This window comes from Halorubrum coriense DSM 10284 (assembly GCF_000337035.1).
GTDB classification, from domain to species: Archaea; Halobacteriota; Halobacteria; order Halobacteriales; family Haloferacaceae; genus Halorubrum; species Halorubrum coriense.
In genome coordinates this window covers 1-55369 of record NZ_AOJL01000024.1, presented here as the reverse complement: position 1 = coordinate 55369, position 55369 = coordinate 1, and the positions used below count along the sequence as shown (strand labels likewise).

Below are 55369 nucleotides of genomic sequence, written 5' to 3'. Positions count from 1 at the left end.
GCTCGACAACGAGTACGTCCACGGCGAGGTGCTGTCGGTCGACGGCGGGATGGGACTGTAGCACTTCGGCGACGGTTCCGTCCGGCCGGCCGCGGGCTCACCCCTTGATGTTACAGACGGGGAAGGTGCGGGCGACCTTGTCGCCGATGCCGAGCTCGTCGCTCACGCGGATCACCTCGTCGATGTCCTTGTAGACGCCGGGGGCCTCCTCCGCGATGGTGGCCCCGGACTGCGCCTTCACGTAGATCTGCTGGCCGTCTTCGAGGTCGTCTCGGACGTCGCCGCCCCAGAACTCCTGTTTCGCCTGCGTGCGGCTCATCAGCCGCCCCGCGCCGTGGGCGGTCGAGCCGAATGAGACGCCCATCGACTCGTCGCCCCCGCGCAGGACGTACGACCCCGCGCCCATGCTGCCGGGGATGATGACAGGCTGGCCGACCTCGCGGTACGTCTCCGGCACGTCCTCGTTACCGGCCGGGAACGCTCGCGTCGCGCCCTTCCGGTGGACGTACAGCTCGCGCTCGGCGCGGTCGACGGCCGCGTCGCCGACGGCGGGGCGGCCCTCGGCGTCGACGCCGACCTCGTGGGTCTCCTTCTTCGCGATGTTGTGTGCCACGTCGTACAGCAGCTCCATCCCGAGGTCGTCGATCGGGTCGGCGTCGAACACCTCGCCGAACGTCTCGCGGACCTGGTGGGTGATCAGCTGGCGGTTCACCCACGCGAAGTTGATGCACGCGCCCATCGCGCCGTAGTACTCCTCGGCCAGCTCGGAGCCGGCGGGCGCGGCCGCGAGCTCCTTGTCGGGCAGGTCGGCGAGCAGGTCGCCGTGTTCCTTCTCGATCCGGCGGAGGTAGTCGTTACAGGTCTGGTGGCCGAGCCCGCGGCTCCCGCAGTGGATCAGGACGACGATGCCGTCCTCTTCGAGCCCGTACGCCTCGGCCACGTCCCCGCGGAACACGTCGGTGACGCGCTGGACTTCGAGGAAGTGGTTGCCGGAGCCGAGCGATCCCATCTGGTTGCGCCCGCGGTCCATCGCCTTCTGGGAGACGTGCTCCGGACGCGCGTCGGGGCGACGCCCCTCGTCCTCGCAGTGCGCGAGGTCGCTCTCGATCCCGTACCCCGCCTCGACCGCCCACTCGACGCCGCGTTCGAGCGCGCCCTCGACGGCGTCCGCGGTTCCCTTGACGACGCCGCCGCCGCCGAGCCCGGAGGGAACCGCCTCGAACAGCGCGTCGACCAGTTCCTCCTCCCGGCCGCGCACGTCGTCGTAGGTGAGGTTCGTCCGCACCATCCGGACGCCGCAATTCGAAACGACGAACCCGTTCGCGAGAAACGTGTGGGCGTCGTGTGTCACGCCGAGATCGTACACCGGTTTCGACCCCGCGTCGCGGATACGCTCGACTTCGACGGCGACGGCACCGTCCGGTCGGACGGTAAGTTCGGAACGATACTCGTCGAATCCGGGGAACTCATCACCGGGGCGCGGGCGACCTTCGCGCCCGCTCCAGACGCTCCGTTCGAGGAACCGGTCGTTGATATCGAACCGCTCCACGAGGTCCGAGACGTCACAGCCGCCGTCTGCGAGTGCCTTCGCCTCTGAGGCTATCGCTTCCCGTCGCTCGATTTCCTGCTCTTTGGCTCGCAGATACTGGACGGCTTCCATCGCGCTGCGCTGCTTTTCGGGGTGATACCGATAGCCGACGCGACCGAAGAACCGAATTAGGTTCTTTGAGTCGTTTTTTACGCCCAACCGGAGCCGGACCGTCGGAGCCGAACTGTTCGTGTCCGTCTCGAACGATTCGATGTCGTTCGTCCGGATACCGACTCGATCGAGGAACGCGGCCATGTCCTCCAGAAACGCCCTCCCCGATGCTTCGGTGTCCAGTGTTCGCGTCTGTGAAACCTTCGGACAGTAGAGGTTCTTGTCGTGTTGTGTCGCTGGGGCGTTCATTTCGGCGCCGAAATACGTCGAGTAGAAGAGCGCCTGCTGCCAGTCAGGGAGTCGATCGAGATAGTCTGGTGTCGTGAATCCCGACGATACTTTTGCTCCCTCCGTGACCCCGAGTTCGACAAACACGCGTCGAAGCGCCTTAGAGGTTGTTTTGAAGCTGTACTCCGTTCGCTCGAAGTTGTTCCCGTCGATGTCGTGTGACCGATCGCGTTCGTATATTTTTGACGGCTTGAACCCGATGGCACGGACATCGTCTCGTATCTCCTCCAGCTCCTCGGGAGACCCGTAGAACCACGTCTGCCCCTTGCCACCGTAGGACCCGTCACCGAGGAGGAAGCCGACAATTTTGAGTAGTCGGTTGAATATCTCGTCCGTTGAGCGGAGCGGGAGCAGCCCCCGTTCTTCTAAAACCCGACGTAGCTGGGGGTTCGCATCTTCGAAATCCGCTGATGAGAGAACGGTGAAGTCCTCAGGGGCCTCGTGTTCGAGTCCCTTGAATGGGTGGACGTACACCTCGTCGCCCGCGTCGAGGTCGTCAACGGTGACCATCCCGTCTGGAGTCTCAAATCGATGGTCACCGGTCGCCTCGATTTGATGACCAGTCGACGTTTCGAGTTCGTATACCGGCTTCGACCCTGATTCGGTGAACAACTGAATTTCCGACGTCAGTAGGTCATCACCGGTCGCGACGGTCGCACGCTCGTCCTCGAATCGGTCCCGAAGCGTTTCCAGCGGGGCTCGACGACCGAACGAGAGTCGAACGTCGGTGTCGCCCGGCAAGCAGTTGATGTCGTAGCCGACCGCTCCGGGAGAGATACAGCCGTTCTCGGCGTCGATCGCGCCGACACCGCCGACGGGGAAGCCGTACCCCTGGTGGCCGTCGGGCATACAGAGCGCGGGCTCGACCATCCCGGGCAGGTGGGTGGCGTTCTTCAGCTGCCGGAGCGAGTCGTCGTCGCCGATCTCCTCGAGGAGCGACTCGCTGGCGAGGACGCGCGCGGGGACGTTCATCTCGCCCTCGCGGGGGATCTCCCAGACGTGCTCGCGCACCTTCTCCAGCCGGATCCCGTCGAACTCACGCGTGGTCATACCCGGCGTTCGACGCGGGGAGGCAAGGGCGTTGCGTCAGCGGGCGGCGCCGCGGGCGGGTCCGTCGATGTCGACGCCGGCCGCCCAACTGCGACCGCTCACTGGTCGAGCGGGTCGATCGGGAGCCAGCCGATCGCCCCCTCGGCGAGCGTGAACGCGGCGAAGACCCGACCGAGGACGAGCCCGTACAGCAGGTGCGCCACCGCGATGACCGCGCCGAACTCGAAGCTGGCCGTCAGTCCCGGCACCGGGAGCGTCGGCACCGGCAGCGCGGTGGCCCCCTCGATCGCGATCGCGGCCGGCAACAGCAGCCCCCCGGTGAGCACCCCGAGCAGCGCGGAGTGGACGACGCCGAGCGAGAGGCACCCGCCGACGTCCCCGCGTAGCTCCGCGAAGAAGGGCCGATCGAAGACCGCCACGAACAGCGCGCCGAACAGGGTGCTGTTGAACAGGTGGACGGCCCAGCCGCCGAGGACCGTCTCGACGCCGACCAGCGCGCCGATCGTCGGCATGAGCCCGAGTCCGAAGTGTAACACGCCGCCCATCGCCGCGCCGGCGACGAGTCCGCCGACGGCTCCCGCGCGCCACCGCCGCTGCGCGACCGGCGGACCGCTCCCGTCGCTCCGCTCTGTGTGTGACATACGTTATCAACGCACTCGATAACTATAATGGTTCCTCACGTTTCAGCGCGCGGTCTCACACGTCGAACACGACGTACGCGTACCACCCGTCGCCTCGGCGTTCGAGCGCCATCTCGGAGTACGTGACGGCCTTGATCTCCCGAGCGGCCACCGCGTCGAGCGGGACGCCGCGCGCGCCGGCCGCGAGCCGCCACGCGTCCGGGTCCGCGGAGTCGCCCTCGCGGGCCGCCTCGTTCGGTTCGACGACCGCACAGCGGTGGTCGGCCGGGAGGACGAGCCGCACGTCGCGCTCGTAGATCAGCCGGTCGAGGTAGTCGAACAGCAGGGCCTCCCGGCTCTCGGCGGTGACCTCGACGTCGAACCGATCGCCGCCCGTCGCCGGCACGGACTCCGCGCTCGCGGCGGTGAGTCCGTCGGCGACCGCCGCGAACAGCGCCGCGAGCGTGTCGCCCGTCGCCTCGACGGCGACGTCGGCGGTGTGGTCGCGGAGCTCGTAGCTCATCGCTCGTCGCCCCCTTGGTGGCCGTCGCCGGTCCCGCCGCGGGGCTCGTCCGCGTTCCCCGGCCGCCCGTCGGCGGGGAACCGGGCGTCGATGGTCCGCTCCGGCGCGCCGGCGCGGAGGTCCTCCGGGTCGACGTCGTCGATGTCGGCCGCGACCCCCTCCAACGCGACCCCGCTCGTGACGAGGGCGCGGATCCCCTCGTCGACGGTCAGTTCGACGTCGACCACCCGGCGGTCGGGGACGAAGACGACGTGGCCGCCCATCACCGGGTTCGGGGCCATCGGCATGAACAGCGTCCGCATGCCCTCCCCCTCGCCGTCCGCGTGGTCCGCGATGACGTCCGGCGTCTCGCTCGTGACGAACGCGAGCGTGTAGGTGTCCTCCGTCGGGAACTCCACGAGGACGACCTCGCGGAAGTTCCCGCCGCCCTCCGAGTCGAGCATCGCGTCGCTCATCTGGCGGAACCCCTGGTAGACGGAGCCGACGCCCGGGATCCGCTCGACCGCGTCGTCGACGTAGTCGACCGCGCGCTCGCCGTACCGCGAGGACTCGACGCCGGCGCCCAAGAGGAGGATCGTCGCCACGAACACGACCGGGGTCGCGACCTCGATCGCGAGCTCGCGGGAGACCGCGCCGATCACCGGGAGCCCGTCTCCCGGCGTCACGGCGACGACCGCCGACGAGAACAGGTTCAGATAGTCGTACACCGCGTTGAAGGCGAACGCGAGGACGGCCAGCGTGATGACGGCGGGGACGACGACGGCGACGCCGGTGAGGAACGCCCGTCGGAGCAGTGCGACCCCCGACGACTCGTCGGTCATTGATCGCGACCACGCCGGGCCGCGGCAAAACGCTTCCGTCGAGCGCTCGAACCGCGTCGGCGTCGGGGTTCGGCTCGGGTGCCGACCCACGGAGAGCGGGGCTACCGACCGCAACGGTCCCCGCTGGCGGTGGAGTTATATTCCGCTGGCGTGTTAGGTCATCGCAGTGAGCGTCAACGTCGAAAAGCGGGTCGACCCGCCCGGCGAGTCCGACTACGCGACCGCCGCGTGGGAACTCAAAGAGCGCATTCGATCCGCGGAGGGCGTCCTCCGACAGCGACGCGGCTTCTTCGTCGACGCGTATCGCCGGTCCACCGCCCACCTGCTCGTCGAGAACGACCGGCTCGTCGCGTTCGCCTCCGTCCGGCGCGACGGCTACATCCTCTTCCTCGCGGTCAACCCCGACCACCGCGGCCGCGGCTACGCCGAGCGGCTCGTCGCCGACGTCGCGGAGGACCACCGGTCGGTCACCTGCCACGCGCGCACGACCAACCGGCAGGCGCTCGGCTTCTACGAGCACCTCGGCTTCGAGGTGATCCGCCGCATCGACGGCTACTACGAGGACGGCGGCGACGCCTACTACCTCAAGCTCGGCGGCGAGTCGCTCCGCGAGCGGCTCTCCGGGTTCGTCGGCGGGTAGGCGGCCGATTCCGCCGCGGACGCGACCCTCGAAGGCCCCGGAACCGACAGTAATTAGCGCCCGCCGCGTGGAGAGGCCGGCATGTCGCAACCGACTCCCGCGGACCTCGCGACCCGGGTCCGCGACGGCGACCTCCGCTTCCACGAGCTGGAAGACCACGCCGACGCCGACGTCGCGACCGCCGCGCGCCGGCTGCTCGTCGCGGAGGCGACCGACGCCGACCTCGACCCGCTCGGCGAGTACGCCTTCGACGCCGACGCGGTCCACGGCTCGAACATCGAGAACACCCTCGGCGGGGTCCAGGTCCCCGTCGGCGTCGCCGGGCCGGTGACCGTCGACGGCGGCGACCGCTCGGCCGAGCGCTACCTCCCGCTGGCGACCACCGAGGGGGCGCTCGTCGCGTCGATCAACCGCGGCTGCTCCGCCATCGAGGCCGGCGGCGGGGCGACCGCGCGGGTGACCAAGAGCGGGATGACCCGGGCCCCCGTCTTCCGGGTCGCGGGCGTCGCCGAGGCCGAGGCGCTCGTCGCCTGGGTCCGCGACAACGAGCCCGCGCTCGCCGAGGCGGCGGAGTCGACGACGAGCCACGGCGAGCTGCTGGACGTGACGCCGTACGTCGTCGGCAACAACGTCTTCCTGCGGTTCCGCTACGACACGAAGGACGCGATGGGGATGAACATGGCCACCATCGCGACGCGGGAGGCCTGCGACGCCGTCGAGGCGGAGACGGACGCCTCGCTCGTCGCGCTGTCGGGCAACCTCTGTTCGGACAAGAAGCCGGCCGCGATCAACGCCGTCGAGGGCCGCGGGCGCTCGGTCGTCGCGGACGCGACGATCCCCCGCGCGGTCGTCGAGGACCGCCTCCGGACGACCCCCGAGGCGGTCGCGGAGATCAACACGCGAAAGAACCTCGTCGGCTCCGCGAAGGCCGGCGCGCTCGGCTTCAACGCCCACGTCGCCAACGCGGTCGCGGCGATGTTCCTCGCCACCGGGCAGGACGAGGCGCAGGTCGTCGAGGGCGCGAACGCGATCACGACCGCCGAGACGACCGCCGACGGCGACCTCTACGTCTCCGTCTCGCTGGCGAGCCTCGAAGTGGGGACGGTCGGCGGCGGGACGAAACTGCCGACGCAGCAAGCGAGCCTGGAGATCCTCGGCGTCGCCGGCGGCGGCGACCCCCCCGGCAGCAACGCCGACGCGCTCGCGGAGTCGATCGCGGTCTGCGCGCTCGCGGGCGAGCTGAACCTGCTCGCGGCGCTCGGCTCGCGACACCTCTCGTCGGCGCACGCGGAGCTCGGGCGGTAGGCTCTCCGCGACCCGAGCGGGCGAAGCGCGTCAGTCCGACCAGCGCGGACAGTCGTCGCGGAGCGCCGCCCGTCCCGCGTCGGTGAGGCGGTAGACTGCCNGTCACCCGCTCGACGAGCCCCGCGGCCGCGAGCGCCTCCAGCCGCGACTCGACGTGGTCGGCGTACAGTCCCGTGTTGCCCGCGACGAAGGCCGGGTAGTCCGTCCCCACGTCGTCGAGGTACGCCAACAGCCGCTCGTCGGAGCGCGTGAGCGACGGCGCGTCGAGGCTCTCCCCGCGGTCGTCGCGGTCGCTCTCTCTCTGACGGCCGGCCGGCTGTGCGTCGGGTGCGGTCATTTCACACGTGGGGACGTGTGCCATGATAAAGGGGGTGCCGGGGGTTCTCACTCGATGAGAGTCGCCGGCCGTCGGGCGGAACGTGTTCGGCGTCGAACAGGTCGGCTCGGCGCGGACTCGGCGGGCGACGCGGACTCAGTCGTCGGCGTCGGCCGGGGGCGTCCCGACCGCGCCGCCGCCCGGTCGGCGGTTCGACAGCAGCGGGGTCCCGTCGGCGCGGGGACCGAGCCGCGGGCCGTGCGGGCCGTCGTCGGGGTCGATCCGGCGGCGGGTCCGGTAGTCGGTCGACCGCTCGACCGGGGTCCGGCCGATCGCCGTGATCATCTCGACGTAGTCGTCGAACGACCGGTACTCGCCGTACTCGCCGCCCGCGCGGCTGGTGATCTCCTCCGAGAGGATCGTCCCCATGAAGTCGTCCGCGCCGCAGTTGAGCAGCTTGAGCCCGTGGGCGTCGCCCGACTTCACCCACGAGGCCTGAACGTGCTCGACGTTGTCCAAGAAGAGCCGCGCGACCGCGACGACGAGCTCGTCCTCGGCGCGCGAGGGCCCGGAGTCGACGACGCCGCGCCGGAAGAGCGGCGTGTTCTGGTGGATGAAAGAGAGCGGGACGAACTCCGTGACCGCGCCCGTGCGGTCCTGGAGGTCGCGGATCACCTTCAGGTGTTGCGCGCGGTGCGCCACCGTCTCGACGTGGCCGTACATCATCGTCGAGGTGACGTCGAGACCGGCGGCGGCCGCGCCCTCCATCGCCGCCACCCAGTCGCCCGTGCGGATCTTCCCCGGGCAGATCACGTCGCGGACCTCGTCGACGAGGATCTCGGCGGCGGTGCCCGGCGCGGAGTCGAGCCCGGCGGCCGCCAGCTCGCGGTACACCGCCTCGTACTCCCAGTCGGTGCCCCGGGAGGCGTGGTACGCCTCCTCCGGGGTCATCGAGTGGAGGTGGACGCCGCCGACCGACATCGCGTCCATCTGCTCGACGTAGGTGCCGGGGTCGGTCGCGTACGCCTCGGGCGGCTTGTAGTTCACCTCGCTCGCGGGGTCGTCGTACCCGGCGAGGGTCTCGTGATGCTCCTCGTTCAGGGCGAACGCGGGGTGGAGCCCCGAGACGGAGCACACCTCGTAGACCCCCATGTCGAGGGCGTCCTCGACGACCGCGCGCGACTCCGCGGGCGGCTTGGTGAACCCCGCGTGTTCGACGTCGCTGTCGGCCTCGAACGCGTGCGCGGAGTCCTTGAAGTTACAGAACAGGCAGCCGGTGTTACACGCCGTGGTGACGTTGTTGTTCAGGTTGGCGACGAAGGTGACCTCGTCGCCGACCGCCTCGCGCCGCCGCCGGTCGGCGGCCTCCAACACCGCCTCCTTGCGGACGGGGTCGATCCCCGACGCCTCCGTGCCGGTCGCGAGCAGTTCCGTCGCGTCGTCGACGGTGAGGCGAACCCCGTCGCGGGCCTTCGCGAGCGCGTTCTCGAACGACTGGTCGGTCGCGGGCGTCGCGAAGTCGAACTCGTTCGCACCGCTCTCCGCTCTCCCGTCTCCGCGCTCGTCCGGCCCGTTCGCGCCGGAATCGCCCCCCGAACTCATCCCCTAACGATCCCGGTTCCATCGTGATAAACGGGCGGGTCGCGACACCGATCGAGCGAGAAGTGATCAATCGTGTCGGACGGTGTCGCGTGCCCGCGAGCGGCGCGGCCGGGGGGTCGGCGCGGTCGGGGGGTCGGCGCGGCCGGGGGTTCGACGCTGCCCGTCGGCGCTCCGCTAGACCTACTGTATCGATCAACAGCCGATTCGCCAGGGTCTGTTCACGCCACGTCGCGATCCTCGTCGGCGTGCGCGCGCACCCACAGCTGCCCGATCCGCGAGAGGCTCGTCCGGTAGGACTTCCCGTGCTCCTCGCGCTCGATGTACCCCTTGCCGCCCGGGCCGAGCCGGTCGACGTTGTAGATAACCTTCGAGCGGAACGAGTCGGTGTACTCCTCGTTGAGCTCGGCCGCGAGGGTCTCGGCCAGCTCCGAGACGGACTCGAACTCGCCGTGTTCGCCGAGCGTGAACAGCACAAGCTCCTCGAACGGCTTGACGTTCTGGAAGGAGGCCACCGGGAGTTCGATGACGTGGCGGTCGCCGATGCGCTTCGCCCCGATGGTGGTCCCGCGCTCGTCGAACTCCGCGAGGAGGTCCGTCGTGCTCGCGAGCCGGTCCGCGACGCGGTCGGCGTCGACGCCCGCGTCCGCCAGCGCCTCGGCGTCGCTCCCGTCGTCGAGGTCGCGCAGGAGGTCCCGCGTCGCGCGCAGCTCCTCGGCGAGCTCGGTCTCGAGGTACTTCTCCGGGGCCGTGTAGTAGGTGTGAATGCGGTCGCGGTCGGTCTGCCGCTCGACCATGATCGAGTGGGCCGCGGTCGCGAACGCGAACGAGACGGGCCGGGGCATCGAACAGAGGTTCACCCACACCTCGCGCTCGTCGGCGTCGTCGACGCCCTCGTCACGGTCGAGCTCGGCGTTGATGAGGTCGAAGGCGCGCTCGAAGGCGGCGTCGTAGTCGTACACGTCGTCCAGTCGCTCGCGGACCGTCTCCGCGCCGAGCAGGTTCCGGAAGTCCTGTTCGAGCTTGCGCGCGATGTTCCGCGAGTACTCGACGTTGGCCTCGCTCCCGACCGTCCCCTCCAGCAGGATCACCCGGTCCACGTCGAACTGGTCCCGGATGAGCGGGGCGATCATCCGGTCGTAGTCGAACCCGACCGGAACGATGTGGGTCTGCATACGTCCGACGACGTGGCGGCGTTTATAAAAACCACGCTCTGTCGGCTCGCGGCGCGGGCGGGCGGACTCCCCCGAGTTCCGGCCGGGCGAGACCGCCGCGAGCGCCGGCCGGCGTCACCCCGTCCGGAAGGAGAGGTCAAGCGCCGGCGCGGAGTGCGTGAGCCCGCCCATCGAGATCACGTCCACGCCGGTCGCGGCGTAGTCGGGGACGGTCTCGACGGTGATCCCGCCCGAGGCCTCGGTCAGCGCGTCGGCGTCGCTGGCCGCCACGCGGTCCACCGCGTCCGCCGTCTCGGCGGGCGTCATGTTGTCGAGGAGGACGACGTCCGAGCCCGCCTCGGCCGCGCGCGCGGCGTCGCCGGGCGCTTCGACCTCCACGTCGAGCGCGGTCGCGAACGAGGCGCGCTCCCGGAAGCGCTCGATCGCGCCAGTCAACCCCATCTCGGCGACGTGGTTGTCCTTCACCATGACCATGTGCGAGAGGTCGAGCCGGTGGGTGTCCCCGCCGGCGGCCGCGACCGCGCGTTTCTCGACCCCGCGCAGCCCCGGCGTCGTCTTGCGGGTCGCCGCGATCCGGACCTCGCCGTCGACCTCCCGGGCGGCCGCGACCGCGGCGTCGGTCGCCGTCGCGACGCCCGAGGCGTGGGCCGCGACGTTCACGGCGACGCGCTCGCCGCGGAGGACCGCCGTCGCCGGCCCCCGCACGCGCAACAGGGCGTCGCCGGGGGCGACGTCCGTGCCGTCCGCGAGGCGCTCGGTCACGGTCGCGTCGAGGTAGTCGAACACCGCGCTCGCGGCGTCGACCCCCGCCGCGACGCCGGACTCCTTGGCGACGAGCCGGCCGGTCGTCTCGCCCGGCACGTCGTTTGTCACGTCGTGGTGGCCCACGTCCTCGCGGAGCCACCGCTCGACGTCGCTGTCGGTGAGCATCAGTCGTCCGCCGTCGGGCGGGGCTCCGTCGCCTCGCCCTCGTCGAGCCGGTAGTGCGTCCCGACGCTCTCGTCGTTCGCCAGCGCGTGCCGGGTCACCAGCAGCCCCGTCACGGTCGCGTTGCGGAGCTCGTACAGCGAGCGGGAGGTCCGGGTCCGGACGTAGGAGTCGACCTCGCCCTTGAGCCGCCGCAGGACGCCGAGCGCCCGCCGCAGCTCGTCCGGGTCGCGCTCGATGCCGACGCACTCGTCCGTCACGCGCCGCAGCCGCCGGAACTTCTGTCGAGCGAAGTCGTCGGGGAGGGCGGGGTCCCGATCCAAAAGCTCCGGCGGCGCGACGCGCTCGGGATCGTCGCCGTCGCCGCGGGACGCGTCCGCGCCGGCGCGGAGCCCCCAGACCAGCCCTTCGAGGAGGCTCGTCGACGCGAGCCGGTTCGCGCCGTGGAGCCCGGTACACGCGCACTCGCCGACGGCGTAGAGCCCGTCGAGGCTCGTCCGCCCGCGGTCGTCGACGGCGACGCCGCCGCAGAGGAAGTGCTCGGCCGGCGCGACCGGGATCCCGTCGGTCGGGTCGACGCCGCGGTCCGCGCACTTCTCGGCGAGCCCGGGGAACTCGCCGGCGAAGTCCAGGGGGCTCACGTCCAGCAGCACCTCCCCGGTGGCCCGTCGCTCGGCGGCGACCGCCCGCGAGACCACGTCCCGGGGAGCCAACTCGGCGTCCTCGTGGTATGCGGGCATGAACCGCTCGCCGTCGCCGTTCCGCAGGACCGCGCCCTCGCCCCTGACCGCCTCGCTGACGAGGAAGCCGTCCTCGTCGCCGTCGGCCGCGTACGCGGTCGGGTGGTACTGGACGTACTCCATGTCCGTCACGTCCGCCCCCGCGAGCGCGGCCATCCCGATGCCGTCGCCGGTGGCCCCGGCGGGGTTCGTCGAGCGGGGGAACAGGTCGCCGATCCCGCCGGTCGCCAGCACCGTCGCGCCGGCGTAGACGGGGGCGCGTTCGCCCCCGGACTCGACGACTGCGCCGTGAACTCGCCCCTCGTGGCGGATCAGTTCCAGCGCGGCGGCGTCGGTCCGGATCTCGACGCCGTCCCGGTCGTCGAGGTGGTTCAGGAAGGGGACGTGGACGTGCTTGCCCGTCGCCGCGCCGACGTGGAGGATCCGGTCCTCGCTGTGCGCGGCCTCGCGGCCGAAGTCGAAGCCGCCGTCGCCGTCGCCGGCGGTCAGACTGGTTTCGGTCGACCCGTCGCTCGCGGCGGCGTCGCCGTCGAACGACACGCCCAGCGTGTCGACGAGCACGTCGGACACCGCCTCGTTCGCGTTCTCGACGAGCGTCTCGACGGCGTCGAGGTCGGCCGTCCCGTCGGAGGCCGCGACGATGTCCCGCCGGAACTGCGCCCGGTCGTCGCGGGCGACCGCGATCCCGCCCTGCGCCCACCACGACGACGCGCCCTCCGGACGGGTCGACTTCGTCGCGACGAGCACGTCTCGGCCCTCGCGGGCCGCGGCGAGCGCGGCGGCCAGCCCGCCGATCCCGGCCCCGACGACGAGCACGTCGGTGGTCTCGTGTCCCGTCATCGTCAGATCTCCAGCATCCGGTCGAGCGCGACCCGCGCGAGCTCCTTCTCCTCGGGCGCGACCTCGACGACGTTCGGTTCGCGACCCGCGACCAGCTCCTCGAGGACCCACGCCAGGTAGTTGGGGTCGATCTGGCGCATCGCGTTACAGTCCATACAGGCGTCGCCGCAGAGCGGGACGACGTTCACCTCCGGGTGCCAGCGCTGGAGGTGCTGCGCGAGGTGGATCTCGGTCCCGATGGCCCACGTGTCGCCGGGGTCGGCGTCCGCGACGGTCTCGCAGATCGTCGCCGTCGACCCGACCACGTCGGCCGCCTCGACGACCTCGCGCCGGCACTCGGGGTGGACGACGACGCTGACGTCGTCGTGTCGCTCGCGGACCTGCTCGACGTGGGACGCGCGGAAGCGCTCGTGGACCTGGCAGTAGCCGTCCCAGAGGATCACGTCGCTCTCGACGACGTCGCCCGCGTCCGCCGACGCGGCGTCCCACGGGTCCCACTCGGCGATCTCGTCTTCCAGCCCCAGCCGGTGGGCGGTGTTCTCCCCGAGGTGTTTGTCGGGGAGGAACAGCACCTTGTCGCCCTCGTCGAGGGCGTACTCGAACGCGTCGTGGGCGTTCGACGACGTACAGACGAGCCCGCCCTGCTCCGCGCAGAACGCCTTGAGATCGGCGTAGCTGTTCATGTACGTGACGGGCACGATGTCCGCGTCCGTCGCCGCGGTGAGCTCCGCCCACGCCGCGTCGACCTGAAGTGCCTCGGCCATCCCGGCCATCGGACAGGACGCCTCCATGCTCGGGAGGATGACGCGCTGGTCGTCGTCGGTGATGATGTCGGCGGACTCGGCCATGAACGTCACGCCCCCGAAGATCACGTACTCCGCGTCGGCGTTCGCGGCCTCCTTGCTCAGCTGGTAGGAGTCGCCGACGAAGTTCGCGTGTTCGACGATCTCCCGCCGCTGGTAGTTGTGGCCGAGGATCACCACGTCGTCGCCCAGCGTCTCCAGCGCCGCCTCGATGCGCTCCGTTCGCTCGTCTTCTTCGAGCGTGCGATACTCGGGCGGAAGCTGTTCGAGATCGTCGTATTTGAACAAGCTAAGATCGGTGTCGAACTCAGCGGTTTCCATTGCTGGCATAGTCGAATACCTTCGTACTCTGATCTATATGAGCCCGTGTTGAAAACATTTTGTCTTCAATAACTCCCGGTGATTGAGGAAAGTACCGTACTGACGGATATCGAATCGCCTTTGTGACGCTTTCTCAGGATCTCCTCGGCGGGCCGAGGGCCGCTCGGAGCGTTGAGCTTCGGCCGTCTCAGCGGCGGACACGGGGATGCCGCGACCGCGCACCGCGACCGATACCCGCGAGCCGCCGGCGCTCCGTTCCGGCGCTCGGGGCCGCGGGCGGCACGATTATGCCGTGCCACGGCGTAGCAACACACGATATGTCACAGCAAGGCGTTCAGGAGGAGCTGTACGTCGACCAGTACACGCTCGGCCTCGTCGGGCCCGATCAGGAGTGGGCGGGCACGGTCGCCGACGGCGGGACGGTGACGACGTACACGCCGCCGGGCTGTTGGGGACCGATGGTGACGCCGTCGTTCCGCGGGGGCCACGAGGTGACCCGACCGATCCGCGTCGAGGGCGCGGCGGTCGGCGACGCCGTCGCGATCCACATCCGCGACGTGGAGGTGACGAGCATGGCGACCAGCACGGGGTCGATGGCGGAGCGCGACGAGGCGTTCGGCGACGACCCGTTCGTCGACCACCGCTGTCCCGAGTGCGGCGCGACGTGGCCGGACTCCGTCGTCGAGGGGACCGGCGAGGACGCGATCCGCTGCGCGGAGTGCGGCGCGAACGCCTCCTCGTTCGGCTTCGAGTACGGCTACACGGTCGCGTTCGACCACGAGAACGCGGTCGGGATCACGCTCGACGAGGACGGGGCGCACGAGCTCGCGACCGACGCCGAGCGCGTGATGGACATCCCCGAGAACGCCCGACAGCACCCGATCCTGCTGTACGAGCCGGACGGGATGCCCGGCACGCTCGGTCGCCTCCGGCCGTTCGTCGGGAACATCGGTACGACGCCGCCGGTCACCATGCCCGACTCGCACAACGCCGGCGACTTCGGGCAGAACCTCGTCGGGGCCGACCACGACTACGGGGTCGAGACCGAGGCCGACCTCGACCTGCGCACCGACGGCCACATGGACGTCCCCGAGGTCCGGGCGGGCGCGACGCTGATCTGCCCGGTCGTCGTCGACGGCGGCGGGATCTACGTCGGCGACCTCCACGCGAACCAGGGCGACGGCGAGCTCTCCTTACACACTACCGACGTGAGCGGGACCGTCACGATGGACGTCGAGGTGATCGAGGACGTCGACCTCGACGGGCCCGTCCTCCTCCCGAACGAGGAGGACCTCCCGTTCATCAGCGCCCCGTACAGCGACGACGAGGCCGCGGCGGGCGAGGCGCTCGGCGCGGAACACGGCGTCGACGTCGACACCGACGCCGCCCCGATCCAGGTGATCGGCTCCGGCGCGACCGTCAACGACGCCACGCAGAACGCCTTCGACCGCGCCGGGACGCTCCTCGACATGAGCGAGGGCGAGGTCCGGGCCCGGTGTACGTTCACCGGCGGCGTCCAGATCGGCCGGCTCCCGGGCGTCGTTCAGCTCGACATGCTCGTGCCGGCGGACGTGCTCGAGGCGTCCGGCCTCGACGACGTGACGCGCGACCACTACGGGCTGTAGCGGCGACGAGGCCGTGCGTTCACCGCGGCGGTCGGCCGCGTCCAGGGATCGCCCTCGACGGTCCGGCCGGGATCCGACGCGTCGGCCCCTGCGACTCCGCCATCTCCCGCAGGCGCTCGACGCGGTCGTCGGTCGAGGGGTGCGTCGACAGCCAGCGCTCCGCCGCCTCGTCGGTCCCCTTGTTCGTCGAGAAGGGCGCGAACGGCCACGTCGGGTCGGTCGCGCGCTCGATCCGCCGCAGGGCCCGCGCGAGCGCTATCGGGTCGCCGGTCACCTCGGCCGCGCGGGTGTCAGCCGCGAACTCCCGCCGGCGCGACCGCGACCGCGCGACGAGGGTCGCGAGGACGAACCCGGTGAACAGCCCGCCCGCGAGCGCCCGGTGGAGCCGCGCGAAGGGGCCGGACCGGTCGCCCGGTCGCCCGCGGATCCACGCCGAGGCGGCCGCGAGCCCCGACAGCGCGAGCAGGGCCGGGAGCGCGGCCACGGTGGCGAAGCCGACCACCGAGCGGCCGACCCCGTCGGCCATCGCGATCGCGAGGCCGTCGTTGCCCTCCAAGTGCGCCAGCTCGTGCGCGAAAATCGCCTCGACCTCGCGCGGGGCGAGCAGCCGGAAGAGCGACCGGTCGATCACCAGCGCGCCGCCGTCGCTCCCGCCCCCGACCGCGAACGCGTTCGGCGCGCGGGCGTCGGTGACGTACAGGTCCGGGCGCTCGACGTCCATCCGCGCCGCGAGCGAATCGATCCGCCGGTGGAGGTCCGGGGCCCGCTTCCGGGGGACGCGGTCGCCCTCTAGGTTCGCGAGGATCTGCGCGGTCCCGAGCCGGTAGCTGAGGTACGCCGACGCGAGCGCGGTCGCGGCGAGGAGCGCGAGGAGGACCGGGAGGTCCGGGCGGGCGGCCCAGACCGCGCGCAGCAGGTCGGCGACGAACAGCGCCGCGGTCAGGGAGACGGCGAGCAGGGCGACGCCGACGGCCGCCGCGGCCGCGCGGAACGCGAGCCGAGACATGGTCGAAGCTACGCGCCGACGGGGCAAACGCGTTGCGGCCGGCCGTTCCGGCGGTCGATGGCGCGTCCCGCGTCCGCTCTCGGAGGCCGGGCTCCCCCGCCCGCCCCGCCGGAAGGAAAAGCGGTAATTCCCCGGCCGCGAAACCGGTAGTCATGGACGCACGCGTACGCGAACACGCCGAGACCATCGCCGACCACTCCACCGGCATCGAGTCGGGCGACGACGTGGTCATCCAGATGCCGAAGGAGGCCGAGGACCTCGCGGTCGCGCTCCACGAGGTCTGCGGCGACCGCGGGGCGAACCCGGTCTACCTCAACTACTCGAAGCGCGCGCAGCGCGCCTTCAAGCGTTCCTCGGAGGAGTTCACGGAGCCGAGCCACCGGCGCGCGCTCTACGAGGAGGCCGACGTCTTCGTCATCGCGCGCGGCGGCGCGAACGCCACCGAGGACGCCGACGTCGACCCCGAGACGAACGCCGCGTACAACCGGGCCATGGAGGACGTCAAGCGGACGCGGCTCTCGAAGACGTGGTGTCTCACGCAGTACCCGACGGCGAGCCACGCGCAGCTCGCCGGGATGAGCACCGAGGCGTACGAGAACTTCGTCTGGGACGCCGTCTCGCTGGACTGGGACGAACAGCGCGAGTTCCAGTCGAACATGGTCGAGATCCTCGACGCGGCCGACGAGGTGCGGATCGTGTCCGGCGAGGAGACCGACCTCACGCTCGACGTGTCCGGTAACTCCACGCTCAACGACTACGGCGAGGCGAACCTCCCCGGCGGCGAGGTGTTCACCGCGCCGACGCGCGACGGCGTCGACGGCGAGGTCCACTTCGACCTGCCGCTGTACCGCTACGGCCGCGAGATCGACGGGGTCCGCCTCCGGTTCGAGGACGGCGAGGTCGTCTCGCACTCCGCCGAGCGCAACGAGGACCTCCTCACCGGCATCCTCGACACGGACGAGGGGTCGCGTCACCTCGGCGAACTCGGCATCGGGATGAACCGCCAGATCGACCGGTTCACCTACAACATGCTGTTCGACGAGAAGATGGGCGACACCGTCCACATGGCGGTCGGCTCCGCGTACCCGGAGACGGTCGGCGAGGAGAACGCGGTCAACGAGTCCGCCGAGCACGTCGACATGATCGTCGACATGAGCGAGGACTCGGTCATCGAGGTCGACGGCGAGGTCGTCCAGCGCGACGGCACCTTCGTCTTCGAGGACGGGTTCTGACGACCCGCTCGGTTCCGCTCGCGCTCACTCCGGCCCCTCCCCGCCGCGCTCCGCGGTCCTCCGAATGAACGCCGCGTACGCGGCGACGAGGACGGCCAACAGCCCGACCGTGCCGATCGGGGCGATCCCCGGGTAGTCGGCCAGCGGCGCGATCGCCCCTGCCGGCAGCACGAACACGTCGACGACGCCGGTGCCGACAGACAGCGCGAGCACGGCGATCCACATCGTCCCCACGGCGTAGCCGAGCGGCACGAGCCCGTCGGTCCGCGCGGCGTGCGCGACGACCGCGCCGCCGCCCACGACCGGGACCGCGACGAGCGGGCTCGTCGGATCGGCGAGGAGGACGCTCCCGCCGAGCGCGATCGCCGCCCAGTAGACGGCGACGGCGACGACGGTGCGGAGCGAGTCGGGGAGTGACACGAGGTGTGCGTTCGGCGGCGCGGCACAAAACGATCGGGGGCGGTCCCGGCGACGCCCCGCGCCGCGGTACCCGCGGCGGTGTTTATGTGCTGAGGGCTCGTACGTCGACGCATGCCAGAAGAAGTCCTCTTCGAGTCCGAGAGCCGCCGGAGCCGGGAAGAGATCGCCGCGTACCTGCGGACGGTCGCGGACTCGCTGGACGCGGGGAACGCGATCACGCTCACGCGCGGCGACGAGTCGACGACGCTGGAGCCGCCGGCGAGACCGACCTTCGAGGTGAAAGCGGAGCGCGAGGGCCCCGCCGAGGGGCCGGGCGAGTTGAGCGTCGAGTTCGAACTGGAGTGGGACGAGGACGGCGGCGATGCGAGCGCCGACGGCGATCTGAGAATCGAGTAGTCGCCGGCGGTCGCCTCCCGCGTTACGGGACTTTTCCGGGGACCTCGACGAACGCGTCCCGCGCGGAGAGGTGATCGAGCGTGTCGTCGACTTCGAGGCGGACGGCCTCCATCCGGTCGATGAGCTCCTCGTACTCGTCGGAGTTGGTCGTGCCGGCGGCCTCCAGCGCGGCCTTCTTCGAGGCTAGCGCGAAGAACTCCTGGCTCCGCTCGTCGAAGGCGGCGCGGTGGAGGAGCACCTCCACGAGCGTGAGCAGGTCCTCTTTGGTGACGGGCTTCGTCTTGTAGTCGTCGAACGGCATCTCGACGATGTCGACGTCGGGCTCGACCGCGGTCAGCATCGCCACGCGGGCGTCGTACCCCTCGCCGCGGATCTCGTCTAACACCTCGTGGCCCGACATGTCGGGCATCCGGCGGTCCAAGAGGACCACGTCGACCTCGTCGTCCATCAGGTCGATCGCCTCGTCGCCGCCCGTCGCGATCCGAACGTCGTAGGCCGAGTCGAGGTAGACCCGGTACAGTTCCGCGAGGTCCGGCTCGTCGTCGACCGCGAGCACGGTCGCGTCCGGAGTTTCCGTCATCGGAGGGGCCTCCGGGTCCTCGTCTCGCGATCTGCGAGCGCCGGACCGGCGCGGCCGCCCGCCGTTCGTGCGTCCATACGCTGTCGTCCGTTCGCCCCGGTTTAAAACGTTGACACCCGTTTATCAGCGCTGATACCGTCGCGACGCACGCGGTCGTCGCGCGCTTCGCGGCGCGGACGGGCGCTCGCTCGTCTCGCCGATCCAACGGTCTCTCCGTGACCCAAAGGCACATTTACGCCCGCATCCTATCCCGCACAACGAATGTCTCACAGCCCCTCACTGCCCGACCGCCCGCGGTTGGAGCTCGACCCGGAGATGAGCGACGCGGAGCGGCTGGAGGCGATCCGCCAGCACTTCCGACGGATCGTCCAGGTGAACGAGGAACTGGAAACCCGGCTCGCGGACGCCGAGGGTCGCCGCGGCGATCTGAAAGACGACGTCGAGCAGCTGAAACGCGAGAACGAGGTGCTGAAGACCTCCTCGCTGTACATCGCGTCGGTCGAAGAGATCACCGACGACGGCGTCGTTATCAAACAGCACGGCAACAACCAGGAGGTCCTCACGCAGGCCGCCACGCGCCTCGACGAGGACCTCCGCCCCGGCGACCGCGTCGCGATCAACGACTCCTTCGCGGTCCAGCAGGTGCTCGACGACGAGACCGACTCGCGAGCGCAGGCGATGGAGGTCACCGAGTCCCCGGACGTCGAGTACGCCGACATCGGCGGCATCGACGACCAGATCCGCGAGGTCCGCGAGGCCGTCGAAGACCCCCTCGAAAACCCCGAGCAGTTCGAGAAAGTCGGCGTCGAACCGCCGAGCGGCGTCCTGCTTCACGGTCCGCCGGGCACCGGGAAGACGATGCTCGCGAAGGCCGTCGCCAACGAGTCGGACGCGACGTTCATCAAGATGGCCGGCTCGGAGCTCGTCCGGAAGTTCATCGGCGAGGGCGCGCGGCTCGTCCGCGACCTCTTCGAGCTCGCTGCCGAGCGCGAGCCCGCCGTCATCTTCATCGACGAGATCGACGCCGTCGCCGCCAAGCGGACCGACTCGAAGACCTCGGGCGACGCCGAGGTCCAGCGGACGATGATGCAGCTGCTCTCGGAGATGGACGGTTTCGACGACCGCGGCGAGATCCGGATCATGGCCGCGACCAACCGCTTCGACATGCTCGACGAGGCGATCCTGCGCCCGGGCCGCTTCGACCGGCTCATCGAGGTGCCCGAGCCCGGCCCCGAGGGCCGCGAGCGCATCCTCGAGATCCACACGCAGGACATGAACGTCGCGGCCGACATCGACCTCGGCGTCGTCGCCGCCGACCTCGACGGGTACAGCGGCGCGGACATCGCGTCGCTGGCGACCGAAGCCGGGATGTTCGCCATCCGCGACGGTCGCACCGAGGTGGCGCAGGAGGACTTCGAGCAGGCCCGCGACAAGCTCCAAGACGCCGACAAGGAGGACGAGCAGGTCATCAATTACCAGTACTGACGACGGAGAGTGGTTCTGATACGGTCGTCGAATCTATGGGATTTCCGACGAACCACTCATAACTAGCTGCCTGTAATTTGGCGGCGAACACCGCCGAAACCCCAGCCGCGAGGACTCGCGCGGTTCGCTGTGCTCCTCGTTCGGTCGCTATCGCTCCTTCACTGCGGTGTTACTACACCGTGCTTCGCCCTCGCGGCTGCCCCTTCGAGTCCCGCCCCGCATCGCGACCGCACGGCACCACACACCTCCCCAGCCTCGTCGGCCTCCCTTCGGTCGGCCGACTCCCTCGCGCGTGCGACTCGCAGCCTGACGGCTGCTCGTCGGCACGCGCCACCGCCTGTTTATTTTCAACTTACCTGCCGCCGGCGACGATTGGGTTCGTAACCCCTTACCTCTCGGGTCGCCGATTCGCCGTTAATGAACACCATCCACGTCGCCGGGGGCGTCGGGGTCGCCGACACGGCGATGGCCTCCTACGACGCCGCGCTCGCGGACGCGAACCTCCACAACTACAACCTCGTGGCAGTCTCCTCGGTCGTCCCCGCCGAGGCGACCGTCGAGGCGGTCGCGGAAGCGCCGCCGCTGGGCCCCGCGGGCAACCGGCTCACCGTCGTCGAGGCGCGCCGGACGATCGGCCCGGACGACGAGGTCGACTTCCGCGAGGGCGGCCGTTCGGGCGCAGAGGACGCCGAATCGAAGCGCGCGCCCCGCCGCCACCCCGACGCGGTCGCGGGGCTCGGCTGGGCGACCGGCCCGGGGCCGGGGCTCTTCTACGAGGTGACCGGCGAGGACTCCGCGGACGTCCGCGAGCGGATCGAGGCGGGGCTCGACGCCGGGAGCGACCTCCGCGACTGGGAGCTCCCCGCCCGCGAGACGCGCGTCGAGACGGTTCCCGCCGAGCCGGGCCGCTACGCGACCGCGGTCGTGATCGCCGCGTACGGGGAGTCCGAGCCGATCCTGTAGCGGACTTCCGGGACTCGGTCGCCGTCGCCGACGCCTTTTTGACTCGGCTCCGCGTACGTGTCGTGTCTTCGAATGAACGGCAACAACCCGTACGCCGGGGCACCGGGTGTGACGGACGCGGGCTCGCCCGCGGCCGTCGACCTCTCTCCGGACCAGGAACGACAGCTTCGGCACGCGGTCGCCGGCATCGTATCGCGCACGGAATCGTATCTCCCCGACAGCTACGCCGTCGGCTCCGAGCTCTCCGTGGGCTCGAACGGCCCGCAGGCGACCGTCGCGGTCAACCCGCCGGCCGGTCACCCCGTCTCGGCCGGCTTCACTCCCGACCCGGAGGACTTGGACGCCGGCATCGCCGAGTCCGACACCGACGAGGTCGCCCGCGGGCTGGCCGCCAGCGCGGCGGTTCAGGTGATGGACGCCGTCGGCGACATCACGCCGACCGCGAAGTGAGCCCCGGTTAGCGCGCTCAGTTCGACCGCCCCGACCGGTCTGTGCCGTTCTCTTCGCCGCCTCCCTCCCCCATCGAGTCGCGACGCCCGCCGGCCTCGTCGCGGTCGTCCGAGGGATACACCCGGAGGTCGCCCTCGCCCGGCGGCTTCAACACGCCGGTGACGCGGCCGTACATGCCGAAGATGTCGTCGTACCCCGTCTCGCTCGCGAGGACCGGGACCAGCCCCGGCTCCTCGACGCGGTGCGTGCGGACGTCGTCCTCCGCGAACACCGCGCCCTCCGGGATCGCCTCGAAGTTCGCGTAGTAGACGTGCGGCTCCCCGCCGCCCTTCGGCACCTCCTCGCGGCCCTCCACGACGGTCGTCTCCGAGAACGTCGGGGGCTCGTCCGCGAGCGCGCCGTGGACGCGGAGGAACGCGAGACACGCCTCGTGGCCGTACTCGACGGCCGCTTCGCTCCCCTGTCGACCCACCTCGATCGAGACGGTGTGCGGGACCGTCGAGTCGAGCGTGGTCGAGCGCAGGCCGCTCGCGTCGACGACGTGGTCCAGCGGCAGCCCGGTGACGGTGCGGCGGACCGACTCCGTGAGGTCGCTGAAGATGGCGAACGGCGGCGGGGCGCTGTGGGAGGTGTGGAGCGCGAGGACGGCGTCGAACCCCTCCAACGCGGCGGTGAGCCGCGGCGCGAGCGCGCGCTCGTACTCGTCGCTGTCGACGTCGCCCGGGAACGCCCGGTTCAGGTCCGCGTCCGTGTAGCGCGTCTCGGCCGCGAGCGCCGGCTCGTTGGCGACGATCAGCCGGACGAGCCCCTCGGGCCCGGTCCCGCCGCCGCCCTCTCTCCCACCGTCGAGCGCCGGGAGTTCGTCCGCGATCCGCCGCACTATCCGTTCGCCGGCGGGCTCGTCGCCGTGGATCCCGCCGACGATCGCGACGCGAGCCGACCCCGCCGACTCGCGATCGATCGTCTGCATACCGTGGGTACGGCGCGGTCAGCCCATAAATCGTCGCGATCCGCGGTCGCCGTGGCGTCACCGGCCGAGGCGCTCAGCGAGCGCGGCCCGGTACCGCCGCGCCAGCCGCCGCGCGACGAAGCGGTCCCGGGGGTCCACGCCGAGGACCCGGAGCGCGCCGGCGTACGCCGCGAGCCCGACCGCGCTTCCGACGAGGACCGCCGTCCCCCCGGGAAGGAGTTCTCTGACCGCGTACATCGCGGCGACGGCGACGACGCCGGCCGCGAGCGGCGTGAGGAAGGTCCGGTCGAACGGCCACAGCCCCTCGAAGCGGCGCAGCAGGACCACCTGGATCCCGTTCTGGACCGCGATGGCGAGGGACGTGCCGAGCGCGGCTCCGACGAGCCCGTACCGGACGACGAACGCGTAGGTCAGTCCGACGTTGAGGACCGCGAGCAGCCAGTCGAGCGCCATCCGCGCGTACTGGTGGTCGGTCATCATCAGGAGCCAGCCGGTCGCGCCGACGGCGCTCCCGACGAAGACGCCGCCGAGGTAGACGACGAGGGGGCCGTACCCCGAGACGTACGTGTCGCCGAACAGCGCGAGGATCGCTCGCCCGTAGACGATCAACACGGCGAGGATCGGGACGACCGCGGTGACGATCTGTCGCGTGACGGAGCCGTACACCGCGTTGAGCGTCGCCGTCCGGTCGTCTGCATACAGCTCCGAGGCGACCGGCGGGAGCAGTTGGTTGAAAGATAGGAGGGGGATCCACGCGACCGCGATCACCACGAGGACGACGTTGTACACGCCCGCAGCGGTCGCCGTCAGCAGCGCGCCGACCAGCAGCACGTCGACGCGGTTCTGGAACACCTTCCCGAGGCTGCTCATCGCGACGGGGGCGGCGTGGTCGTAGAAGCGGCGCGCCTCCGCTCGCGCGCCGCGGAGCGACGGTCGAACGCCGGTGACGGACGCGGAGAGGGGGACGGCGGCCGCGGCGAGCAGACCGGTCGCGGCGACGATGGCCCCGGCGACGCCGACGACGGAGTAGCCGAGCGCGAGCGCGCCGAGCGCGCCGACGAGCCGGACGCCCGGGCGCAGCAGCTTGTTGAACAGGATCTCGCCGCGGGCCGACCCGACCGCGCGGAAGAGCGCGGACGCGACCATCACGACCCCGAGCAGCCCGACGAGGCCGCCGAACGCGCGCATCGTCCCCGCGAACGCCGGCTCGGTGACGGTGCGGGCGTTTATGGCCGGGGCCGCGAGCCAGACGCCGGCCGCGATGGCGACCCCGAACCCGATCGTCGTCGCGTACGCGAGGCCGGCGACCGCGCCCCGCCGCCCCGCGTCGTCGGCGTACTCCGGGAGGTAGCGCTGGATTGCGGGGACGCTGCCGAACGTCACGAGCCGGGAGCACAGCTGGGCGATCCGCCACGCGAGCGCGTACACGCCGTAGGCGGTCGGCCCGAGCCCGCGGGTCAGCGCGAACTCGGCCGCCGCGATCAGCGCGCGCTGGCCGGCGACCCCGCCGGAGGTGAGCACCGCGCCGTGCGCGATGGTCTCTAACGCCTCGCGCTCGTCGTCGGGAATCTCGCCGGGCTCGCGCTCCTCGTCGGACTCCGCGACCTTCCCTTCGCGTTCGCTCTCCACGGTCGTCTCTGTCGATCGGGTCGCGGTCGCGCGAAAAAAGGGACGCGTTTCGCGGCCGACCCGGCCGGACTCGCGGTCCCGCGGCCGCGGCCTACCAGCGCTGGTGGACGTGCTCGCGGACGTGCTCGTCGTAGACGTCGGCCGCGGCCTCGCGCTCGTCGGCGTCGAGGGGGGCGGCCTCGCTCGCGGCCGCGTTCGCCCGGACGTGGGCCGGCGTCGTCGACCCGGGGATCACCGTCGAGACGGCGTCGTGGTCGAGGATCCACCGCAGCGCGAACTCCGGCAGCGGCCGGTCGTCCGGGAGGCGCTCGTCCAGCGCGTCGACCGCGTCGAGGCCGGCCGCGAAGGGGACGCCGGCGAACGTCTCGCCGACGTCGAAGGCGTCGCCCTCGCGGTTGTAGTTCCGGTGGTCGTCCTCGGGGAACTCGTCGTCGCGCGAGAGCGCGCCCGTCAGGAGCCCCGAGGCGAGCGGCACCCGGCAGATGACGCCGACGTCGCGCGCGGCGGCCTCGTCGAGGAACAGTTCCGCGGGGCGCTGGCGGAACGGGTTGAAGATGATCTGGACCGTCTCGACGCCCGGGTACGCCATCGCCTTCAGCCCCTCCTCGACGCGCTCGACGCTGACGCCGGAGGCGTCGATCCGGCCCTCGGACTCGAGCGTCGCGAGCGCGTCGAACGTCTCCGGTCGGTAGTAGACGTCCGTCGGCGGGCAGTGGAGCTGGACCAGATCGAGCGTCTCCACGCCGAGGTTCTCCCGCGAGCGGTCGACGAACCGGCGGAGGTTCGCCTCCGTGTACCCGTCGGGCTCGTGGGGGTCGAGCCGGCGGCCGGCCTTCGTCGCGACGGTCACGTCGCCGCGCGCGATGTCGTCGGCGAGCGTCTCGCCGAGGATCCGCTCGGAACGGCCGTCGCCGTACACGTCCGCGGTGTCGAAGAAGTCGACCCCGGCCTCGCGGGCGGCCTCGACCGCCGCGACCGCCTCGTCTTCCGTGACCTCGCCCCAGTCGCTCCCGATCTGCCACGCGCCGTAGCCGACCTCGCTGACCTCGCCGACCCCGCCGAGTTCGCGGTGGTTCATGATCGTCCCCTACTGATCGCGGCGAACGCAAGGGCGTTCCGGAGGCGGCGAGGCCGCGACGCCTCGGCTCACCGCGTATGTTTAACTGGATCCCGCGACGTCGCGTGTCGCATGGCGAAGCTCGGACTGGCGGTGAACGCGGTTGGTCTCCTGCTCAGCGCGGTCGGCACCCTCCTGCTCTACGCGCACGTGACCAACAGGTACCACTCGGCGATCCGAGACATCGGATCGATCGCGGTCGGATACCTCGGCGTGATCCTGTTCGGGGTGTCGGTGTCGCTCACCGGGGTCGCGCTGTTGCTGCGGCGTTCCGTCGACTGACGCCGCCTCGCGCGGCGAAGCACGGGCGAACGCACCGCGGCGCGACCGTCGGAAATCCCGCCGGTCCGCGCCGCGTTCTCACCCCTCCGTCACAGCACGGCCGCGAGCGCGTCCATCGCCTCGTCCACGCGCTCGATCCGGGCGTTGTGGCCCATGTGGCCGACGCGGAGGACGTCCGCCGCGCCGTCGCCCAGCCCGGTCGCGAGCAGGACGTCGTGGTCCTCGCGCAGCCGCTCCTGAAGCGTCTCGGCCCGCCCGGGCGTCTCGAAGGCGGTCACCGTCGGCGAACTCCGCTCGGGGCCGGGAACCGTCTCCAACCCCAGCGCCGCGCCGCGCTCGCGACACCGCGCCGCGGCCGCCTCGTGGCGCTCCCGGACCGCGTCGAGCCCCTCGTCGACGAGGAGTCCAAGCGCCGCGTCGAGCGCGACGACCTCGGTCGTCAGGTGGGTGTACGGGAACCCGTCGCTCACGTCGCGGAACGGGAGGAAGTTCGCGTACAGCGAGTGCGGGTCGCGCGCCGCCATCGCGGCCCACGCGCGCTCGCTCACCGCGGCGGTCGCGAGTCCCGGCGGCGCGCTGAAACACTTCTGGGACGCGCCGAGGCACACGTCGATCCGCTCCGTCGGCACCGAGACGCCGCCGAGCGAGGAGACGGCGTCGACGACCGTGAGGACCTCCGCGTCGGCCGCTTCGATACGGTCGAGCGCGGCGTCGACATCGTTGAGCGCGCCGGTCGGCGTCTCGCAGTGGACCATCGTCGCGACGTCGAAGTCGGCGTCGTCGGCCGCCAGCGCCTCGTCGAGCGCGTCGAGCGGCAGCGGCTCGTCGTGTCCGGCGGCGACCACGGTCGGGTCGCCGCCGTACGACTCCACGAAGTCGGCGAACCCCTCGCCGTACAGCCCGTTCGCCAGACACAGCACCTCGGTGCCGGGCTCGACGAGGGACGCGACCGCCGCCTCCAGCCCGAGGATCCCCTCGCCGCCGAGGACGACGACGTCGCGCGCGCCGCCCGGACCGGCTTCCCCTCCCGAACCGTCCGCGTCGATCCCGTACACCGTCGCCAGGCGCTCCGTGACCCGGTCGTAGATCGCTCGGAACTCGGGGTCCACGTCGGGGTTGATCAGCTCGCGTGACATCGCCTCGCGCACCGGCTCGGGGACCGCGGTCGGTCCCGGCGTCATGAGCATACGTGTCAGATCGGCCGCCGGTATATAAACCGACCGCGAGGGCGGCCGTCCAGCCGCGTCAGGAGGCCGCTCTACGGGTGACCGACCGCGCTCGGCGCGGCGACACGCTCATAAGTTTCTGTCGCCTGCGTTCCGGTACGATGATGCTTCCGACCCACGTGCTGGCGGGGATGCTGCTCGCGGCCCCGCTGGTGCGCGTCGCGCCGGAACTGGCCCCGGTCGGGCTCGCCGCCGGCTTCCTCGGCGGACTGGTTCCGGACCTCGACATGTACGTCGGCCACCGCAAGACGCTCCACTACCCGGTCTACTACGCCGCGCTCGCGGCCCCGGCGGCCCTCGCGGCGCTCGCGGCCCCCTCCGCACTCACCGTCGGGATCGCGTTCCTGCTCCTCGGCGCGGCCCTCCACAGCGTCGCCGACATGTACGGCGGCGGGCTGGAGCTTCGCCCGTGGGAGGGGAACTCCGACCGGGCGGTGTACGACCACTACCGGGAGGGGTGGATCGCCCCGCGGCGCGGCGTGCGGTACGACGGAGCGGTCGAGGACCTCGCGCTCTCGGTCGGACTGGCCGTCCCGCTGCTCCTCTTAGTCGATCCGCCGCTCCGGCAGGTCGTGATCGGCACGCTGGCCGTCGCGGTCGTGTACACCGTCCTCCGGCGTCGACTAGCGGAGATCGCGGCGGCCGTGATCCCGCTGTTGCCGTCGGCGGTCGACCCGTATCTCCCCGAGCGGTATCGGTGACGCGTCGGCGGAATCCGGGAACCAAGCGCTTACTTTCTCCGCCCCGTACCAGTCGATAACAGTCCGCGCCGGACCGGACGGTTCCGGCGGGGAGACACTCCCAATGCAACAGTACCTCGACCTCGTCGACGACGCGCTCTCGACGGGCACGTACAAGCCGAACCGAACCGGCGTCGACACCATCGCGACGTTCAGCGGACAGTACACCGTCGACCTCGCGGAGGGGTTCCCCCTCCTGACGACGAAGAAGATGGACGGCTACCGGTGGAACTCGCTCATCCACGAGGTGCTGTGGTACCTCTCCGGCGAGGAGCACATCCGCAACCTCCGCGAGGAGACGAAGATCTGGGACGCGTGGGCCGACGAGGAGGGGAAACTCGACACCGCGTACGGGCGCTTCTGGCGTCGCTACCCGGTCCCCGAGGCGGCCGCCGAACTCCCGGGCGAGACGTGGCCGGACGACGCGGACCGCTGGGTCACCGTCGAGGAGGACGCCGACGGGACGACGCGCCGCACGTTCGACCAGATCGGGTACGTCCTCGACACCCTCGACGAGAACCCCCACTCCCGCCGGATGGTCGTGAACGCGTGGCACCCGGCGAACGCCGCCGTCTCGACGCTGCCGCCCTGCCACTACACGTTCGTGGTGAACGTCCAGGACGGCCGGCTCAACCTCCACCTGACCCAGCGCTCGGGCGACATCGCGCTCGGCGTCCCGTTCAACATCGCGGCGTACGCGCTGCTCGCGAACGCGCTCGCCCAGCGGACCGGCTTCGAGGTCGGCGAGTTCGGCCACACCGTCGTCGACGCCCACGTCTACTGCGGCCGCGGCGACCGCGGGAAGTGGTACGCGAACAACCTCCGCTACGTTCAAGAGCGGCTCGCGAGCGTCGAGAGCAAGGACGACTACCTCGACGTGAAGAGCTGGGTCGAGCGCACCGCGCCCGACGAGCCCGACGGACAGGAGGGGTACGACCACGTGCCCGGCCTGCTCGAACAGCTCTCGCGGACGCCGCGCGACCGCCCCCGGATCGAGATCGCGGACAGGCCGCTCGACGAACTCACGTACGACGACGTCTCGGTCGTCGACTACGACTCCGCGGACGGCATCTCGTTCGCGGTCGCGGAGTGATGACCGACGGCGACCCGCCCGGCGGTGCGGCCGACGCCCCCGGCGAGCGCGGCTCCGGGGATCCCGACCTCGTCCTCGTCGCCGCGGTCGCCGAGAACGGCGTGATCGGCGGCGACGACGGGATGCCGTGGCACTACCCCGCGGACCTGGCGCACTTCAAGCGGCTCACGACCGGCCACCCGGTGATCGTCGGCCGGAAGACGTACGAGGGCATCGCCGACCGGCTCGGCGGCCCCCTCCCCGACCGGACCAGCGTCGTGTTGACGACCCGGTCGCTCGACGACGCCGATCTCCCCGACGGCGCGGTCGTCGCGGGCGGCGTCGAGGCGGCGGTCTCCCGCGCCGCCGCGGACGCGGCCCGACGCGGCGTCGAGACCGTCTACGTCATCGGCGGGGCGACCGTCTACGAGGCGTTCCTCGACCGCGCCGACGGGATGGTGCTCACCGAGATCCCCGAGCGGCCGGCGGGCGACACGCGGTTCCCGGAGTGGGACGCCGACGCGTGGGTCGAGCGGGGGCGCGAGACGGACGGCGACCTCGCGTTCGTCACCTACGACCGACGAGACGAGGCGTAGTGACCGAGGCCGGGACGCGGCTCGCCTTCGGGCCGCGACTCACTCCGGAGAGCGCGAGTCACTCTAGAAAGCGCGACTCGACGTCGCCCGACGGCAGCATACACTGGTCCTTCCTCCCGAACCACTGGTACCGGTGGTCGGCGACGAAGTCGTACACCCCGTCCCGGACCGCGGCCGGGACGTACCGGAACGGCGAGAGCAGCCGGTACGGCCAGCCGAGGCCGGCCGCGATGCGGAGGACCGCCGCCGACTTCACGTAGGCCTCCCCGTCTTCGATCAGGACGATAGACTCCAGCTCGTCGGTCGGCAGGTCGTGTTCCGCGAGCAGCGCCCCGCCGACGTCCGACTGGAGCGAGGCGAAGCGGTACTTCCCGTCCGGGTCACGGGGGAGGACGAACTGTACGAACCCGTTACAGAGGTTACAGACGCCGTCGAAGAGCACGACGGCCGCGTCCTCCGGTATCTCCCGGTCCATCTCGTATCCTCTTTACGGCGCTGCGCTGTTCAGGATTCCGGTCGCCCGGTCGCCGATCGGCGCTCGGACGGAGCCGGCCGGCGCTCCGACAGAGCCGACCGACTCCGGCGAGACCCCCGTTAGGACGCCTCCTCGCCGGTCGCGGGCTCGACTTCGATGAGGCGTGCGACCTCGGCCGGGAGGCTCTGCTCGGCCGACGGCGTCTCGACGGTGAGCATGTCGAACGGCGCGACGTCGACGACCACCAGTTCCGCGCCCGGCCAGACCCCCGCGTCGGCGAGGTAGCGCAACTCGGCGTCTCCCTGGTGCCGGACGCGTTGGACGACGACTCGGTCGCCCTCCTCCGCGTCGACGAGGCGAACGGTGTCGCCCGCCTCGGGGAGCGAGAGGTCGGCGTCGGGGATCGGGTCGCCGTGGGGGTCGACCGGCGGGTTCCCGAGCGCCTCGGCGATGCGGTCGCTCAGCTTCTCGGAGACGTGATGTTCGAGCCGGTCGGCCTCGTCGTGGACGTCGACCCAGCTGTAGTCGAGCTGCTCAGTCAGGAACGCCTCCAGGAGCCGGTGGTGCCTGAGGATCTCGAGGGCCACAACCTCGCCCTCGTCGGTGAGCGTCACGCCTCTGTACTCCTCCCGGTCCACCAGCCCGCGCTCCTCCAGCTTCTTGATCATCGAGGAGACGGTCGGCGCGGTGACGTCGAGGTAGTCGGCGAGCGCGGAGGTCGACACCCGCTCGCCGGTGTCGCGCTCGATCGCGTAGATCGCTTTGATGTAGTCTTCCATGACCGCACTGATCACCTCCGAGGACGCCCTCCGCTTGGGGGGCTCGTCGCTCGGGTCGGCGTCGCCGCCTTCGTCGTCGGTCACGGCTCAGTCACCCCTCGCTCCGGCGTCGCCCTCGACGCCGTCGGTCTCGATGCTCCCCATCTCGGGGGTCTCCGCCTCGTCGCGAACGGACTGGAGCTTCCCGACCCCGACCGCGCAGACGTAGATCCCGACCGCGACGAGGACGATGACCCCGCCGGCGGTGACGCCGCCGTAGTAGGCGACGCCGATCCCGAGGAGGACCGCGAGCTCCGCCAGCACGACCGAGACGACGAGCGACTCGGTGAAGCTGCGCGAGACCTGCGTCGCGCCCGCCACGGGCACGACGAGCATCGCCGCGACGAGGATGACGCCCATGATCTGCATCGCGCCCACGACGACCATCGCCGTCAGCATCACCATCACGCGGTTGTACCAGTTGACGGAGATCCCGGAGACGGCGGCCGCGGTCTCGTCGAAGGTCACGTAGAGGAGCTGGTTGCGCGTCACCGCCACCGTGCCGACGATGACGACGAACAGCGCGAGCAAGATCCCCGCGCTCTGGGGCGACACCGTCGAGAGGCTCCCGAAGAGGAACTGGTTCACCCCGACCGCGAGCCCGCCGGCGTTGATGCTGATGAGCGTCGTCCCCAGCGCGAAGCCCGTCGAGAGGACGATCGCCATCGAGACGTCGTTGTACGCGTCCGTCGTCTCGGAGATGAGCTCGATGAACAGCGCCGCGATCATCGCCACGACGACGGCGGTGAGGTACGGCGACACTCCCAGGTCGATGACGGCGTTGAGGAACAGCCCCACGGCGACCCCCGCGAACGCCGTGTGCGCCAGCGCGTCGCCGATGAGCGCGAGCTGTCGGTGGACGAGGAAGGTACCGATGAGCGGCGCCATCACGCCGATACAGAGCCCGACCAGCACCGCCCGCTGCATGTACCGATAGCGGGGGTTCAGCATCTCCAGACCGGTGAGGTAGTGCGCCCAGTCCATCAGCCAGTACCACTGGTCTAACACCCAGAGGAGCGCGCCGAAAACGGTTTCGCCGACGCCGACGAGGCCGCCCTGAAGCGCCAGCGCCGCCGACTGGTTCGCCGCGGTAAACAGCCACGCGGCGAGCGCGGCGGTCAGCGGGTCGCTCATTCGCCACCCCCCGCGAGGAAGCGCGCCCCGGCACCGAACGCCCGCGCCAGCGCGTCGCTCTCGACGAACTCGTCGGCCGGGCCGTCGAAGTACACCTCGCGGTTCAGACAGACAACGCGGTCGGCGTGCTCGACGACCGCGCCGAGGTCGTGCTCGATGAGGAGCACGGTGATCCCCGCGGCGTTGAGCGCGTCGAGCAGGTCGTAGAACGCGTCGACCGACTCGGCGTCGACGCCGACGGTCGGCTCGTCCAGGACGAGCAGGTCGGCCTCGCCGGCCAGCGCCCGGGCGATGAACACCCGCTGGCGCTGCCCGCCGGAGAGCTGCCCGATGCGCCGGTCGGCGAACGCGCTCATGCCGACCGTCGCGAGCGCGTCGTCGACGATCCGCCAGTCGGCGGCGGTGAGCCGCCCCGAGACGGCGTTGGCGGTCCGGCGCGCCGTGCCGACCGGGTCGTCGAACAGCTCATCGACGACCCCGCCGCTCCCGGCGGGGAGGTTCCCCACCGCGACGTAGGGGAACCGACCCATCTTCACCACCTCGCGGACGGTGATCGGCATCTCCTCCGCGGCGGTGGCCTGCTGCGCGACGTAGCCGACGCGCTCGCCGTCGTCGAACCGGGCCGCGTCCTCACCGAACAGCCGCGCCGCTCCGGCGTCGGGGGCGAGCAGGCCCAGCATCAGCCGCATCAGGGTCGACTTCCCCGAGCCGTTCGGCCCCACGACGGCGACGTACTCGCCGGAGTCGACGGTCAGCGACACGTCCTCGACGACCGGCGTCGCCGTGTAGCCGAACGTGACGCCGGAGAGGTCGACGACCGGACCGCCCGCCTCGGGGTCGGACGCCGCGCTCGCACGGGTCGCGGGGTCCGTCTCGTTCGCGCTCATACCGGTTCGAAGTTCCGCCACTGTTCGACCCACCCGTCGGTCGGCGCCGCGGCCTCGGGCGTCTCGGTACCGAGGACGATTTTGAACGTGGGCATGTTGATGTTGTACGCGATCTCCTCGTACCCCCAGTCCTCCGCGACCCACTCGTCGCGCACCCCGGCGTACGGCGTGACCGGGAAGTACGCCTCGACGTCGGTCTCCCGGAGGAGCTGTTGGGCCGGTCGCTGCGACTCGAAGACGCCGTTCGCGATGTAGCGGATGTCGTTCTCGCGGATGACGCGCGTCGCCTCGCGGACGTCCGCGGGCTTGACGTCGCCGCTCGCGGCGAGGTTGGTCACGAGCGGCCGCATCCGGACCCCGTACCGCTCGCCGATGTACTGGAAGGCGTTGTGGGCGGCCAGCTGGACGACGTCCCGCTCGGCCCGGTCGAAGATCGCCTCGTAGTCCGCGTCGATGCGGTCGAGGACGTCGGTCTTGTACGCCTCCGCGTTCTGCCGGATCCGATCGGCGTGGTCGGGGACGAGCTCCGCGAACCCGTCCGCGATGTTGTCGACCGAGCGCTTCGCGCGCCGCGGGTCCAGCCAGAAGTGCGGGTCCTTGCCGCGCTGCGCGCCGACGCCCTCCTCGTCGCGGTCGAGCGACGCCGCGAGGTCGACGAGTTCGATCCCCTCGCGGACGTTCAGCAGCGCGGTGTCCGCGCCGTCGGCCCGGATCGTTTCGATGGCGCGGTCCGCCCACGGTTGGAAGTCCTCGCCGACGTGGACGAACGCGTCCGCCTCGATGATCCGTCGGGTGATACTCGAGTTCGGGTCCCAGCCGTGGCCGTGGAGCCCCGTCGGAACGAGGTTCTCGACGGTCAGCGGGGTCCCCTCGGCGACGTTCCGCCCGAAGTCGAAGAAGCTGAAGAAGGAGGCCACGGCGACCGGTCCCCCGTCGTCGCTCCCCGCGCCCCCGGTCCCCACCGGCGCGCTGGGAAGCGACGAACAGCCGGCGACGCCCGCCAGCGCCGTCGCCGCCCCGGCGCGTATCGCGTCGCGCCGCGTCACCGCTCGTCCGTCGTCGCTCTCAGGTGTCATAAACAGAGATCACATCCAATTGTTTGACTCGTCTAAACCTATGTTTTCCCTGCTCATATATCTCTTCCGCACCCGGCGCTGCCGCTCCGCGGAAACACGGACGCAGGGGCCGAACCGCCGGCTCGGTCGATGACGAGCGTGCGAGGGTCAGTCGTCGAGGACCGTCGAGCCGCGGCCGATCCGGGTCTGGTACGCGCGCGCCTCGATCCCGGCACCGGCGAAGGCGTCGATCATCCCGGCGGCGACGTCGCGGCGGTCGCGCTCGCGACAGGCCGCGATCACCGCGGGACCCGCGCCGCTGACGGTGACGCCCGTCGCGCCGGCGTCGAAGGCGCGCTCGCGCACGTCGTCGTAGCCGGTGATGAGGCGGGCGCGCTCGGGCGTGACCACGGGGTCGGTCATCCCGAGCCCGACGAGGTCGGGGTCGGAGCGGCACATCCCGACCGCCAGCGTCGCCGCGTTCCCGACCGTCTCCACGAGGTCCTCTATCGAGGCGGTCTCGGGCACGACCCGGCGCGCGTCGCGGGTCGAGACCGCGACGTCGGGCAGACAGACGACGAGCGGGACGGCGGCGTCGACGGAGTGGGTCCCCTCGGCCGTCGTCACGGTGAAGCCGCCGAGGATCGAGGGGGCGACGTTGTCCGCGTGCGCGACCCCCGAGACGACGGCCTCGCCCTCCGCGGCGATCGGGACCAGCTCCTCCCGAGAGAGCCCGCGGTCGTACAGTCGGTTGAGCGCGACGGCCGCGCCCGCGGCGCTCGCGGCGGAGGAGCCGAGTCCGGACGCCGGGCGCACGCCCTTGTCGATGTGGATGCGCGCCGGCGCGTCGAGCGCCTCGACGACGGCGCCGACCGTGTTCTTCTCGGGGTCTTCCGGGATGTACTGCGCGCCGACGCCCGTGACCTCGATCGTCGTCTCGGCCGCCCGCTCGACCGTGACGACGTCGGCGGGCCGCGAGAGGGCCGCCCCGAACACGTCGAAGCCGCTCCCGAGGTTCGCGCTCGTCGCGGGGGCCCGTACCGTTACCATGGCGGGGAGTGTCCCCGGCGGGTCAAAAAGGAGCGGGATCGCACAGATAGCGGGACGACGGCGGCGTCGGTCGCGGTCGGCGAGAGGAATGGAGCGAGCGGGCGCGTCGAGCGCGGTTCGGTCGGGCGTTCCGTTCGGCGGTCTCAGCGGGACATCGTCCACAGCAGCGTCCCGATGAGGACGAGCGGGATGCCGAGGAGGATGAACGTCGGCGGCATCGTCGTGTACGGTGCCATCAGGAAGACGACCCCGAACACGGCCAAGATCGACGCGATAGTCTTCTGGGACTTCAGCGGCGCGGCTCCCAGAAGCGAGACGACGAGCCCGAACAGTATGACGTGCCCGAGGTGGTAGTCGAGCAGGAACGTGTCGATGACCAGCGGCGAGATCATTCTTGGCTGGAGGTGCGAGCGATTCGCGCATTAAAGTTCCGTTTCTCCCGGCCCGGGCGGGTCGCGGCGTGCCGACCTTATAAGGGCCGTCGGCGCGACCGGCCACCGTGCGACTCGTTCAGGTCATGATTCCGGCGGGCAAGCGGGCGGCGGTCGTCCGCGCGCTCGACGACGAGGGAGTCGACTACGTCGTCACCGACGAGACGAGCGGTCGGGAGTACACCGCGGTCGCGACGTTCCCGCTGCCGACCGCCGCCGTCGAGCCGGTCCTCGACCGACTGCGGGAGGCGGGGATCGACGAGAGCACCTACACCGTCATCGTCGCGGCCGAGACGGTCATCTCGCGCCGGTTCGAGGCGCTCGAAGCGGAGTACGAGGAGGACGCCGAGGGGAGCGGCGACCGCATCTCGCGCGAGGAGCTCCAGGCGAAGGCGGACGACCTCGCCTCCGGGCTGGGGACGTACGTGCTCATGACCGTCATCTCGGCCGTGATCGCCACGGCGGGACTGCTGCTCGACTCGGCCGCCACCGTGGTCGGCTCGATGGTGATCGCGCCGCTCATCGGGCCGGCGATGTCGGCCGCCATCGGCACCGTCGTCGACGACGAGGCGCTGTTCCGCCGCGGCGTGCGGATGCAGGTCATCGGCGTCGTCGTCGCGGTGTTCGCGGCCACGCTGTTCGCGCTCGCGCTGCGCTCGCTCGCCTTGGTCCCGCCCGGGCTCGACCCGCTCGAACTCGCGGAGGTGTCCGAGCGGCTCGCCCCGAACGTCCTCGTGTTGGTCGTCGCGGTCGGGGCCGGCGTCGCGGGCATCGTCTCGCTGATGACGGGCGTCTCCGCGACCCTCGTCGGCGTGATGATCGCGGTGGCGCTCATCCCGCCGGCGGCCGCGGTCGGCATCGGGGTCGCCTTCCGGATCCCGCGGCTCGTGCTCGGCGCGGGCATCATCGTCGCGGTGAACGTCCTCTCGATCAACCTCTCCGCGCTGGTGATGCTGTGGTACGAGGGGTATCGTCCGCAGCGGTGGTTCCGCGAGGACGACGCCCGCGCCGCCTTCCTCAAGCGCGCCGCCGTCCTGGCGGCCGCCATCGCGCTGCTGTCGGTGTTCCTCGGCGGCGTCACCTACGACTCCTACGTCGCCTCGACCACCGAGGCCGACATCCGCGCCGCCGCGACCGACGAGCTGACCGCGCTGGACTCGGAGTTCGAACTGCTCGAACTCACGGTGGAGCGCTCCGGGACGGTGCCGCCCCTCGAGACCGACCGGGTGGTGGTCACGGTCGGCGCGCCGCCCGGCGGCACCGTCGAGGGGATCGCCCCCGCGCTCGACGGCCGGATCGAGGCGGTCGTCGGGGGGTCGGTCCGCGTCGAGGTCCGGGCGGTGACCGTCGAGCGAGCCTGAGTTCGGTCCGCCGCCCCCTCGCCGCGGTCCGGCGTCTCGCGGCCGCGTGCCCGGAAGAGCAAGGGCTTTTTACCGGGCCGCCGTGGCCTCCGCCAGTGACGGATTCCACGCGACCCGACGACGATTCGATGCGGGAGGTCGTCGAGCGGTCCCGGAGCGGCGCGCCCGCGGTCGGCGAGGCCGTCCGGGACCGGTTCTCCTCCGACGAGGTGTTCCAGCGGATCATCGCGGCCGCGGACGAGGAGGTGACCTCGGGGAGCCGCGAGCTGTTCTTCAGCGGGCTCGCCGCCGGGCTGGCGATCACCATCACGTTCATGCTGTACGCGTCGCTGACGGCGGCGACGGACTCGAACCCCATCCTGAGCGTGCTGCTGTACCCGCTCGGCTTCATCTACATCATCATCGGCGGCTACCAGCTGTACACCGAGAACACCCTCCCGCCGGTGGCGCTCACGCTCGAACGCCTCGCGAGCCTCCCAACGCTCCTCCGCCACTGGACGATCGTCCTCGCCGGCAACTTCGTCGGCGGCGGGATCGGCGCGCTCGTGCTGTCGTACGGCGGCGTCTTCACCGGCGACACCGTCGACGCGGCGCGGTACATCTCCGAGGGCGGGTTCGGCGTCGCGTTCGTGCCGCTGTTCTTCAAGGCCGCGATGGCGGGGCTCATCGTCGCGGGCGTCGTCTGGGTCGGCTTCGCCTCCACCGACTCCGTCAGCCGGATGCTCGTCGTCTACCTCGCGTTCCTCGCCATCCCGCTCGGCGACCTGTTCCACGTGGTCGTCTCCTTCACCGAGGTCCTGTACCTGTTCTTCCAGCACAGCATCCCGGTGTACGGCGCGGAGATCAGCCTCCTCTCCGGGCTCGTCGGGTTCGTCCTCCCGGTCCTGCTCGGGAACACCATCGGCGGGGTCGTCCTCGTCACGCTCGTCAACTACTTCCAGACCAGCGAGGAGCGCCTCGAAGAGGCGCGCTTCGAGGGCGTGAGCCGCCGCCTGACGGTCCCCGAGTGGGTGTTCGGCCGCGCGGCCGGCCGCTCGTACGTCCCGATCTTGGACGCCACCGAGGCGACGCTGTTCGCGGGCGAGGGGTACCGGGTGATGGTGCCGATCACGAACCCCCGGACCGACGCCCCGATAGTCGAGCTGGCGGCGCGGCTCGCGAGCAGCCACGAGGACGGCGTCGTCCACATCGTCCACGTCGTCCAAGCGCCCGAGCGGATGTCGCTGTCCTCGGGCGACGCCGGGCGGCGCATCGCGAGCGTCTCCGCCGAGGGGATGGCGAACCTGCGCTCGACCGCGGCCGACTACGACGTGGAGGTGTCGACGTCGACGGTCGTCTCGCACCGCTCGTTCGAGGAGGTGTTCAACACGGCGCGCCGGACCCGTCCGGACGCCGTGCTGATGGGCTGGGGCGACGACCAGCTCTGGAGCGCCGCCCGCGCCGAGCGGCCGATCGACGAGCTCACCAACCAGCTCCCCTGCGACTTCCTCATCCTCAACGAGCACGAGCTCGACACCTCGCGGATCCTCATCCCGACCTCGGGCGGCCCGGACTCCGACCTCAGCGCGGAGGTGGCGAAGGTGCTCGCCGAGACCGCCGGGGCCGAGGTGACGCTGCTCCACGTGGTCGACGGGCCGGAAGGCAGGGGGCGCGGCGAGGCGTTCCTCGCGGACTGGGCGGCCGAACACGACCTCGACGACGCGGAGCTCGTCGTCGACGACGGCGGCGACGTGGAGGACGGCATCTGCCGGGCGGCCGACGACAAGACCCTCGTCATCATCGGGGCCACGGAGAAGGGGCTGCTCTCCCGGCTCGTCTCGAACTCGCTCCACCTCGACGTGATCCACGACGTCGACGCCGCGGTGCTGCTCACCGAGCGGCCCAGCAGCCGGTCGCTTCGCGAGCGGCTGTTCGGATCGGGTCGGCGGGCCACGGACATGGCGGGCGGCGTCGAGCGCGACCGGGAGCGGTCGGAGGGGACGGACGTACGGTCCGTCGAGAACCGCGAGCGCGCCCGCGACGACGCCGGTATCGACGGCGACGACGCCCGCGCTGCCGACGGCTCCGACCTCGCGAACGCGAGCGACATCGGAAACGGGGAAGACACCGGAGACGCGGACGACGCTCACGCCCGTTCTTTCGACGAGGACGGCCCGGTCGACGAGCAGCCGCACCTCGACGACGCGTTCATCGCGGACCACGACGACGCCGACGAGGAGGCGGCCGAGGAAGAGGCGGCCGAGGAGGAAGCGGCCGAGGAGGAGACGCACGAGAGGGACGCGGCCGCCGAGCGCGACGGCGACCGGTAAGCGAAAGCGGCTCTTTGTGCTATCGTCGTCTTATAGAGGTCCGCCGACGAACGGTCGCGTATGGACAGACGACTGACGGCGCTCATCGGCATCGCGGCGCTCGTCGCGCTGGCCGGCTGCTCGGGGCTCGCGGGGACCGCGAGCCCGACGGACGGCGGCGAGGCGCAACTGGAGCGGAGCATCGAAGTGACGGCCGCCGGCGAGGCGACGTCGGCACCGGACCGCGCCACGCTCCGCGTCGGGGTCACCGCGACCGGCTCCGACGCGCAGGCGGTCCGCGACGAGTTGGCCGCCGGCGACGAGGAGCTTCGGGCGGCCCTCGCGGAGTGGGGGCTCGCCGACGACGCGATCCGCACCGAGCGGTACGACGTCCGCGAGAGCTACGAGACCCGTGACGACCCGAACCGGACGCGGTACGAGGGCGTCCACCAGTACGCGATCGAGGTCGACGACGTCGACGCCGTCGGCGAGGTGATCGACGTCGCGGTCGACGCGGGCGCGGACCGAGTCCAGCGGATCCAGTTCGGGCTGACCGAGGAGACGGAGCGGGAGGTCCGCGAGGAGGCGATCTCGAAGGCCATGTCGAACGCCGACGACGACGCGGCCGCGCTCGCCAACGCGAGCGGGCTGGAGGTCTCCGGCGTCTACGAGGTGTCGACGGCGCAGTCGCGGTCGAGCCCGTACGTGGCCGAGTCGTACGACGCGGCGGCCGGCGGCGACGCCAGGGCCTCGACCGCCGTCGAGAGCGCCGACGTGAGCGTGCGCGTCACGGTGAACGTCGTGTACGAAGCGGTTCCGGCGTAACGCCGCGAGAAGGCTCTCCTCTTCGATTCGGGGTCGTCGAACGCGTCGACCGACTACTCCCCGTCGCGCGTGGGGAGGTCGGGCTCGTAGCCGACCGCGTCGACGGCCATGTCGAGGACCCCCTCGACGTTCTCGTCCTCCGTGACGCTCATCGTCGCGTCGACGGACTCCGCCCTGACGGCCTCGAAGCGGTCGTGTTTGTTCGCCACCGTGAGCAGCGGCACGGCCGCGCCGAACAGCTCGCGGGCCTCCTCGCGGAGTTCGAGCTGGACGTCGAGCGGGTAGCCGCAGTCGCCGGAGGGGTCGATCACGAATATCACGGCGTCCGCGAGGTGTTCGAGGGCGGTCACCGCCTGCCGCTCGATGTCGTTGCGCTCGTCCGCCGGGCGGTCCAAGAGCCCGGGCGTGTCCACGATCTGGTACCGGACGTGGTCGCGTTCGAAGTGGCCGATCTGGACGCCCTTCGTGGTGAACGGGTACTCCGCGATCTGGTTCGACGCGCGGGTGATCCGGTTGACGAACGACGACTTCCCGACGTTGGGGTAGCCGGCGACGACGACGGCCGGCTCGTCCGGCTGGACGTCCGGCAGCACCTTCAGCTGGTCCCGGGAGTCGCCGATGTAGCGCAGGTCGTCTTCGATCTGGTCCATGATGTCCGCCATGCGGGCGAACGCCTGCTTGCGGTGTTTCCGCGCCGTGTCGACGTCGGAGTTCCGGATCTTCGTCGTGTACTCGTCGCGGAGGTCCTCGATCTGGCGGCTCGCCCACATCACCTGTGAGAGCGCCTGTCGGAGGCGGTCGACGTCGACGAGCGCGTCCGCGAGCTCGTAGTAGAACGGGTCGACGTCGAAGCCGAAGTCGGGCCACGACGTGACGACGTTCTCCAAGTTGTCCGAGAGCACGTTGCCGGCGGTCCGTAACATCGACTCCTGCGCCTCGTGGCCGCGCTTCGCGCGGCCGGCCCGCGCCGCCCGCGAGAACGCCTTGTCGACGAGCTCCTCGGAGCGCGGAGTCGTCGGGAGGCCCTCAAATATCATGTTACACCGGCTTCGCCGCCGACGCGTATAAGAGCGTCCGTTCGCGGACTCCCGCGACACGGCGGCACACGGTCCGACGCGGCGACTGCCGCGGGAGCCGCCGAAGCCGCCGACCGCAACCGGCAAGATCTATCGGTATCTATCACACGCATATTCCGAGCCATACTTATGCTTCAAACGAATACAGCGGACAATGGCACGCTCGTTCACCCCGACGGCGTACGACGACCTGGACCCGGACCGCCGCCCGAGCCTCGCGGCGGCGCTGGTTCCGGTCCTCGCCGTCGTGGCGTTCCTCGGCATCGGCTCGGCCGTCCTCGGCCTCGACCCGCATCCGCCGCTCCTCTGGAGCATCGCCTTCGTCGGCGCGTTCGGTCTGTGGCTCGGTTACGACTGGGACGAGCTGTTCGACGGGATCGCGAACGGCCTCGTGATGGGGCTCCAGGCGATCCTCATCATCTTCACCATCTACGGGCTGATCGCGACGTGGGTCAGCGCCGGCACGATCCCCAGCATGATGTACTACGGGTTGGAGATCCTCTCGCCGACGACGTTCCTCCCCGCGGCCGCGGTCCTCGCGGCGATCGTCGCGTTCGCCATCGGCTCCTCGTGGACCACGGTCGGGACGCTCGGCGTCGCCTTCGTCGGCATCGGCACGGGACTCGGCGTCCCGGCACCGATGACGGTCGGCGCGGTCCTCTCGGGCGCGTACGCCGGCGACAAGCAGTCGCCGCTCTCCGACACCACGAACCTCGCCGCCGGCGTCACCAACACCGACCTGTACGCGCACATCCGCCGGATGCGGACCGGGACCGCCATCGCCTTCGGTCTCGCCGTCCTCGGGTTCGCCGCGCTCGGTCTCCGCACGAGCGGCGACATCCCGGCCGGCGAGATCGCGGCGATCCAGGGCGGCCTCACCGAGACCTACGCGATCACCGTCGTCGCCTTCGTCCCGCTCGTCGTCACCTTCGGCTTGGCGCTGCGCGGGTACGCCGCGCTCCCGACCCTCGTCGCCGGCGTCTTCGCCGGCGCGTTCACGACGATCCTCCTCCAGGGGGCCGGCTTCGTCGCCGCGTGGGAGACGTTCATGTACGGCACCGCGCCTGAATCGGCCTCGGCGACCGTGAACGAGCTCCTCGCGACCGGCGGACTCACCGGCTCCGCGTGGACGATCACGGTCGTCGTCGCCGCGCTGTCGCTCGGCGGCATCTTGGAACGGACCGGCGTCCTCGCGGTGATCGCCCACGCGTTCACCTCGTCCGTGCGGAGTCCGGGCGCGCTCGTCGCCGGAACCGGTATCTCCGCCGTCTTCATCAACGCTCTCACGGCCCAACAGTACATGAGCATCGTCCTGCCCGGCGTCACGCTCCGGAACACCTACGACGAGTTCGGCCTCGACACCGACCAGCTCTCCCGCGCGGTCGAGGCCGCCGGGACGCCGACCGGTGCCCTGATGCCGTGGCACGCGGGTGCCGTCTTCATGTCGACCGCCACCGGCGTGCCGACCATCGAGTACGCGCCGTACTACCTGTTCGCGTTCCTCTCGCCGTTCGTGCTGTTCGTCATGGCCGGGACCGGCCTCACGATCGACGTGAACCCGGCCTCGGCCGACGCCGACCCGGCGGAGACCGCCGCCACGACCCCCGGCGGCGACGACTGATCCTCGAGACCACCCGGTCGCCCCCGCGTTCGACACGTTTACGCGCCCGCCGATCCGTCCGTTTCACATGAGTCTGGAGGTCGCCGTCGCCGCCCCGTTCAAGACCCGAGCCCAGGACCGGCTCGGACAGGGGGAGTTCGTCGTCGCGCTGTCGTTAGAGCGGGAGTGGTTCTCCCCCGATCAGGCGAAGCGGCTCGTCGACGTCGCGGTGGGGCGCGGCCTGCTCGCGTCCGAGGACGGGGACCTCCTCCTCCAGTTCGACCCGGCCGAGGTGACCGTCCCCGAGGGCTTCGTCCCCGACGAGTCGGTCCTCCGGGAGCAGTCGACGTTCGAGAGCGCGCTCGACGCCATCGTCGCCGCGGGCGTCGAGAAGCAGCGCGCGGTCGCCGCGATCAACGAGCGCCAGCGCGCGCTGGCGATAACCATCGAGGCGGCCGCGGTCCTCTACGCCCGCGAGCAGGGGGCCGCGGTCGACCGCCTCGCCGCCGACGTGCGCGAGGAGCTCGCCGCGGCGACCGTCGACGGAGGCGATCCGGCCGACGACGGGACCGATCCGGCCGACGACGGGAGCGATCTGCCCGACGCCGACGACCCGGAGGTGGCGTGAGATGGTGACGGACCGCCTCACCGACGGCGTCAGGCTCGCGCAGCTGCTCGCCTCCGAGGTGACCGGCAACGAGAGCCGCCTCCGCGGGCTGACCGTCGTCGACGCCGACCGCGACGTCGAGCCCACGGCCGACGGCGCGCTGGCGTACCGGATCGCCCGCGAGCGCGACGACTCGGACGACGGGAACGAGCGCGGCGACCCCGTCGCCGAGGTGTACGTCCAGCCGGACCGCGTCCGGATCGAGGCGACGGTCGCCGCGGACGCGGCCGCGACGGCGGCGAGGGACGCTGACCTCCGCGCCCGCCCGAAGGCGACGCGCCCGCCCCGGACGCTGGTGTTCGTGGAGGACGGCGCGCAGGTGAAGCGCGCGCTCGCGGTCCTCGAAGCGGTCCGGCGCGGACCGCAGAGCGAGTGACGCGCCGAGCCGCGCCGCGGCGCTCGACGCGCGTACCGATCTGAAAAAGTCCTCCGGCGGTCGCGACTACTCGGGCTGCCCGCCGTCGCCGACCGCGACGTTCGGTCCGGGCGAGCCGTCCGGGTCGACCCCCTCGCCGGAGACATCGAAGTCGCGCACGAGCGCGCCGAGCCGCTCCGCCTGCTTCGCGAGCGAGCCGGCCTCCGTCGTCGCCGCGTTCATCGCGGTCAGCTGCTCGTCCGCGGCCTCGGCGACCGCGTCGGCCTCGTCGGCCGTCGACCCGCTGATGTCCGCGACCTCCTCGGCCATCGAGACGGTCTCCTCCGTGCTGGCCGCCTGGTCGTCGGTCGCTCGGCTGATCTCGCGGATCCCCTCGCCGGCCTCCGCGGCGTTGTCGGACACCCGCGCGAACGCGTCCGCGGCGTCGTCGACGGCGTCCGCGCCCGCGGCGATGTTCTCCTCGGCGCTCCGGACCGCCTTCACCGTCCCGTCGGTCTGCGACTGCGTCGCGCCGATGAGCTCCTCGATCTCAGTGGCGGCGTCTTGGGTCTCCTCGGCGAGCTGTTTCACCTCGTCGGCGACGACCGCGAAGCCGTCGCTCCCGCCGCCGCTCCCGCCCGCGCGGGCGGCCTCGATGTTCGCGTTGAGCGCGAGCAGGTTCGTCTGCTCGGCGATGTCGCCGATGAGGTCGACGATCTCGCCGATGTCCTCCATCCGCTCGTCGAGCTCTTGGACGGTCCCCGCGGCGGAGTCGAGCGCCTCGCGGGACTCCTCGACGCGCTCGATCGCGGCGTCGGCGGTCTCCTCCCCCTCGTCGGCGATGTCGGCGGTCTGTTCCGCGACCTCGACGACGGTCTGCGTCGAGGAGGCCACCTCCTCGATGGTGGCCGAGAGGTCGTTCATCTCGTCGGACACCTGTCGGAGCATCTCGCGCTGCTCGTCCGCGCCCTCGGCGATCTCGCCGACCGACTGGCTCACGGCCTCGCTCCGGTCGGCCGCGGTCTCGACGCCGTCGACCGTGTTCTCGCTCGCGGCCGACACCTGCTGGGCGAACGACCGGACCTCGCCCATCGCGTCGTCGATGTCGTCCATCATGCCGTTGAACGCCGCGCCGATCTGCGCCATCGCCTCGCTCTCGCTCTCGGCGTCGAGCCGAACGGTCAGGTCGCCGTCGGCGGCCCGGTTCATCGCGGCGCTGTAGTCGTCCGCCTTCGTCTCGAGGTGGCTGTTCAGCCGCTCGACCTCCTCGCGGCGCTCCTCGACCTCCGCCTTCGCCGCCTCGACGTCCTGTATCTCCGACTGCTTCTGCTCCGCCAGCGCGAGCTGCTCGCGCGCCGCCTCGCGAGACTTCTCGATCGAGTACCAGTTGACCATCAGCGCGCCGACGAGCGCGAGGACGAAGAACGCGTGAATGCCGCCCCAGATCACCGGGTTCTCGATCGCCGCGGCGTGGTTGTAGACGAGGCTCGAGTCGATGAGGCTGAACGCGCCGTGGCCGACCGCCACGTACCCGACGCCGACGGCGAACGGGAGCCAGTCCTCGTACAGCGCGAGCACGCCCACGAACACGAAGAAGCTGAAGTGCGCCTCGATGTACCCGCCCGACAGCTTCACCAACGCCATCGAGACGGTCATGAGGCTGAACGCCGCGAGCACCGTCCGCTGGCGGCGGGCGAGCCGCGACCAGCTCGCCAGCGCGCCCGTGGCGAGGATGACGGCGACGAACGCGCCGAGCATCCACAGCGGGGTCGCCGGAATCTCCGCGCCCGTGATCGATTCGGTCCCGCTGTACAGCCCCATCGCGACGAGGAACGGCACCTGGACCGCGATGGCTATCAGGATGTTCCGGTGCCGCGGGTTCCACATCTCTTCCGGCATCGAGGTGCCGTCCGGGATGTAGCGGATCACGTCCCGCACGCTCTCCGCCAGCCCGCCCGATCCCCCCGAGTCTCTCTCGGTCACAGTCTCTGCCATACCCGCTGATTGTGGTATGGCTTAAAAGCACGTCGCCTCCGAGTATTATCCGTGATACCGTCGTTTAGCGACCCCTTGACGTGATAATAACTCGAACGACGCTTCACCGGTCGCCTTCCCTAACCAGTCGATTTTGCTGCTTCTTCGATGGAAATCGAACACGTTCGTCGATCCGGCCGCTCCGACCCGGCGAACCGCTGGCCGCCGACTGGCGGCACCAGCGAGCGCGCGGCACCGTCGACCGGTGACACCAGCGAGCGCGCGGCCGACGACTTTTATATCCGTCCGGTCCGCCCTACGGTCGTGACGCTCGATCCGATCCACGTCGAGAACATCGCCCAGCTCGCGTACGGCATCGGCGGCGACGTGGACGCGACGGACCACGACGACCTCGCCGAGCGCGTCTGGCGGGAGTGGCTCCCCGAACTGCGCCGCGACGGCCGAGTCGTGCTCGAAGCGCTCGGCGACCACGAGCGCCGCCGGGCCGCCATCGACGACGTGGCGCTCGCGGAGCGCCCGTTCGAGACGGTCCACGGCCTCGACTCGGGGACGATCAACCCCACGACGTTTAAGAACGGCCTCGTCGTCGACGTCGCGCACGCGGCGATGGCGAGCTCGCCGACCGACCTCGACCTCCACCGCGACCGGACCATCGTCGCCACGGTCCACGCGGGCGACTCGACCGCGGGCTTCGATAGCGAGTGGACCCGCCGCGACGAGGGCCACACCAAACAGCGCGTGCTCCACGTCCCGCGGGTGAACCGCTACGCGGAGCGGGTCGTCCACGCGCTCGCCTTGTACCTCGCCGAGGGGACCCACGCGCTCGACCACGCCGACCGCGTCGACGACCTCCTCGTCCTCGACGGGCCCGTCTACCCGAAGGAGCTGTTCACGTGGGCCGACCGCGACCCGGAACTCGGCGCGCTCGCCCGCGAGGCGAAACCCCGAGCGGTCGTCGAGAAGTACGTCCGGCTCGTCGAGCGGTTCGTCGAGCGCGACGTGCCGCTGGCCGGGTTCGTCAAGAACCCCGCGAGCGCGACCGCGACCCGCGCGCTCTCCCGTGCCGGCGTCGAGTCGCCGTGGCCCGACGACACCGCGCTGTTCACGCGGCTGTTGGAGCGGCGCGAGTCGGACGGCCCGGGAGTCGCCGGCGGCGCGACCGCCGACCGCGACGGCGATCCCGGCGACCGCGGCGCGCGCCTCGACGGCGACCTCACGTTCACCACGTGGTTCCGGAGCCGGGGCGGCGCGGACGCGCCGATGGCCGCCGACGGCGACGCGCTGGGCGTCGACCGCGAGCTCGACCCCGAGCTGTACGAGCCGACGTTCATGGTCGTCTACGACCCGCGGACCGACGTGACGTACAAGCTGGAGGCACCCTACGCCTTCACCCGCGACGCGGCGACCCGCGACCGGCTCACCCGGCAGGTGATCGCGGAGGTGGCGGCGACCCGCGGCCCGCCGGAACCGGTCTCGAAGGCGGACGAGCTGGCGCGCATCTCCGCCAGCGAGAAGGCGGCGCTCCGGCGGAAGTTCGAGGAGCGACTCGGCAGCGACCAGCAGGCGACCTACGACGACCTCAGGTGGGGGAAGGAGACGTACTGATCCGCGGCTGGTTGTTTATAACTATCTCTCGGTGACCCTGCGGAGAACACCGCTGCCGTCTCAGTTGTTCGGTTATAAATCGTTGACTCCGGATCCGCGCAGAACAGTTCCAAAGCCCCGGCCGCGAGGCGGCCTCGCAGGCACGCGCCACCGCAAAGCCGTGTGAGAACCAACTGTCCGCAGAACGGCCTCGGCCTCTCTCACAGAGCCTGTGACAGCAGGACCGCGTAGGTGATCGCGTTGTAGATGCCGTGGACCAGCCCCGGCACCACCACGTTGTCCGTCCACTCGTAGAGCGCGCCGAGGACCGACCCGAGGACGACGACGACGCCGACGTACGCCCACTGCTCGACCATCGTCCCCGAGACCGAGGGGAGGTGGATCAGCCCGAACGCGAGGCTCGCGATGAGCACCGCGGGGACCGCGTCGAACGCGCGCCGGACGCCGCCCTGAACGACGCCGCGGAACAGCAGCTCCTCGACCGGACCGACCACCGCGAGCGACACCGCGATCATCGCGAGGTAGTAGGTCACCGGGTCGCCGGAGGGGACGACCGCCTGGTTCTGCCCGGTCGAGAGCCCGACCTGATCGAGCGCGAAGAGGGCGCCGTACTGGAACGCGAAGAGGACGACGCCGCCCCCGACGATGATCGCCGCCTCTCGGGCGTCCGGCCGGGAGGCGCGGGCGAGCCCCCACTCGCCGGTGATCGCGAGGTAGCCGACGGCGGCGAGCGCGAACCCGGCGAACTGGAGCAGCGTCCGGAGCAGCCGGTAGCCGGTCGTGCCCTCCGACACTAAGCCGAGAGAGGCGGCGAGGTCCGCGCCCGGGGCGGTGATCGCGCTGGCGACGAGGAGGGCGAACACGATCGCGAACAGCGCGCTCGCGACGCGGAACAGCCGCTCGCCGACCGCGCTCGCGAGGGGGTCGTCGCTCATCGTCGGCGGTACGGCTCGCGGGGGTTTAGACGCACCGGAAGGGGTCGGCGACCGTCCGGGCTCGACCGCGCGGGGCGGGGCTCAGTCGATCCGGAGCTCCCGCTTCTCCGCGACCGCCTCGGCCTCCGCGAAGTCGCCGCCGCCCAGGAGTCCGCGAGCCGCCTTCTTCCCCCACTCGACGGCGGGCTGCGTGAACGTCGAGACGCTCGCGAGCTCGCCGTACAGCACGCAGGCCGCCTCCATGCCGAACAGGAGCTCGCCGAGCGCCCGCTCGTCGACGCGGTCGATCTCGACGCGCACGTTGGGGACGCCGGCCGCCGCGAGGCTCGCCTCCGTCGCCTCGAACTCGGCGTCGAGCAGCCCGCCCAGCGACGAGCCGCCGAGGTACGCCAGGCCGTCGAGGTCCGTCTGCGGAATCGACACGTCGGCGCGCTCCGTCGGGCGGACGAGCGTCACCAGCTTGTCCGGCGGGCCGGCGCGGTACAGTTGGAGCTGGGAGTGCTGGTCGGTCGCACCGAGCGCGCGCGCCGGGGTCTGTCCGAGGCCGTCCTTCCCGAGGCTCTCGGCCCACAGCTGGGCGAACCACTCCGCGAACGTCTCCAGCGACTCCGCGTACGGCATCACGGCGTTGGTGAGCGCGCCGCGCTCCGCGAGCGCGTACGTCGCCGCCCCGTAGGCGTACGCGGGCGACTCGTACAGCGACCCGGCGAGCGCGTCCATCCCGTCCCGGCCGCCCGCGAGGACGGCCTCGACGTCGTGGCCCTGAAGCGCGGCGACCGCGAGTCCGACCGTCGACAGCGCCGAGAACCGCCCGGGGACGCCGTCGGGGACCGGGAGCGACGGGAGGTCGTGGCGGTCGGCCAGCTCGCGGAGGTTCCCTTCCTCGCCCGTGGTGACGAGGGTGCGCTCGGTCCAGTCGACGCCCGCGTCGGTCATCGCCTCGCGCACGACGAGGAAGTTCGCGAGCGTCTCCGCGGTCGTCCCCGACTTCGAAACCACGTTGACGACGGTTTCGCCGAGCGGGAGGTCGGCGAGCAGCGCCCGGGCGTCGTCGGGGTCGACGTTGTCGAGGACGTACGCGTCGACGTCGCTCTCTAAGGCGTTCGACAGCGTCGCCGCGCCGAGCGCGCTGCCGCCGATCCCGACGGTCAGGACCGCCTCGGGGCGGTCGAACCCGTCGACCGCGGCGCGGATCGCGTCCGGGTCCGCGGTCTCGGGCAGGGTGAGGGCGGCGTACCCGAACTCGTCGTCGGCCATCCCGGCCGCGATCCGGTCGTGCGCGGCCGCGACGCGGTCGTCGAGCCCGTCCAGCGTCTCCGTCGTGAGCCCCGGGGTCGTCTCCAGGGCGTTGCCGAGGTCCACTCGCATACCTCCATCACCGCGCGAGAGTCACTTAAAAACCGCCGGCGGGGCGGGGTCGGCGGCCCGCCGACCGCAGTCGCGGTCGCCGCCGTCAGTCGGCCGCGACCGCCGACTCCTCGTCGCCGAGCGCGGGGCGGCCGAACCAGTAGTCGAACGCGAGCGGCCCGGAGCCGAGCGTGAACACCGCCGACGCCATGCCGAACAGCGCGACGTGCGCGAGGACCGGGTCGTCCGGGAGCCCGAACAGCGTCGTCGTGAACAGCACGAACGAGAGCGCGGCCGCGCCGCGGGTGAAGAACCCGGCGATCAGCGCGATCCCGACGGCGATCTCGGTCACCCCAGCGCCGACGACCCACAGGCCGGGGTCGACCGGGACGACCGACGTGAGGTCGTACTTCTCGACCACTTGGAGCGCACTGGCGGGGTCGGCCAGCTTCTGGATGAGACCGAGGTAGACGAACGAGACGCCCATCCCGACCCGGAGCACCGTCGGGACGTAGCGCCGCAGCGGGGCGGTCGTCCGGTCGAGGAACGACTTCAGGTACTGGACGGGGTCGACCCGGCCGTAGTAGGACCCGGGCGTGCTCGCGACCGCAAGCAGCATGTCGTCGGCGCTCGGGCGGCCGCCGCCGAGGATCAGCAGCGCGAGGAACACCGGGACGTACTCCACGGCGAGGAAGACGAGGCTGTCGACCGCGAAGAACACCCAGGCGTACGTCAGCAGGCCGACCGCCGCGGTGATCCGCGTCGCCAGCCCGAACAGCAGGAGGAAGCCGAGCCCGATGAACAGCACCCGGAGGAACGGGCTCGCCGCGGTGTCGAACGCGAGCGTCGGCGCGAAGAAGTACCCTTGGAAGCCGGCTCCGACGAGGGGAAGCCCGACGGCGAGGCGCAGCATCCACGGAACGAGGTCGCCGTAGCCGGCGAGCTTCTCGCGGAGGACGACGATGTCGACGATGGTGGGACGCACCCAGAGGTACACCGCCAGTCCGGCGAGCGCGAGGATCCCGGACCCCGCGAACAGCGCCGCGTTGAACGGCTCGGAGAGCACCTCAGCGGTGAACGCCACCGCGTCGAGCGGGTCACCGGAGTCCTCGGTGACGTAGTCGACGTGGGCCGCGGCCGGTCGCGCGACGAGCGTCGCGAACAGGGCGAGCGCGGCGACGACGGTCGGTCGAACACGGACGGACATACCGATCCTACGAGCCGCACACACCTAACGCTATTTCTTCACGAACGTTCGCCTCCGACTCTGAGGCGGTCGTTTCGCGGTTTCGAATGCCGGCCGACTACGGCGCTCTCGCGACGACGCCGAACGTCTCGGTGCGGGTCGCGGCCGAGACGACCTCGAACCCCGCCGCCTCGAACGCCGCGGCCGCCGCTTCGGCCGAGAACCGCTCGTCGACCGGCGGTCCGTGTTCGCCCGCGCCGTCGCCGCTCCAGTCGAACGTCGCGACGACGCCGCCCGACCGCACGACGCGGGCGAGCTCCGCCAGCGCCGCGTCGCTCGCGAACTCGTGGTACGTCATCGTGGAGAGGGCCCCGTCGAGCTCGCCGTCCGCGAACGGGAGGTCCGAGACGTCGCTCGCGACGAGTTCGACGTTCTCCGGGACGCCCTTCTCGCGGTAGTACTCGTGCATCTCGGACTGGACGTCGACGCCGTAGACGGTCTCGACGTGCGGTGCCACGTCGTCGGTGTAAAACCCAGTTCCGCTGCCGAGGTCGGCGACGACCGCGGCGTCGGCCTCGACCAGCGGTCCGATCAGCTCTTCGGCGGACACCCAGCGATAGCGCCCGGGTCGCTCCAGTCCGTCGGCCTGGTCGGCGTCGAAGGTGTGGAATCCCATGCGCGGTCTTGCGCGTCGAGCGCTAAAACGCGTCCGGTCGAGCGGCGTCCGCCGCCGAGCCGGGACCGGGAGACCGCGCGCCGCGGCTCACCACTCCGGCTCCAACGCGTCGAGGAGGCGGTCGATCTCCGCCTCCGTCGAGACGGCGTGGACCGACACGCGGACCCCGTCCGGGTGCGGCAGCGACCGGACGACGATGTCGTCGGCCGCGAGCCGCTCGACGGTCGCCTCGGGGTCGTCGACGTCGACCGTTACGAGTCCCGACTCGTGGGACCGCGGGCTGAGGAGCCGCCCCTCGGGGACGCCCGCCTTCAGCCGGTCGGTGAGCGACGCGATCCGGGACTCGATCGCGTCGACGCCGACGGCGTCGATCGCATCGAGCGCCTCGGCGAGGCCGACGTGCGCGGCCGCGGTCGTCGTCCCGACCTCGAACCGCCCCGCGGCGGGTTTGAACGCGATCTCGTCGCCGGTCGGGTCCGCGACGCTCCGGTAGCCGACCACGCGCGGCTCGAGGCCCTCCGCGGCGTCGCGGTCGACGTAGAGGAAGCCGGCCCCCCACGGGCCGAGCGTCCACTTGTGGCCGGCCGCCGCGACCGCGTCGGCCCCCCACTCGTCCACGTCCATCGGCATCTGTCCGGGCGACTGGACCGCGTCGACGAGGGTGAACGCGCCGGCGTCGTTCGCGACCTCGACGAGGTCGGCGACGGGGAGGCGGGTGCCGTGCGTCCAGGTGATCGCGCTGAAGCAGACGAGCCGGGCGTCCGCGACCGCCTCGGCGTACTCGTCGCGGTCGAGGCGGCCGTCCTCCGTCTCGAGGACGCGCACCTCGACCCCCTCGCGTTCGAGGCGCTTCCACGGGAGGACGCCGGCCGGGTGTTCGAGGTCGGTCCGGACGACCACGTCGCCCGGCTCCCAGTCGATCGCGCCGGCGACGCGGTTGATCCCGTCGGTCGTGCTCTCGGTCAGCGCGATCTCCGCGGGCTCCGCGCCGACGAACGCCGCGATCCGTTCGCGCACCCGGTCGTACGTCTCGAAGGCGTGTCCGTACGGGTCGGTCGTCGCGGAGCCGAACTCATGCTCCTCGATGAACGACGCGGCCGCTTCGACGACGTACTCGGGGCTCGGCCCGTGGGCGCCGAAATTGAAGTACGCCGCGTCGCCGAGGGCGGGGACGTCCGCGCGGAGCTCTCTCGGGGTCATACCGTCGGCGTCGAGTTGGATCGTTCTCATGGTGTCGGTTTCCGCGAGGACCGCGGGTCGCGCCTCCCGGTTCAGGCGTCGGCGTCGGCGACCGCGTCCGTCAGTGCCTGCTCGGTCTGTGCGCCGACCATCCGCTCGACCGGCTCGCCGTCGGCGAACACGAGCAGCGTCGGGATCCCTTGGACGCCGTACTCGCCGGCGAGCCCCTGGTGAACGTCGACGTCGACCTTCAACACCGCCGCGTCGGTGTCGTTCGCGACCGCCTCGACGGCCGGCTCCATCATCTGACACGGGCCGCACCAGTCGGCGTAGAAGTCGACGAGGACCACGTCGTGGTCCGCGACGTGCGCGTCGAACGCGTCGGTGTCGGCCAGCTGAATCGGCTCTGCCGGGGCGGCTTCTGTCGAACTCATACTACCGGGTATGCGCCTCGCCGTAATAACGGTTTTGGATAGATAACACAATACCACGCCAGATCGGAACGGCGCAGTTCGGGCGGCCGGGCCGCGATGCGGGCCGGTGTGGCCGCGCTCGGCGTTCGGATCTCTCCGGCGCTCGATCTCCGCGGCGTTCGGCCGAGCGAAGGCTCGTCGGGGTTCGCGTCCGAAAGAGAGAGAAGAGACGGTTCGCAGGCGGCCGACGGCGGCGTCGACCGCGTGTCCGGTCCGACTACTGGATGTGGCCTTCGCGGCGGAGCTGGTCGGCGTCCTCGTCCGAGTACCGCCACTCGACGTTCGCCTTCTCGTCCTGCCAATCCCACGGTTCGGCGAGGACGACGTCGCCCTCGCTGATCCACGTCCGGTACTTCATTCGGCCGGGGATCCGACCGAGTCGCTCTTCGCCGTCGGCGCAGCGCAGCTGAACGTGGTTGCCGCCGAGGTGTTCCGTCACCACGGCGAACACTTCGTCGTCGTTGGGCATGCGGAGGTTCTTCCGCCCGGATTCTTCGCTCATACAACCCGTAGTGCGCTCGCCCGTATAAGTGATGGGAGACGCGTGTGTGCCCCCGTCACGAGACGTGTTCGCACGGCACTAAGCCGGGGCCGACGGCGCTCACTCCGCGTCGGTGACCGCGGTAGAGCGGTCGCCGCGACTGTCGGACCCCTCCTCGCTCGCCGCCGGCCCGCCGAACGCCGCGTCGACCTGCGCGAACGTCTCCGCCTCCGTGCCGGAGTTGTCGACGAGGACGCGGTCCGTCTCGACGTCGTCGAACAGCTCCTTGAAGTGGAGGTGGATCTCGAAGTCGGCGTCGCTGATCCCGTCCCGGCGCTCGATCCGGCGCTCGACGACCGCCTCGTCGCAGGCCACCTCGACGAGGTCGAACTCGGCCGCGGCCGCCGCGGCCGCCTCGCGGGCGTCAGTCCGGAACCGAGCGTCCGCGAACGTCGCGTCGAGGACGACCGCCTCCCCGTCGGCGACGTCCTCGCGGGCGCGCGCGAGAAGCTCCGCGTAGACGGCCTCCGTCTCGTCGTCGGTGTACTCGGGGTCGTCGAACAGCTCCTTGCGTATCACGTCCGTCCGGCGGACCCGCCCGTCGACGTGGGCGGCGATCCGCTCGGCGACGGTGGTCTTGCCGACGCCGGGGAGCCCGCAGACGACGACCAGTCGCCCGGTCGTCGCCCCCTCGTCGTCGACCGCGGCGGACGAAGTCTGCGGCTCCGGAGCGAGCGCATCCGCCGCGTCACCGTTCGAAGTCGGCGATTCGCCCCGGTCCCGCGATCGACCGCCTCGGTCACTCATCTAGCCGTAATCTCCCGAGTGAGGTAAAAGAAACTTCGCATCGGCAACCCCGACCGACGGCGCACGGACGCGTTTCTTGTCGGGTTAGAACTCCTCGACGTACCGCCTGACGACCGAGGTGTCGTCGTGGGTCGTCCACTCGTAGTCGGTGAACTCCTCGTGGACCGTGAGGTCGACCGGCTCCGGCCGCGTCGAGCCGAGTCGGTCGCGGGGCACGGCACCGGTCGTGATCCCGACGACGTCGCCGTCGAGCGTAAGCAGCGGACCGCCGCTGTTGCCGCTGAGGGTGGGAACTGAGGTGAGCAGCGTCTCCCCGTTCCCGGGCTCGACGTACCGCCCGATCGACACCACCCAGTTGCCGATCGCGAACGGATGGCCGACCTGAACGAGCGGCTGCCCCACTTCGACCGAGTCCGACTCGCCGAGAGAGAGCCGGTTCGCCGGCGAAACATCGGTTTCGAGGACGGCCACGTCGTGATACGGGTCATTCCGGTAGTCCGACGTGCCGACGAGTTCGGGTTCGAACTTCTCGCCGTCCATCGGCCACGCCTCGAACGAATCGCTGCCGGCGACGACGTGGCTGTTCGTGACGAGCCTCCCGTCGTCGAGGAACCACGCCGTCCCGCCCTGTCCGCTCTCGCCCCTGATCACCGCGACCGCCGCTCGGGCCGCCTCTCCCACCGATCTGGCCCGGTCCAGCTTCGCGTCCGAGAAATCTCCGAGTTCCGGCGGCTCGGCGCTCGGCGCGCTCCCATCGACCGCCCGTCGGGCGACGTCTTCCGGTATCGCCCCGCTACAACCGGCCACGCCCGTGACGAGTCCGGTCGCCCCGATCTTGACGACGTCCCTCCGGGTTCGATCCGTCATGATACGATACTATCAGCTGCTCGCATATAGGTTGGTACCCGCCGTGGATTGAACCCGAATTCGCTAGAACAGAATCAGCTCGGCGTCGTACGGTTTCGGTCGCAGGAAAGTGGGTTGGGGCAGATTTGAACTGCCGGCCTCCTCCATGTCAAGGAGGTGTCATAACCGGACTAGACTACCAACCCGCAGGGGCTTACTGACGCATCTCGTTGTTTCCGTGGGACGTAATTGAACCTTTCGTTTCGCGCCGCCGGTAGCGTTGCGATAAGGAATGAGGCGGTCAAAAGATCGAGTGCTCTATGCTCAACTTCGACCGCCTCAGCGGCGATAGCAGTTGTAT

General features: G+C 71.0%; 54 protein-coding genes, 1 tRNA gene and 2 pseudogenes (1 of these 57 cut by a window edge). 20 read left to right on the top strand and 37 right to left on the bottom strand.

Annotated elements, in window-relative coordinates:
- Positions 1-61, top strand: partial view of an SDR family NAD(P)-dependent oxidoreductase gene (locus tag C464_RS04975; protein WP_006112492.1) — the 3' portion only. It extends 668 nt beyond the left edge of the window; 61 of the gene's 729 nt are visible here — the last part of the coding sequence; the start codon falls outside the window, past its left edge; its stop codon occupies positions 59-61.
- A gap of 36 nt (positions 62-97) precedes the next feature.
- Here the strand turns inward: C464_RS04975 and C464_RS04970 are convergent, their stop codons facing one another.
- The 5 genes and pseudogenes from C464_RS04970 to C464_RS04955 all read right to left on the bottom strand — a co-directional run bounded on the left by C464_RS04970 (position 98) and on the right by C464_RS04955 (position 5001).
- Positions 98-2728 (bottom strand): RtcB family protein, encoded by a 2631-nt coding sequence (locus C464_RS04970; RefSeq protein ID WP_343122413.1) that lies wholly within the window; start codon positions 2726-2728, stop codon positions 98-100.
- Positions 2729-3037, bottom strand: a pseudogene (locus tag C464_RS19935) (RtcB family protein); the annotation flags it as partial.
- Positions 3038-3135: 98 nt separating this feature from the next.
- A complete protein-coding gene (locus C464_RS04965; protein ID WP_006112490.1) occupies positions 3136-3678 on the bottom strand; it encodes a hypothetical protein in 543 nt (180 codons plus the stop codon).
- A gap of 55 nt (positions 3679-3733) precedes the next feature.
- Positions 3734-4180, bottom strand: a complete 447-nt coding sequence (locus C464_RS04960) for an archease (RefSeq protein ID WP_006112489.1) — start codon at positions 4178-4180, stop codon at positions 3734-3736.
- Positions 4177-5001, bottom strand: a complete 825-nt coding sequence (locus tag C464_RS04955; RefSeq protein ID WP_006112488.1) for a DUF502 domain-containing protein — start codon at positions 4999-5001, stop codon at positions 4177-4179. The genes C464_RS04960 and C464_RS04955 overlap by 4 nt, the downstream gene beginning before the upstream one ends.
- 166 nt (positions 5002-5167) lie before the next feature.
- Between C464_RS04955 and C464_RS04950 the strand changes: the two genes are divergently transcribed.
- Positions 5168-5641: a GNAT family N-acetyltransferase gene (locus tag C464_RS04950; RefSeq protein ID WP_006112487.1), complete on the top strand. Its 474-nt coding sequence runs from the start codon at positions 5168-5170 to the stop codon at positions 5639-5641.
- Between the two features lie 81 nt (positions 5642-5722).
- Positions 5723-6946 (top strand): hydroxymethylglutaryl-CoA reductase (NADPH), encoded by a 1224-nt coding sequence (gene hmgA / locus C464_RS04945; RefSeq protein ID WP_006112486.1) that lies wholly within the window; start codon positions 5723-5725, stop codon positions 6944-6946.
- Positions 6947-6976: 30 nt separating this feature from the next.
- Here hmgA and C464_RS19915 read toward each other — a convergent pair.
- The 6 genes and pseudogenes from C464_RS19915 to nadA all read right to left on the bottom strand — a co-directional run bounded on the left by C464_RS19915 (position 6977) and on the right by nadA (position 13676).
- Positions 6977-7283: pseudogene (locus tag C464_RS19915) on the bottom strand (DUF2250 domain-containing protein).
- A 135-nt stretch (positions 7284-7418) separates the two neighbouring features.
- Positions 7419-8864 (bottom strand): 7,8-didemethyl-8-hydroxy-5-deazariboflavin synthase subunit CofH, encoded by a 1446-nt coding sequence (gene cofH / locus C464_RS04940; RefSeq protein ID WP_006112485.1) that lies wholly within the window; start codon positions 8862-8864, stop codon positions 7419-7421.
- A 218-nt stretch (positions 8865-9082) separates the two neighbouring features.
- On the bottom strand, positions 9083-10036 hold the full coding sequence (locus C464_RS04935) for an HFX_2341 family transcriptional regulator (protein ID WP_006112484.1): 954 nt from the start codon (positions 10034-10036) through the stop codon (positions 9083-9085).
- A gap of 114 nt (positions 10037-10150) precedes the next feature.
- On the bottom strand, positions 10151-10966 hold the full coding sequence (gene nadC / locus C464_RS04930; RefSeq protein ID WP_006112482.1) for a carboxylating nicotinate-nucleotide diphosphorylase: 816 nt from the start codon (positions 10964-10966) through the stop codon (positions 10151-10153).
- Positions 10966-12543 carry an L-aspartate oxidase gene (locus tag C464_RS04925; protein WP_006112480.1) on the bottom strand — a complete coding sequence of 526 codons (1578 nt, stop codon included), beginning with the start codon at positions 12541-12543 and terminating at the stop codon, positions 10966-10968. The genes nadC and C464_RS04925 overlap by 1 nt, the downstream gene beginning before the upstream one ends.
- Positions 12544-12545: 2 nt before the next feature.
- Complete coding sequence (gene nadA, locus C464_RS04920) at positions 12546-13676, bottom strand: quinolinate synthase NadA (protein ID WP_006112479.1); 1131 nt, start codon at positions 13674-13676, stop codon at positions 12546-12548.
- 308 nt (positions 13677-13984) lie between these two features.
- On the opposite strand from nadA, the gene C464_RS04915 reads away from it, so the two are divergent.
- A complete protein-coding gene (locus C464_RS04915; protein WP_006112478.1) occupies positions 13985-15292 on the top strand; it encodes an acetamidase/formamidase family protein in 1308 nt (435 codons plus the stop codon).
- 19 nt (positions 15293-15311) lie between these two features.
- Here C464_RS04915 and C464_RS04910 read toward each other — a convergent pair whose 3' ends face one another.
- A complete protein-coding gene (locus C464_RS04910; protein WP_006112477.1) occupies positions 15312-16298 on the bottom strand; it encodes a M48 family metallopeptidase in 987 nt (328 codons plus the stop codon).
- A 152-nt stretch (positions 16299-16450) separates the two neighbouring features.
- Here C464_RS04910 and C464_RS04905 point away from each other — a divergent pair, with 152 nt between their 5' ends.
- The gene (locus C464_RS04905) at positions 16451-17530 is read left to right on the top strand and encodes an aminopeptidase (protein ID WP_006112475.1); all 1080 of its coding nucleotides are present in this window, start codon (positions 16451-16453) and stop codon (positions 17528-17530) included.
- A 24-nt stretch (positions 17531-17554) separates the two neighbouring features.
- Here the strand turns inward: C464_RS04905 and C464_RS04900 are convergent, their stop codons facing one another.
- Positions 17555-17950 (bottom strand): hypothetical protein, encoded by a 396-nt coding sequence (locus C464_RS04900; protein WP_006112474.1) that lies wholly within the window; start codon positions 17948-17950, stop codon positions 17555-17557.
- A gap of 111 nt (positions 17951-18061) precedes the next feature.
- On the opposite strand from C464_RS04900, the gene C464_RS04895 reads away from it, so the two are divergent.
- Positions 18062-18346 carry an amphi-Trp domain-containing protein gene (locus C464_RS04895; RefSeq protein WP_006112473.1) on the top strand — a complete coding sequence of 95 codons (285 nt, stop codon included), beginning with the start codon at positions 18062-18064 and terminating at the stop codon, positions 18344-18346.
- 22 nt (positions 18347-18368) lie between these two features.
- On the opposite strand, the gene C464_RS04890 is transcribed toward C464_RS04895, so the two are convergent.
- Complete coding sequence (locus C464_RS04890; protein WP_006112471.1) at positions 18369-18926, bottom strand: response regulator; 558 nt, start codon at positions 18924-18926, stop codon at positions 18369-18371.
- 261 nt (positions 18927-19187) lie between these two features.
- Between C464_RS04890 and pan2 the strand changes: the two genes are divergently transcribed.
- From pan2 to C464_RS04875, 3 genes are all read left to right on the top strand, one after another.
- Positions 19188-20411 (top strand): proteasome-activating nucleotidase Pan2, encoded by a 1224-nt coding sequence (pan2, locus tag C464_RS04885; protein ID WP_006112470.1) that lies wholly within the window; start codon positions 19188-19190, stop codon positions 20409-20411.
- Between the two features lie 417 nt (positions 20412-20828).
- Positions 20829-21374, top strand: coding sequence for a pyruvoyl-dependent arginine decarboxylase (locus tag C464_RS04880; RefSeq protein ID WP_006112468.1), 546 nt, complete (start codon positions 20829-20831; stop codon positions 21372-21374).
- 72 nt (positions 21375-21446) lie between these two features.
- Positions 21447-21824 carry a DUF5811 family protein gene (locus tag C464_RS04875; protein WP_006112467.1) on the top strand — a complete coding sequence of 126 codons (378 nt, stop codon included), beginning with the start codon at positions 21447-21449 and terminating at the stop codon, positions 21822-21824.
- A gap of 16 nt (positions 21825-21840) precedes the next feature.
- Here C464_RS04875 and C464_RS04870 read toward each other — a convergent pair whose 3' ends face one another.
- The 3 genes from C464_RS04870 to C464_RS04860 form a co-directional block, all read right to left on the bottom strand.
- Complete coding sequence (locus C464_RS04870) at positions 21841-22794, bottom strand: M14 family metallopeptidase (protein ID WP_006112466.1); 954 nt, start codon at positions 22792-22794, stop codon at positions 21841-21843.
- A 57-nt stretch (positions 22795-22851) separates the two neighbouring features.
- Complete coding sequence (locus C464_RS04865) at positions 22852-24423, bottom strand: lipopolysaccharide biosynthesis protein (RefSeq protein WP_006112464.1); 1572 nt, start codon at positions 24421-24423, stop codon at positions 22852-22854.
- 91 nt (positions 24424-24514) lie between these two features.
- On the bottom strand, positions 24515-25501 hold the full coding sequence (locus tag C464_RS04860) for an aldo/keto reductase (protein WP_006112462.1): 987 nt from the start codon (positions 25499-25501) through the stop codon (positions 24515-24517).
- A 111-nt stretch (positions 25502-25612) separates the two neighbouring features.
- Here C464_RS04860 and C464_RS04855 point away from each other — a divergent pair, with 111 nt between their 5' ends.
- Positions 25613-25822 carry a hypothetical protein gene (locus tag C464_RS04855; protein ID WP_006112461.1) on the top strand — a complete coding sequence of 70 codons (210 nt, stop codon included), beginning with the start codon at positions 25613-25615 and terminating at the stop codon, positions 25820-25822.
- Positions 25823-25911: 89 nt separating this feature from the next.
- Here C464_RS04855 and C464_RS04850 read toward each other — a convergent pair whose 3' ends face one another.
- Entirely contained in the window at positions 25912-27009 is a 1098-nt protein-coding gene (locus C464_RS04850) for a pyridoxal-phosphate-dependent aminotransferase family protein (RefSeq protein WP_006112460.1), read from the bottom strand.
- Between the two features lie 143 nt (positions 27010-27152).
- Between C464_RS04850 and C464_RS04845 the strand changes: the two genes are divergently transcribed.
- The 3 genes from C464_RS04845 (at position 27153) to C464_RS04835 (ending at position 29456) form a co-directional block, all read left to right on the top strand.
- Positions 27153-27749 (top strand): hypothetical protein, encoded by a 597-nt coding sequence (locus C464_RS04845; protein ID WP_006112459.1) that lies wholly within the window; start codon positions 27153-27155, stop codon positions 27747-27749.
- A 103-nt stretch (positions 27750-27852) separates the two neighbouring features.
- The gene (thyA, locus tag C464_RS04840) at positions 27853-28881 is read left to right on the top strand and encodes a thymidylate synthase (protein ID WP_006112458.1); all 1029 of its coding nucleotides are present in this window, start codon (positions 27853-27855) and stop codon (positions 28879-28881) included.
- The gene (locus C464_RS04835; protein ID WP_006112457.1) at positions 28881-29456 is read left to right on the top strand and encodes a dihydrofolate reductase; all 576 of its coding nucleotides are present in this window, start codon (positions 28881-28883) and stop codon (positions 29454-29456) included. The genes thyA and C464_RS04835 overlap by 1 nt, the downstream gene beginning before the upstream one ends.
- Before the next feature lie 58 nt (positions 29457-29514).
- On the opposite strand, the gene C464_RS04830 is transcribed toward C464_RS04835, so the two are convergent.
- From C464_RS04830 to C464_RS04800, 7 genes are all read right to left on the bottom strand, one after another.
- Entirely contained in the window at positions 29515-29931 is a 417-nt protein-coding gene (locus tag C464_RS04830; RefSeq protein ID WP_006112456.1) for a thiol-disulfide oxidoreductase DCC family protein, read from the bottom strand.
- Positions 29932-30050: 119 nt separating this feature from the next.
- Positions 30051-30725: a metal-dependent transcriptional regulator gene (locus C464_RS04825; RefSeq protein ID WP_049910850.1), complete on the bottom strand. Its 675-nt coding sequence runs from the start codon at positions 30723-30725 to the stop codon at positions 30051-30053.
- Between the two features lie 72 nt (positions 30726-30797).
- Positions 30798-31883 (bottom strand): metal ABC transporter permease, encoded by a 1086-nt coding sequence (locus C464_RS04820; protein ID WP_006112454.1) that lies wholly within the window; start codon positions 31881-31883, stop codon positions 30798-30800.
- A complete protein-coding gene (locus C464_RS04815) occupies positions 31880-32770 on the bottom strand; it encodes a metal ABC transporter ATP-binding protein (protein ID WP_006112453.1) in 891 nt (296 codons plus the stop codon). The genes C464_RS04820 and C464_RS04815 overlap by 4 nt, the downstream gene beginning before the upstream one ends.
- Positions 32767-33816: a metal ABC transporter substrate-binding protein gene (locus C464_RS04810; RefSeq protein ID WP_006112452.1), complete on the bottom strand. Its 1050-nt coding sequence runs from the start codon at positions 33814-33816 to the stop codon at positions 32767-32769. The genes C464_RS04815 and C464_RS04810 overlap by 4 nt, the downstream gene beginning before the upstream one ends.
- 177 nt (positions 33817-33993) lie before the next feature.
- The gene (locus tag C464_RS04805) at positions 33994-34875 is read right to left on the bottom strand and encodes a homoserine kinase (protein WP_006112451.1); all 882 of its coding nucleotides are present in this window, start codon (positions 34873-34875) and stop codon (positions 33994-33996) included.
- A gap of 143 nt (positions 34876-35018) precedes the next feature.
- Positions 35019-35267, bottom strand: coding sequence for a hypothetical protein (locus tag C464_RS04800; RefSeq protein WP_006112449.1), 249 nt, complete (start codon positions 35265-35267; stop codon positions 35019-35021).
- Positions 35268-35392: 125 nt separating this feature from the next.
- Between C464_RS04800 and C464_RS04795 the strand changes: the two genes are divergently transcribed.
- The 3 genes from C464_RS04795 (at position 35393) to C464_RS04785 (ending at position 39780) form a co-directional block, all read left to right on the top strand.
- The gene (locus tag C464_RS04795) at positions 35393-36667 is read left to right on the top strand and encodes a TIGR00341 family protein (protein ID WP_049910849.1); all 1275 of its coding nucleotides are present in this window, start codon (positions 35393-35395) and stop codon (positions 36665-36667) included.
- A gap of 95 nt (positions 36668-36762) precedes the next feature.
- Positions 36763-38976, top strand: a complete 2214-nt coding sequence (locus C464_RS04790) for a formate/nitrite transporter family protein (protein ID WP_049910846.1) — start codon at positions 36763-36765, stop codon at positions 38974-38976.
- A gap of 60 nt (positions 38977-39036) precedes the next feature.
- Positions 39037-39780 (top strand): SIMPL domain-containing protein, encoded by a 744-nt coding sequence (locus C464_RS04785; protein WP_006112443.1) that lies wholly within the window; start codon positions 39037-39039, stop codon positions 39778-39780.
- A gap of 53 nt (positions 39781-39833) precedes the next feature.
- On the opposite strand, the gene C464_RS04780 is transcribed toward C464_RS04785, so the two are convergent.
- The gene (locus tag C464_RS04780) at positions 39834-40817 is read right to left on the bottom strand and encodes an NOG1 family protein (protein ID WP_006112442.1); all 984 of its coding nucleotides are present in this window, start codon (positions 40815-40817) and stop codon (positions 39834-39836) included.
- 193 nt (positions 40818-41010) lie between these two features.
- Here C464_RS04780 and arcD point away from each other — a divergent pair, with 193 nt between their 5' ends.
- The 3 genes from arcD to C464_RS04765 all read left to right on the top strand — a co-directional run bounded on the left by arcD (position 41011) and on the right by C464_RS04765 (position 43499).
- Positions 41011-42477 carry an arginine/ornithine antiporter ArcD gene (gene arcD, locus C464_RS04775; RefSeq protein WP_006112440.1) on the top strand — a complete coding sequence of 489 codons (1467 nt, stop codon included), beginning with the start codon at positions 41011-41013 and terminating at the stop codon, positions 42475-42477.
- Positions 42478-42544: 67 nt separating this feature from the next.
- Complete coding sequence (locus tag C464_RS04770; protein WP_006112439.1) at positions 42545-43084, top strand: DUF2240 family protein; 540 nt, start codon at positions 42545-42547, stop codon at positions 43082-43084.
- A 1-nt stretch (position 43085) separates the two neighbouring features.
- A complete protein-coding gene (locus C464_RS04765; RefSeq protein WP_006112438.1) occupies positions 43086-43499 on the top strand; it encodes a hypothetical protein in 414 nt (137 codons plus the stop codon).
- A 66-nt stretch (positions 43500-43565) separates the two neighbouring features.
- On the opposite strand, the gene C464_RS04760 is transcribed toward C464_RS04765, so the two are convergent.
- Complete coding sequence (locus C464_RS04760; protein ID WP_006112437.1) at positions 43566-45473, bottom strand: methyl-accepting chemotaxis protein; 1908 nt, start codon at positions 45471-45473, stop codon at positions 43566-43568.
- Positions 45474-45776: 303 nt separating this feature from the next.
- Between C464_RS04760 and C464_RS04755 the strand changes: the two genes are divergently transcribed.
- Complete coding sequence (locus C464_RS04755; protein WP_049910844.1) at positions 45777-47078, top strand: DNA double-strand break repair nuclease NurA; 1302 nt, start codon at positions 45777-45779, stop codon at positions 47076-47078.
- Between the two features lie 200 nt (positions 47079-47278).
- Here the strand turns inward: C464_RS04755 and C464_RS04750 are convergent, their stop codons facing one another.
- The 10 genes from C464_RS04750 to C464_RS04705 form a co-directional block, all read right to left on the bottom strand.
- The gene (locus C464_RS04750; RefSeq protein WP_006112435.1) at positions 47279-48013 is read right to left on the bottom strand and encodes a CPBP family intramembrane glutamic endopeptidase; all 735 of its coding nucleotides are present in this window, start codon (positions 48011-48013) and stop codon (positions 47279-47281) included.
- Between the two features lie 81 nt (positions 48014-48094).
- Positions 48095-49381 carry a hypothetical protein gene (locus C464_RS04745; protein WP_006112434.1) on the bottom strand — a complete coding sequence of 429 codons (1287 nt, stop codon included), beginning with the start codon at positions 49379-49381 and terminating at the stop codon, positions 48095-48097.
- Between the two features lie 85 nt (positions 49382-49466).
- Positions 49467-50567 (bottom strand): DoxX family protein, encoded by a 1101-nt coding sequence (locus C464_RS04740; RefSeq protein ID WP_006112433.1) that lies wholly within the window; start codon positions 50565-50567, stop codon positions 49467-49469.
- Between the two features lie 97 nt (positions 50568-50664).
- Positions 50665-51222 (bottom strand): class I SAM-dependent methyltransferase, encoded by a 558-nt coding sequence (locus C464_RS04735; protein WP_006112432.1) that lies wholly within the window; start codon positions 51220-51222, stop codon positions 50665-50667.
- 87 nt (positions 51223-51309) lie between these two features.
- Positions 51310-52452, bottom strand: coding sequence for an aminotransferase class V-fold PLP-dependent enzyme (locus C464_RS04730; protein ID WP_006112431.1), 1143 nt, complete (start codon positions 52450-52452; stop codon positions 51310-51312).
- 41 nt (positions 52453-52493) lie between these two features.
- The gene (trxA, locus tag C464_RS04725) at positions 52494-52835 is read right to left on the bottom strand and encodes a thioredoxin (RefSeq protein WP_006112430.1); all 342 of its coding nucleotides are present in this window, start codon (positions 52833-52835) and stop codon (positions 52494-52496) included.
- A 256-nt stretch (positions 52836-53091) separates the two neighbouring features.
- On the bottom strand, positions 53092-53376 hold the full coding sequence (locus C464_RS04720; protein WP_006112429.1) for a translation initiation factor eIF-1A: 285 nt from the start codon (positions 53374-53376) through the stop codon (positions 53092-53094).
- Between the two features lie 99 nt (positions 53377-53475).
- Positions 53476-54162, bottom strand: a complete 687-nt coding sequence (locus C464_RS04715) for an AAA family ATPase (RefSeq protein ID WP_006112428.1) — start codon at positions 54160-54162, stop codon at positions 53476-53478.
- Between the two features lie 84 nt (positions 54163-54246).
- Entirely contained in the window at positions 54247-55029 is a 783-nt protein-coding gene (locus C464_RS04710; RefSeq protein ID WP_006112426.1) for a S1C family serine protease, read from the bottom strand.
- A 110-nt stretch (positions 55030-55139) separates the two neighbouring features.
- Positions 55140-55214, bottom strand: a tRNA-Val gene (locus C464_RS04705).
- Positions 55215-55369 lie beyond the last annotated feature (155 nt).

Coding starts and splice junctions, on each gene's coding strand:
- C464_RS04895 (WP_006112473.1), top strand. CDS start 18,062: ATGCCAGAAGAAGTCCTCTTCGAGTCCGAGAGCCGCCGGAGCCGGGAA.
- C464_RS04855 (WP_006112461.1), top strand. CDS start 25,613: ATGGCGAAGCTCGGACTGGCGGTGAACGCGGTTGGTCTCCTGCTCAGC.
- thyA (WP_006112458.1), top strand. CDS start 27,853: ATGCAACAGTACCTCGACCTCGTCGACGACGCGCTCTCGACGGGCACG.
- C464_RS04875 (WP_006112467.1), top strand. CDS start 21,447: ATGAACGGCAACAACCCGTACGCCGGGGCACCGGGTGTGACGGACGCG.
- C464_RS04820 (WP_006112454.1), bottom strand. CDS start 31,883: ATGAGCGACCCGCTGACCGCCGCGCTCGCCGCGTGGCTGTTTACCGCG.
- C464_RS04740 (WP_006112433.1), bottom strand. CDS start 50,567: ATGTCCGTCCGTGTTCGACCGACCGTCGTCGCCGCGCTCGCCCTGTTC.
- C464_RS04715 (WP_006112428.1), bottom strand. CDS start 54,162: ATGAGTGACCGAGGCGGTCGATCGCGGGACCGGGGCGAATCGCCGACT.
- C464_RS04960 (WP_006112489.1), bottom strand. CDS start 4,180: ATGAGCTACGAGCTCCGCGACCACACCGCCGACGTCGCCGTCGAGGCG.
- C464_RS04830 (WP_006112456.1), bottom strand. CDS start 29,931: ATGGACCGGGAGATACCGGAGGACGCGGCCGTCGTGCTCTTCGACGGC.
- C464_RS04710 (WP_006112426.1), bottom strand. CDS start 55,029: ATGACGGATCGAACCCGGAGGGACGTCGTCAAGATCGGGGCGACCGGA.
- C464_RS04785 (WP_006112443.1), top strand. CDS start 39,037: ATGGACAGACGACTGACGGCGCTCATCGGCATCGCGGCGCTCGTCGCG.
- C464_RS04905 (WP_006112475.1), top strand. CDS start 16,451: ATGGACGCACGCGTACGCGAACACGCCGAGACCATCGCCGACCACTCC.
- C464_RS04845 (WP_006112459.1), top strand. CDS start 27,153: ATGCTTCCGACCCACGTGCTGGCGGGGATGCTGCTCGCGGCCCCGCTG.
- C464_RS04880 (WP_006112468.1), top strand. CDS start 20,829: ATGAACACCATCCACGTCGCCGGGGGCGTCGGGGTCGCCGACACGGCG.
- C464_RS04915 (WP_006112478.1), top strand. CDS start 13,985: ATGTCACAGCAAGGCGTTCAGGAGGAGCTGTACGTCGACCAGTACACG.
- C464_RS04955 (WP_006112488.1), bottom strand. CDS start 5,001: ATGACCGACGAGTCGTCGGGGGTCGCACTGCTCCGACGGGCGTTCCTC.
- C464_RS04870 (WP_006112466.1), bottom strand. CDS start 22,794: ATGCAGACGATCGATCGCGAGTCGGCGGGGTCGGCTCGCGTCGCGATC.
- C464_RS04890 (WP_006112471.1), bottom strand. CDS start 18,926: ATGACGGAAACTCCGGACGCGACCGTGCTCGCGGTCGACGACGAGCCG.
- C464_RS04730 (WP_006112431.1), bottom strand. CDS start 52,452: ATGAGAACGATCCAACTCGACGCCGACGGTATGACCCCGAGAGAGCTC.
- C464_RS04935 (WP_006112484.1), bottom strand. CDS start 10,036: ATGCAGACCCACATCGTTCCGGTCGGGTTCGACTACGACCGGATGATC.
- C464_RS04805 (WP_006112451.1), bottom strand. CDS start 34,875: ATGGTAACGGTACGGGCCCCCGCGACGAGCGCGAACCTCGGGAGCGGC.
- C464_RS04750 (WP_006112435.1), bottom strand. CDS start 48,013: ATGAGCGACGACCCCCTCGCGAGCGCGGTCGGCGAGCGGCTGTTCCGC.
- C464_RS04795 (WP_049910849.1), top strand. CDS start 35,393: ATGATTCCGGCGGGCAAGCGGGCGGCGGTCGTCCGCGCGCTCGACGAC.
- C464_RS04765 (WP_006112438.1), top strand. CDS start 43,086: ATGGTGACGGACCGCCTCACCGACGGCGTCAGGCTCGCGCAGCTGCTC.
- cofH (WP_006112485.1), bottom strand. CDS start 8,864: ATGAGTTCGGGGGGCGATTCCGGCGCGAACGGGCCGGACGAGCGCGGA.
- C464_RS04835 (WP_006112457.1), top strand. CDS start 28,881: ATGACCGACGGCGACCCGCCCGGCGGTGCGGCCGACGCCCCCGGCGAG.
- hmgA (WP_006112486.1), top strand. CDS start 5,723: ATGTCGCAACCGACTCCCGCGGACCTCGCGACCCGGGTCCGCGACGGC.
- C464_RS04925 (WP_006112480.1), bottom strand. CDS start 12,543: ATGACGGGACACGAGACCACCGACGTGCTCGTCGTCGGGGCCGGGATC.
- C464_RS04760 (WP_006112437.1), bottom strand. CDS start 45,473: ATGGCAGAGACTGTGACCGAGAGAGACTCGGGGGGATCGGGCGGGCTG.
- C464_RS04860 (WP_006112462.1), bottom strand. CDS start 25,501: ATGAACCACCGCGAACTCGGCGGGGTCGGCGAGGTCAGCGAGGTCGGC.
- trxA (WP_006112430.1), bottom strand. CDS start 52,835: ATGAGTTCGACAGAAGCCGCCCCGGCAGAGCCGATTCAGCTGGCCGAC.
- C464_RS04735 (WP_006112432.1), bottom strand. CDS start 51,222: ATGGGATTCCACACCTTCGACGCCGACCAGGCCGACGGACTGGAGCGA.
- pan2 (WP_006112470.1), top strand. CDS start 19,188: ATGTCTCACAGCCCCTCACTGCCCGACCGCCCGCGGTTGGAGCTCGAC.
- nadC (WP_006112482.1), bottom strand. CDS start 10,966: ATGCTCACCGACAGCGACGTCGAGCGGTGGCTCCGCGAGGACGTGGGC.
- C464_RS04800 (WP_006112449.1), bottom strand. CDS start 35,267: ATGATCTCGCCGCTGGTCATCGACACGTTCCTGCTCGACTACCACCTC.
- nadA (WP_006112479.1), bottom strand. CDS start 13,676: ATGCCAGCAATGGAAACCGCTGAGTTCGACACCGATCTTAGCTTGTTC.
- C464_RS04815 (WP_006112453.1), bottom strand. CDS start 32,770: ATGAGCGCGAACGAGACGGACCCCGCGACCCGTGCGAGCGCGGCGTCC.
- C464_RS04770 (WP_006112439.1), top strand. CDS start 42,545: ATGAGTCTGGAGGTCGCCGTCGCCGCCCCGTTCAAGACCCGAGCCCAG.
- C464_RS04965 (WP_006112490.1), bottom strand. CDS start 3,678: ATGTCACACACAGAGCGGAGCGACGGGAGCGGTCCGCCGGTCGCGCAG.
- C464_RS04850 (WP_006112460.1), bottom strand. CDS start 27,009: ATGCTCATGACGCCGGGACCGACCGCGGTCCCCGAGCCGGTGCGCGAG.
- C464_RS04720 (WP_006112429.1), bottom strand. CDS start 53,376: ATGAGCGAAGAATCCGGGCGGAAGAACCTCCGCATGCCCAACGACGAC.
- C464_RS04745 (WP_006112434.1), bottom strand. CDS start 49,381: ATGCGAGTGGACCTCGGCAACGCCCTGGAGACGACCCCGGGGCTCACG.
- C464_RS04910 (WP_006112477.1), bottom strand. CDS start 16,298: ATGTCTCGGCTCGCGTTCCGCGCGGCCGCGGCGGCCGTCGGCGTCGCC.
- C464_RS04780 (WP_006112442.1), bottom strand. CDS start 40,817: ATGATATTTGAGGGCCTCCCGACGACTCCGCGCTCCGAGGAGCTCGTC.
- arcD (WP_006112440.1), top strand. CDS start 41,011: ATGGCACGCTCGTTCACCCCGACGGCGTACGACGACCTGGACCCGGAC.